This is a genomic window from Amycolatopsis sp. NPDC049159 (assembly GCF_040648295.1).
Lineage (GTDB): Bacteria > Actinomycetota > Actinomycetes > Mycobacteriales > Pseudonocardiaceae > Amycolatopsis > Amycolatopsis pretoriensis_A.
The window spans coordinates 237,507-293,419 of sequence record NZ_JBEZDL010000005.1; the positions used below are offsets into that span (position 1 = coordinate 237,507).

Annotated in this window: 56 protein-coding genes (2 of these 56 cut by a window edge); 32 read left to right on the plus strand and 24 right to left on the minus strand. The window is 72.4% G+C overall.

From position 1 onward, the window contains the following. From AB0B33_RS12065 to AB0B33_RS12080, 4 genes are all read right to left on the minus strand, one after another. Positions 1-683: the 5' portion of an amino acid permease gene (locus tag AB0B33_RS12065; RefSeq protein ID WP_360770378.1), read on the minus strand. The gene continues 619 nt to the left of window position 1, outside the view; only the first 683 of its 1,302 coding nucleotides appear in the window; it begins with the start codon at positions 681-683; its stop codon lies off the left edge, out of view. Between the two features lie 92 nt (positions 684-775). Further along, positions 776-1,723 (minus strand): EamA family transporter, encoded by a 948-nt coding sequence (locus AB0B33_RS12070; RefSeq protein ID WP_360770035.1) that lies wholly within the window; start codon positions 1,721-1,723, stop codon positions 776-778. A gap of 49 nt (positions 1,724-1,772) precedes the next feature. After that, positions 1,773-2,387: an NAD(P)H:quinone oxidoreductase gene (gene wrbA, locus AB0B33_RS12075; RefSeq protein WP_360770038.1), complete on the minus strand. Its 615-nt coding sequence runs from the start codon at positions 2,385-2,387 to the stop codon at positions 1,773-1,775. A gap of 33 nt (positions 2,388-2,420) precedes the next feature. Beyond that, entirely contained in the window at positions 2,421-3,248 is an 828-nt protein-coding gene (locus tag AB0B33_RS12080) for a lysophospholipid acyltransferase family protein (protein ID WP_360770041.1), read from the minus strand. A 143-nt stretch (positions 3,249-3,391) separates the two neighbouring features. Between AB0B33_RS12080 and AB0B33_RS12085 the strand changes: the two genes are divergently transcribed. Continuing rightward, the gene (locus AB0B33_RS12085; RefSeq protein WP_360770044.1) at positions 3,392-5,887 is read left to right on the plus strand and encodes a DNA translocase FtsK; all 2,496 of its coding nucleotides are present in this window, start codon (positions 3,392-3,394) and stop codon (positions 5,885-5,887) included. Between the two features lie 40 nt (positions 5,888-5,927). Beyond that, the gene (locus tag AB0B33_RS12090) at positions 5,928-6,362 is read left to right on the plus strand and encodes a hypothetical protein (protein ID WP_247021156.1); all 435 of its coding nucleotides are present in this window, start codon (positions 5,928-5,930) and stop codon (positions 6,360-6,362) included. Positions 6,363-6,513: 151 nt separating this feature from the next. Here the strand turns inward: AB0B33_RS12090 and AB0B33_RS12095 are convergent, their stop codons facing one another. The 3 genes from AB0B33_RS12095 to AB0B33_RS12105 all read right to left on the minus strand — a co-directional run bounded on the left by AB0B33_RS12095 (position 6,514) and on the right by AB0B33_RS12105 (position 8,279). Then, a complete protein-coding gene (locus tag AB0B33_RS12095; RefSeq protein WP_360770047.1) occupies positions 6,514-7,119 on the minus strand; it encodes a nitroreductase family protein in 606 nt (201 codons plus the stop codon). Positions 7,120-7,171: 52 nt separating this feature from the next. Next, the gene (locus AB0B33_RS12100; RefSeq protein ID WP_290055015.1) at positions 7,172-7,606 is read right to left on the minus strand and encodes a phospholipase; all 435 of its coding nucleotides are present in this window, start codon (positions 7,604-7,606) and stop codon (positions 7,172-7,174) included. Positions 7,607-7,769: 163 nt separating this feature from the next. Beyond that, positions 7,770-8,279, minus strand: coding sequence for an amino-acid N-acetyltransferase (locus tag AB0B33_RS12105; RefSeq protein WP_247021162.1), 510 nt, complete (start codon positions 8,277-8,279; stop codon positions 7,770-7,772). 123 nt (positions 8,280-8,402) lie between these two features. Between AB0B33_RS12105 and rimO the strand changes: the two genes are divergently transcribed. From rimO to AB0B33_RS12140, 7 genes are all read left to right on the plus strand, one after another. Then, on the plus strand, positions 8,403-9,839 hold the full coding sequence (gene rimO, locus AB0B33_RS12110) for a 30S ribosomal protein S12 methylthiotransferase RimO (protein WP_360770051.1): 1,437 nt from the start codon (positions 8,403-8,405) through the stop codon (positions 9,837-9,839). Beyond that, entirely contained in the window at positions 9,836-10,477 is a 642-nt protein-coding gene (gene pgsA, locus AB0B33_RS12115) for a CDP-diacylglycerol--glycerol-3-phosphate 3-phosphatidyltransferase (RefSeq protein WP_360770054.1), read from the plus strand. Before rimO ends, pgsA begins: the two co-directional genes overlap by 4 nt. 163 nt (positions 10,478-10,640) lie before the next feature. Continuing rightward, positions 10,641-11,207, plus strand: a complete 567-nt coding sequence (locus AB0B33_RS12120) for a nicotinamide-nucleotide amidohydrolase family protein (RefSeq protein WP_360770056.1) — start codon at positions 10,641-10,643, stop codon at positions 11,205-11,207. A 99-nt stretch (positions 11,208-11,306) separates the two neighbouring features. Continuing rightward, positions 11,307-11,765, plus strand: a complete 459-nt coding sequence (locus AB0B33_RS12125) for a helix-turn-helix transcriptional regulator (protein ID WP_247021170.1) — start codon at positions 11,307-11,309, stop codon at positions 11,763-11,765. A gap of 230 nt (positions 11,766-11,995) precedes the next feature. Next, positions 11,996-12,838, plus strand: a complete 843-nt coding sequence (locus AB0B33_RS12130) for a PspA/IM30 family protein (protein WP_360770059.1) — start codon at positions 11,996-11,998, stop codon at positions 12,836-12,838. A 35-nt stretch (positions 12,839-12,873) separates the two neighbouring features. Continuing rightward, entirely contained in the window at positions 12,874-13,854 is a 981-nt protein-coding gene (locus AB0B33_RS12135; RefSeq protein ID WP_360770062.1) for a hypothetical protein, read from the plus strand. 395 nt (positions 13,855-14,249) lie between these two features. After that, the gene (locus AB0B33_RS12140; protein WP_360770065.1) at positions 14,250-15,656 is read left to right on the plus strand and encodes an amidase family protein; all 1,407 of its coding nucleotides are present in this window, start codon (positions 14,250-14,252) and stop codon (positions 15,654-15,656) included. Here AB0B33_RS12140 and AB0B33_RS12145 read toward each other — a convergent pair. The 5 genes from AB0B33_RS12145 to AB0B33_RS12165 form a co-directional block, all read right to left on the minus strand. Continuing rightward, a complete protein-coding gene (locus AB0B33_RS12145) occupies positions 15,628-16,665 on the minus strand; it encodes a quinone-dependent dihydroorotate dehydrogenase (RefSeq protein WP_360770067.1) in 1,038 nt (345 codons plus the stop codon). The two genes, AB0B33_RS12140 and AB0B33_RS12145, sit on opposite strands and share 29 nt — an antisense overlap. A 65-nt stretch (positions 16,666-16,730) precedes the next feature. Next, a complete protein-coding gene (locus tag AB0B33_RS12150; protein WP_360770070.1) occupies positions 16,731-17,303 on the minus strand; it encodes a GNAT family protein in 573 nt (190 codons plus the stop codon). A gap of 379 nt (positions 17,304-17,682) precedes the next feature. Next, positions 17,683-17,904, minus strand: a complete 222-nt coding sequence (locus AB0B33_RS12155; protein ID WP_360770073.1) for a hypothetical protein — start codon at positions 17,902-17,904, stop codon at positions 17,683-17,685. A 649-nt stretch (positions 17,905-18,553) separates the two neighbouring features. Next, entirely contained in the window at positions 18,554-19,363 is an 810-nt protein-coding gene (locus AB0B33_RS12160; protein WP_360770076.1) for a DNA-formamidopyrimidine glycosylase family protein, read from the minus strand. Positions 19,364-19,366: 3 nt separating this feature from the next. Beyond that, positions 19,367-20,260, minus strand: coding sequence for a ParA family protein (locus tag AB0B33_RS12165; protein ID WP_360770079.1), 894 nt, complete (start codon positions 20,258-20,260; stop codon positions 19,367-19,369). A gap of 106 nt (positions 20,261-20,366) precedes the next feature. Here AB0B33_RS12165 and AB0B33_RS12170 point away from each other — a divergent pair, with 106 nt between their 5' ends. The 3 genes from AB0B33_RS12170 to AB0B33_RS12180 all read left to right on the plus strand — a co-directional run bounded on the left by AB0B33_RS12170 (position 20,367) and on the right by AB0B33_RS12180 (position 23,441). Next, on the plus strand, positions 20,367-21,095 hold the full coding sequence (locus tag AB0B33_RS12170; RefSeq protein WP_247021187.1) for a methyltransferase domain-containing protein: 729 nt from the start codon (positions 20,367-20,369) through the stop codon (positions 21,093-21,095). 130 nt (positions 21,096-21,225) lie between these two features. Continuing rightward, entirely contained in the window at positions 21,226-22,440 is a 1,215-nt protein-coding gene (locus AB0B33_RS12175) for a DNA polymerase IV (RefSeq protein ID WP_360770381.1), read from the plus strand. Positions 22,441-23,036: 596 nt separating this feature from the next. Beyond that, positions 23,037-23,441: a DUF3040 domain-containing protein gene (locus AB0B33_RS12180; protein WP_247021189.1), complete on the plus strand. Its 405-nt coding sequence runs from the start codon at positions 23,037-23,039 to the stop codon at positions 23,439-23,441. 129 nt (positions 23,442-23,570) lie between these two features. Here AB0B33_RS12180 and AB0B33_RS12185 read toward each other — a convergent pair whose 3' ends face one another. The 3 genes from AB0B33_RS12185 to AB0B33_RS12195 form a co-directional block, all read right to left on the minus strand. Continuing rightward, entirely contained in the window at positions 23,571-26,054 is a 2,484-nt protein-coding gene (locus tag AB0B33_RS12185) for a DUF3488 and transglutaminase-like domain-containing protein (protein WP_360770083.1), read from the minus strand. Next, positions 26,051-27,325 carry a DUF58 domain-containing protein gene (locus AB0B33_RS12190; protein WP_247021193.1) on the minus strand — a complete coding sequence of 425 codons (1,275 nt, stop codon included), beginning with the start codon at positions 27,323-27,325 and terminating at the stop codon, positions 26,051-26,053. The genes AB0B33_RS12185 and AB0B33_RS12190 overlap by 4 nt, the downstream gene beginning before the upstream one ends. Positions 27,326-27,417: 92 nt before the next feature. Continuing rightward, complete coding sequence (locus AB0B33_RS12195) at positions 27,418-28,485, minus strand: MoxR family ATPase (protein WP_247021195.1); 1,068 nt, start codon at positions 28,483-28,485, stop codon at positions 27,418-27,420. Positions 28,486-28,791: 306 nt separating this feature from the next. Between AB0B33_RS12195 and AB0B33_RS12200 the strand changes: the two genes are divergently transcribed. The 16 genes from AB0B33_RS12200 (at position 28,792) to AB0B33_RS12275 (ending at position 46,469) form a co-directional block, all read left to right on the plus strand. Continuing rightward, complete coding sequence (locus tag AB0B33_RS12200; protein WP_247021197.1) at positions 28,792-29,142, plus strand: hypothetical protein; 351 nt, start codon at positions 28,792-28,794, stop codon at positions 29,140-29,142. Between the two features lie 4 nt (positions 29,143-29,146). After that, positions 29,147-29,671 (plus strand): DUF3558 domain-containing protein, encoded by a 525-nt coding sequence (locus tag AB0B33_RS12205; RefSeq protein WP_360770087.1) that lies wholly within the window; start codon positions 29,147-29,149, stop codon positions 29,669-29,671. Positions 29,672-29,747: 76 nt separating this feature from the next. Then, positions 29,748-30,251: a PPE domain-containing protein gene (locus AB0B33_RS12210; protein ID WP_360770384.1), complete on the plus strand. Its 504-nt coding sequence runs from the start codon at positions 29,748-29,750 to the stop codon at positions 30,249-30,251. Then, positions 30,248-31,003 carry an ESX secretion-associated protein EspG gene (locus AB0B33_RS12215; protein WP_247021201.1) on the plus strand — a complete coding sequence of 252 codons (756 nt, stop codon included), beginning with the start codon at positions 30,248-30,250 and terminating at the stop codon, positions 31,001-31,003. The genes AB0B33_RS12210 and AB0B33_RS12215 overlap by 4 nt, the downstream gene beginning before the upstream one ends. A 576-nt stretch (positions 31,004-31,579) precedes the next feature. Further along, a complete protein-coding gene (gene mraZ / locus AB0B33_RS12220) occupies positions 31,580-32,011 on the plus strand; it encodes a division/cell wall cluster transcriptional repressor MraZ (RefSeq protein ID WP_125314530.1) in 432 nt (143 codons plus the stop codon). A gap of 216 nt (positions 32,012-32,227) precedes the next feature. Beyond that, positions 32,228-33,181, plus strand: coding sequence for a 16S rRNA (cytosine(1402)-N(4))-methyltransferase RsmH (rsmH, locus tag AB0B33_RS12225; protein ID WP_360770092.1), 954 nt, complete (start codon positions 32,228-32,230; stop codon positions 33,179-33,181). Next, complete coding sequence (locus AB0B33_RS12230; RefSeq protein ID WP_360770095.1) at positions 33,178-33,912, plus strand: hypothetical protein; 735 nt, start codon at positions 33,178-33,180, stop codon at positions 33,910-33,912. Before rsmH ends, AB0B33_RS12230 begins: the two co-directional genes overlap by 4 nt. After that, a complete protein-coding gene (locus AB0B33_RS12235; RefSeq protein ID WP_247021210.1) occupies positions 33,912-35,837 on the plus strand; it encodes a penicillin-binding protein 2 in 1,926 nt (641 codons plus the stop codon). The genes AB0B33_RS12230 and AB0B33_RS12235 overlap by 1 nt, the downstream gene beginning before the upstream one ends. Positions 35,838-36,073: 236 nt before the next feature. Next, positions 36,074-37,618: a UDP-N-acetylmuramoyl-L-alanyl-D-glutamate--2,6-diaminopimelate ligase gene (locus AB0B33_RS12240; RefSeq protein WP_360770387.1), complete on the plus strand. Its 1,545-nt coding sequence runs from the start codon at positions 36,074-36,076 to the stop codon at positions 37,616-37,618. Continuing rightward, positions 37,615-39,117 (plus strand): UDP-N-acetylmuramoyl-tripeptide--D-alanyl-D-alanine ligase, encoded by a 1,503-nt coding sequence (gene murF / locus AB0B33_RS12245; protein ID WP_360770098.1) that lies wholly within the window; start codon positions 37,615-37,617, stop codon positions 39,115-39,117. The genes AB0B33_RS12240 and murF overlap by 4 nt, the downstream gene beginning before the upstream one ends. After that, positions 39,114-40,196 carry a phospho-N-acetylmuramoyl-pentapeptide-transferase gene (mraY, locus tag AB0B33_RS12250; RefSeq protein ID WP_247021214.1) on the plus strand — a complete coding sequence of 361 codons (1,083 nt, stop codon included), beginning with the start codon at positions 39,114-39,116 and terminating at the stop codon, positions 40,194-40,196. The genes murF and mraY overlap by 4 nt, the downstream gene beginning before the upstream one ends. A 1-nt stretch (position 40,197) precedes the next feature. Further along, a complete protein-coding gene (murD, locus tag AB0B33_RS12255; RefSeq protein WP_360770101.1) occupies positions 40,198-41,604 on the plus strand; it encodes a UDP-N-acetylmuramoyl-L-alanine--D-glutamate ligase in 1,407 nt (468 codons plus the stop codon). Beyond that, complete coding sequence (ftsW, locus tag AB0B33_RS12260; protein WP_360770104.1) at positions 41,591-43,111, plus strand: putative lipid II flippase FtsW; 1,521 nt, start codon at positions 41,591-41,593, stop codon at positions 43,109-43,111. The genes murD and ftsW overlap by 14 nt, the downstream gene beginning before the upstream one ends. Next, positions 43,108-44,232, plus strand: coding sequence for an undecaprenyldiphospho-muramoylpentapeptide beta-N-acetylglucosaminyltransferase (murG, locus tag AB0B33_RS12265; RefSeq protein ID WP_247021220.1), 1,125 nt, complete (start codon positions 43,108-43,110; stop codon positions 44,230-44,232). The genes ftsW and murG overlap by 4 nt, the downstream gene beginning before the upstream one ends. After that, positions 44,225-45,622, plus strand: a complete 1,398-nt coding sequence (gene murC / locus AB0B33_RS12270) for a UDP-N-acetylmuramate--L-alanine ligase (protein WP_360770107.1) — start codon at positions 44,225-44,227, stop codon at positions 45,620-45,622. The genes murG and murC overlap by 8 nt, the downstream gene beginning before the upstream one ends. A 4-nt stretch (positions 45,623-45,626) precedes the next feature. After that, positions 45,627-46,469, plus strand: a complete 843-nt coding sequence (locus AB0B33_RS12275; protein ID WP_360770110.1) for an FtsQ-type POTRA domain-containing protein — start codon at positions 45,627-45,629, stop codon at positions 46,467-46,469. On the opposite strand, the gene AB0B33_RS12280 is transcribed toward AB0B33_RS12275, so the two are convergent. Further along, positions 46,459-46,923 (minus strand): D-alanyl-D-alanine carboxypeptidase family protein, encoded by a 465-nt coding sequence (locus tag AB0B33_RS12280; RefSeq protein ID WP_360770113.1) that lies wholly within the window; start codon positions 46,921-46,923, stop codon positions 46,459-46,461. The two genes, AB0B33_RS12275 and AB0B33_RS12280, sit on opposite strands and share 11 nt — an antisense overlap. 87 nt (positions 46,924-47,010) lie before the next feature. Here AB0B33_RS12280 and AB0B33_RS12285 point away from each other — a divergent pair, with 87 nt between their 5' ends. Together AB0B33_RS12285 and AB0B33_RS12290 are read left to right on the plus strand one after the other, a co-directional pair. Then, on the plus strand, positions 47,011-47,685 hold the full coding sequence (locus AB0B33_RS12285) for a response regulator transcription factor (RefSeq protein WP_247021228.1): 675 nt from the start codon (positions 47,011-47,013) through the stop codon (positions 47,683-47,685). Then, positions 47,678-48,766 (plus strand): HAMP domain-containing sensor histidine kinase, encoded by a 1,089-nt coding sequence (locus AB0B33_RS12290; RefSeq protein ID WP_360770116.1) that lies wholly within the window; start codon positions 47,678-47,680, stop codon positions 48,764-48,766. The genes AB0B33_RS12285 and AB0B33_RS12290 overlap by 8 nt, the downstream gene beginning before the upstream one ends. On the opposite strand, the gene AB0B33_RS12295 is transcribed toward AB0B33_RS12290, so the two are convergent. From AB0B33_RS12295 to AB0B33_RS12320, 6 genes are all read right to left on the minus strand, one after another. Further along, positions 48,729-49,883 carry a UDP-N-acetylglucosamine--N-acetylmuramyl-(pentapeptide) pyrophosphoryl-undecaprenol N-acetylglucosamine transferase gene (locus tag AB0B33_RS12295; protein WP_360770390.1) on the minus strand — a complete coding sequence of 385 codons (1,155 nt, stop codon included), beginning with the start codon at positions 49,881-49,883 and terminating at the stop codon, positions 48,729-48,731. The two genes, AB0B33_RS12290 and AB0B33_RS12295, sit on opposite strands and share 38 nt — an antisense overlap. Continuing rightward, complete coding sequence (vanX, locus tag AB0B33_RS12300) at positions 49,880-50,497, minus strand: D-Ala-D-Ala dipeptidase VanX (protein WP_360770119.1); 618 nt, start codon at positions 50,495-50,497, stop codon at positions 49,880-49,882. Before vanX ends, AB0B33_RS12295 begins: the two co-directional genes overlap by 4 nt. After that, positions 50,494-51,498 carry a D-alanine--D-alanine ligase family protein gene (locus AB0B33_RS12305; protein WP_360770122.1) on the minus strand — a complete coding sequence of 335 codons (1,005 nt, stop codon included), beginning with the start codon at positions 51,496-51,498 and terminating at the stop codon, positions 50,494-50,496. Before AB0B33_RS12305 ends, vanX begins: the two co-directional genes overlap by 4 nt. Then, the gene (locus AB0B33_RS12310; protein ID WP_360770125.1) at positions 51,491-52,498 is read right to left on the minus strand and encodes a D-isomer specific 2-hydroxyacid dehydrogenase family protein; all 1,008 of its coding nucleotides are present in this window, start codon (positions 52,496-52,498) and stop codon (positions 51,491-51,493) included. Before AB0B33_RS12310 ends, AB0B33_RS12305 begins: the two co-directional genes overlap by 8 nt. A 401-nt stretch (positions 52,499-52,899) precedes the next feature. Continuing rightward, positions 52,900-53,271 (minus strand): STAS domain-containing protein, encoded by a 372-nt coding sequence (locus AB0B33_RS12315; protein ID WP_360770128.1) that lies wholly within the window; start codon positions 53,269-53,271, stop codon positions 52,900-52,902. Positions 53,272-53,496: 225 nt separating this feature from the next. Then, positions 53,497-53,709: a DUF2188 domain-containing protein gene (locus AB0B33_RS12320; protein ID WP_360770131.1), complete on the minus strand. Its 213-nt coding sequence runs from the start codon at positions 53,707-53,709 to the stop codon at positions 53,497-53,499. Positions 53,710-53,984: 275 nt separating this feature from the next. On the opposite strand from AB0B33_RS12320, the gene AB0B33_RS12325 reads away from it, so the two are divergent. Next, complete coding sequence (locus AB0B33_RS12325; RefSeq protein WP_360770134.1) at positions 53,985-54,452, plus strand: DUF4383 domain-containing protein; 468 nt, start codon at positions 53,985-53,987, stop codon at positions 54,450-54,452. Between the two features lie 28 nt (positions 54,453-54,480). Here the strand turns inward: AB0B33_RS12325 and AB0B33_RS12330 are convergent, their stop codons facing one another. Then, positions 54,481-54,783, minus strand: a complete 303-nt coding sequence (locus AB0B33_RS12330; RefSeq protein ID WP_360770136.1) for a hypothetical protein — start codon at positions 54,781-54,783, stop codon at positions 54,481-54,483. Positions 54,784-54,855: 72 nt separating this feature from the next. Here AB0B33_RS12330 and AB0B33_RS12335 point away from each other — a divergent pair, with 72 nt between their 5' ends. Continuing rightward, a complete protein-coding gene (locus AB0B33_RS12335) occupies positions 54,856-55,797 on the plus strand; it encodes a LysR family transcriptional regulator (protein WP_247021249.1) in 942 nt (313 codons plus the stop codon). A gap of 19 nt (positions 55,798-55,816) precedes the next feature. On the opposite strand, the gene AB0B33_RS12340 is transcribed toward AB0B33_RS12335, so the two are convergent. Beyond that, positions 55,817-55,913, minus strand: partial view of a TetR/AcrR family transcriptional regulator gene (locus AB0B33_RS12340; protein ID WP_360770140.1) — the 3' end only. Its footprint extends 473 nt past the window's final position; 97 of the gene's 570 nt are visible here — the last part of the coding sequence; its start codon lies off the right edge, out of view; the stop codon is at positions 55,817-55,819.

A 55,913-nucleotide genomic window follows, 5' to 3' on the forward strand; every position in this document is an offset into this window, starting at 1 on the left:
ACGTAGAACACGATCACGCGCCAGACGATCGTCGACGTCGCCTTGCGGACCGCCGTCTCCGGCTGGTCGGACTCCGCCGCTGCGATCGTCACGATTTCCGCGCCGAAATAGGAAAAAATCACGATCACCACGCCGTGGACGACCGAAAAGCCGCCGTGGGGCACGAAACCGTCGAGAGCGATGTTGCCGACCGAGAAGTGCGCTCCCGGCCAGAGCCCCAGCACGAGCAGCAGGCCCAGTACCAGGAACACCACGATCGTCGCGACCTTGATCGACGCCAGCCAGAACTCCGTCTCCCCGAACGAGCGCGCCGACGCCAGGTTCGTCGCCGTCAGCAGGAGCATCAGCGCCAGCGAGAACACCCACTGCGGCACGCCGGGGATCCAGCCCTGCAGGATCTTCGCGCCGGCCACCGCCTCGAACGCGACCACGCCGACCCAGAAGTACCAGTACAGCCAGCCGATCGTGAAGCCCGCCCAGCCGCCGAGCGAGTCGCGGGCGTACTCCATGAACGAGCCCAGTGCGGGGGCGGCCGTCGCCATCTCGCCGAGCATCCGCATCACCAGCACGACGAGCAGGCCGCCCAGCGCGTACGAGAGCACGGCCGCCGGTCCTACGGTGCGGATCACCGCGCCGCTGCCGATGAACAGGCTCGCGCCGATGATACCGCCGAGGGCGATCATGCGGACGTGCCGCTGCCGCAGGTCGGGCCGCAGCCCGGACTTCGTCGTCACGGTGTGGGATTCTCGCACTTCGGCACCACATCGTGAAGAACTCAGGTCGCGAGGATCTCCGACTTCCGCTGCACCAGGTACGCGCCGCCGAGCAGGATCGCCGAACCGAGCAGCTGCAGCCAGGTGAGCTCCTCGCCGAGCAGCGCCCACGCCGTGACGGTGACGATCACCGGCTCGACCAGCCCCAGCACGCTCGCCACCGACGCCGGCAGGTGCCGCAGCGACGAAATCCCGAAGACGTAGGCCAGCACCGTCGCCACCAGCACCAGCAGGGTGATCAGCAGCCACACCGGCGGGTGCCACGCGCCGAAGCCGACGTCGGTGCCGAGCGGCCCGACCGGCCACGTCCACGGCGGCGCGGCGAAGCTGATGGCGACCGCGCCGATCACCATGCCCCAGGTGACCAGGCCCAGCGGGTCGATGTCGGCCACCGCGCGCTCGCCGAGCAGGAAGTACCCGGCCGAGCAGAGCGCCGCGCCGAAGCCGGCGAGCAGGCCGACGCCGTCGAGCGTCACGCCCTGCCAGACCTGCGCGACCAGCGACAGCCCGACCATCGCCAGCGCGATGCCGCCCCACACCGACCGCGGCAGCCGGTGCCGCCGCACGAACCGCACCCACAGCGCGATCAGCACGGGGGAGACGAACTCCAGCAGGATCGCGATGCCGACCGGGATCCGGCCCGCGGCGACGAAGTAGAGCAGCTGCACGCCGGCGACGCCGAGGAGGCCGTAGCCGGCCAGCACCGGCAGCTCGGCCCGGCCCACCCGGAGTTTCCGCGGCGCGACCAGCGCGACCCCGGCGAGCAGCACCAGTCCGGCCAGCGCGATGCGCATCGAGGCCACCTGCTCCGGGGTGATCCCGGCGCTCATCGCGGACTTGCCCAGCGTGCCCGACGTGCTGAAGAACAGCGCGGCCAGCAGGACGAGGGTGGTCCCGCGGCCGCGGTGGGCGACCCGGGGCGGGGCGAGGACGGGCAGCTCGGTGGTCACCCCGGCGACTCTAAGCGCGACCGCGTCACTGCCAAAGCGGTTTTCGCGGTTACTCGGCCTGCTTGAGCCCCGTCGCGACGTGCGTGGTGATGGTCGCCAGCCGCCGCCCCTGGACGCGCAGCGCGCCGAGGGCGAGGTCGTCGGGCGCCGCGGATTTGCGGGACACGAACGAGCCGCCGTACGGGTTGCCCGACTCCATCAGGTGCGGGTCGGTGTAGCCGAGCGGCACGACGATCGCGCCCCAGTGGTAGAAGACGTTGTTGATCGCCAGCAGCGTCGACTCCAGGCCGCCGTGCGCGGTGGACGCCGTCGTGAACGACGTCGCGACCTTGTCGGCCAGCTTCCCCTTCGCCCACAACCCGCCCGTGCTGTCCAGGAAGGACTTCAGCTGGGCGGCCGGGCCGCCGAACCGGGTCGGGCTGCCGATCGCGAGGCCGTCGGCCCACTCGAGGTCGGCGAGCTCGGCCAGCGCGTGGTGCGGGCCGGCGTCGATCCAGGCCTGCCACCGCGGGTTCTGCGCGACGGCCTGCTCGGGCGCGGTCTCCCGCACGGTCCGCACCCGCACGTCGGCGCCGGTTTCGCGGGCGCCGGCGGCGAGGGACTCGGCGAGGGCCGCGGTGTTGCCGGTCGAGCTGTAGTAGACGACGAGGATCCGTGTGCTCACGTCCGCCGACTCTAGGGTGCCGGGCCGCGCGTCTCAGGATCCGGACTTGGGCTTCCACGGGCTGACCGTGTCGGTCGGCCGCGTCGGGTCGTGGAAGCGCGGGCGGTCCAGCTCGCCGCGGCGCAGCGGGACCAGGCCGTCGGCGATGGCCTGCATGATCTTCGCGTGCGCGCGCACGCCGGCGCCGGGCCGCTCCGGTTCGACGTCCGAGAGGTCGACGGGGTCGCCGAAGTGCACCTGGAACCGCGGCCGGCGCAGCGGCGCGCTGAGCCCGGAGCGGGCGAGCGGAACCAGGTCGGCCGGGCCGTTGACGGTCTCGGTGCCCCAGTAGACGGCCTCGTGCGCGCCCCACTGGCTGATCGGGATCACCGGCACGCCCGAGGCGAGCGCCAGGCGGGCCGCGCCGGTCTTGCCGCGCTCGGGCCACAGGCCGGGGTCGTGGCTGATCCGGCCCTCGGGGTAGACGATGATCGGCTCGCGCGTGGTCTTCATCGCCTCGACGGCCTCGGCGAACTGCCCGACGGCGGTCCCGGCGTGCTTGCGGTCGACCCGCAGGTGCCCGCTGACCCGCAGCGCCGGCCCGATCACGGGCGCGTCGAGGATGCCGCCGGCCAGCATGAACCGCGGGTTGATGCCGATCCGCTTGCACGCCGCCATCAGCACGAACGCGTCGAACACGCCGATGTGGTTCGCGGTCATGAGCAGCGGCTTGCCGCGCAGCTGAGCCGGGATCCGGCCGGTGACGGTGAGCCGCCCGACCAGGTTCACCAGACCGCGGTCGATGTTCAGCATGGTCCGCCAGATGGCGGGGGCACGGCGGGGCGGTTCGGCGGTGCGCAGCGCGAGCATGGGGCAGAGCATGGCAGACGCCGATTTCACCCGAATGCGCACTGGCCGGATCGGTTCACCCGGATGGCCCCGCCGCGCCGGTTGTGAGGCAGAAGTTCACCCTGAGCCGAGAGTGGCGCACGAGGCGAACGGGCACGGGCGGTTACCGTTGACGCATGGCTGGGTCGGCGACGAGGAAGAGAAGCACGGGAAGCGGCGCGAAGGGGGCAGCGGCGCGCAAGCCGCGTACGCCCGCGAAGCCACGGCCACGTTCGTCGCCCGCCCGCAAGCCCGCCCCGCGCCGCAAGACGCCCGGGATCTTCGGCAAGGGCGTCCGCGGCACCTGGAACCTGCTGGCCAAGGGCACCGGAACGCTGGCACGCACGGTCGGCCGCACCCGTGAGCTCGAGGCCGAACACCGTCGTGACGGCCTGGCGCTCGGCCTGATCGCGCTGGCCATCATCGCCGCCGTCGGCGTCTGGTGGCGGGCCGCCGGCCCGATCGGAGCCGGGGTCGAGATCGCCACCCGGAGCGTGCTCGGCGCCGGGGCCGTGACGCTGCCGCTCGTGCTGGTCGTCGTCGCCGTCGCGCTGATGCGGTCCGAACCGCACCCCGAGACGCGGCCGCGGATGGTCATCGGCACGATCATGGTCGTGCTGTCCGTGCTCGGGATGCTGCACATCTTCACCGCGCTCCCGGACACCAACGACGGCCGGATGTACGCCGGCGGCATCATCGGCGCCTTCTCCGGCGGCCTGCTCACCATGGGCGTCACCACCTGGGTCGCGGTGCCGCTGCTGATCCTCGCGCTCGTCTTCGGCATCCTCGTCTTCACCGGCACGCCGGTCCGCGAGATCCCGCAGCGGCTGCGCAACTGGGGCCTCGACGAGGAGGAGATCGCCGAGGCCGAGGCCCAGCGCTCCGGGTTCGCCACCGACGAGGACGCCGTCACCGACGCCGACCCGAAGGCCGCGCGGCTGCGCAAGCCGTCGCGGCGCCGCCAGGCCGCCGACGCGGACCCCGAGCAGCTCGACATCGACGCGATGCTGGCCGAGGCACCGACGCCGATCAAGCCGCCGAAGGTGCTGCCCAAGCCGCCGGTCGAGGTGCCCGAGAAGAAGCCGAAGAAGGCCCCGGAGCCTCCGCTGGCCGTCACCCGGACCGTCGAAGGGGACTACCAGCTCCCGCCGCCCGACCTGCTGAAGCTCGGCGACGCGCCGAAGTCCCGCAGCAAGGCCAACGACGCCATGATCGAGGCGATCACCGGCGTGCTGGAGCAGTTCAGCATCGACGCGCAGGTCACCGGCTTCACCCGCGGCCCGACGGTCACGCGCTACGAGGTCGAGCTCGGCCCGGGCGTGAAGGTCGAGAAGATCACCGCGCTGACCAAGAACATCGCCTACGCGGTGGCCACCGACAACGTCCGGCTGCTGGCGCCGATCCCCGGCAAGTCCGCGGTCGGCATCGAGGTGCCGAACTCCGACCGCGAGATGGTCCGCCTGGGCGACGTCCTGCGCGCGCCGTCCACGGTCAAGGACAACCACCCGATGGTGATCGGCCTCGGCAAGGACATCGAGGGCCACTTCGTCACCGCGAACCTGACGAAGATGCCCCACCTGCTGGTCGCGGGCTCCACCGGTTCCGGTAAGTCGAGCTTCGTCAACTCGATGCTGGTGTCGCTGCTCGCCCGCGCGACACCGGACGAGTGCCGGATGATCCTGATCGACCCGAAGATGGTCGAGCTGACGCCGTACGAGGGCATCCCGCACCTGATCACGCCCATCATCACCCAGCCGAAGAAGGCCGCCGCCGCGCTGGCCTGGCTGGTGGAGGAGATGGAGCAGCGCTACCAGGACATGCAGGTCAACAAGGTCCGGCACATCGACGACTACAACAAGAAGGTCAAGTCCGGCGAGATCACGGCGCCGCCGGGGTCCGAGCGCGAGTACCGGCCGTACCCGTACATCATGGCGATCGTCGACGAGCTCGCCGACCTGATGATGACCGCCCCGCGCGACGTCGAGGACGCGATCGTCCGGATCACGCAGAAGGCGCGCGCGGCGGGCATCCACCTGGTCCTGGCCACGCAGCGGCCGTCGGTCGACGTCGTCACCGGCCTGATCAAGACCAACGTGCCCTCGCGGCTGGCGTTCGCGACGTCGTCGCTGACCGACTCGCGGGTCATCCTCGACCAGCCGGGCGCGGAGAAGCTGATCGGCATGGGCGACGCGCTCTACCTGCCGATGGGCGCCGGCAAACCGGTCCGCATCCAGGGCGCGTTCGTCGGTGACGAAGAGATCGCCGCGGTCGTCAACTACGCCAAGGAGCAGGCGCAGCCGGACTACCAGGACGGCGTCACCGCGCAGAAGGCCGGCGAGAAGAAGGAGATCGACCCGGACATCGGGGACGACCTGGACGTCCTGCTGCAGGCGGCGGAGCTGATCGTGACGTCCCAGTTCGGCTCGACGTCGATGCTGCAGCGCAAGCTGCGGGTCGGCTTCGCGAAGGCCGGGCGCCTGATGGACCTGCTGGAAAGCCGGGGCGTGGTCGGCCCGTCGGAGGGCTCGAAGGCCCGCGACGTGCTGATCAAGCCGGAGGAGCTGGAAGGCGTCCTGTTCATGATCCGCGGCGGCGGCCCGGTGGACGCCGACGCCGACGGCGACGACGAGTAGGCGGTGCAACCCGTGACGCCGTCCGTTCCGTCCTGAGCACGTGGACCTGAAGCGATTCGTAGCCGGACTGTTCGCCTTCGCCGTCGTGACGGTGGGCGCCGGGAGCTCGGTCGCCACCGGGCAGCCCGCCGCCCCCGGGCCGGCCACGCCACCGTCCTCGACGGTGAGCGCCCCGGCCGGCCGCGACGTCACCCTGCGGCTCGGGCAGGAGGCCGCCGTCCAGGGCAAGGACCTGACCGTGCGCTACACCCGGGTCGTCTCGGACTCGCGGTGCCGCCCGGGCATGACGTGCATCTGGCAGGGGGAGGCCACGCTGGCGTTCCTGCTGAAGGAGCCCGGCCGCGGCGAGAGCACGACGGCCGAGCTGCACAGCGGCCCGCGTACGGGCCCTCAGGCGACGTCGTTCGCGGCCAGCCGCATCGAACTGGTGTCGGTCAGCGAGGACGGCGGGGAAGCCACGGTCCGGGTCACCTGAGCCGCCGCGGCCCAAAGTGATCCAGACCGCGGCGGCGATCCGCGCCACGTGCCCTTGGTCGCGGCCCGGCCGGAAATGCGATGGCCGCGAGCATGCCGCCGATGGTCTTGACCGGCCCGGACTCCTCGAAGAGTGCGTTGAACTCCAGGAATCACCCGAGCGGCGTGCCCCAGTGGTCCTGGAAGGCCACTTCGGACAGCGGGGTGCGCGGCGCGGGCTTGAAGTCCGGCACGGTCGTGTACGCCACCGGCAGCAGCCCGGCCTGCGTGTGGCCGTCCGGGATGCCGAGGATCTCGGCCGCCTCCGCCTCGCGGGAAAGGTGGTACGTGGTGAGCGTCGAGCCGAGGCCGCGTGCGCGCAGCGCCAGCTGGAAGTTCCACACCGCCGGGAAGATGCCGCCGTAGAAGGCCGCGTCGACCGCGTTGTCCCCGGCCGGGCGGCCTCGCAGGACCGGGATCACGAACACCGGGACGCGCTCGATCACGTCGATCAGGTGCTGCCCGGACGCCAGCGCCCGCGGGTCGCCCGTCTTCGTCGCGAGGTAGGCCTCGCCGACCTCGCGGAACAGCACCCCGAGCCGGTTCTTCACGTCCTGGTCGCGCACGACGAGCCAGCGCCAGGCCTGGACGTTGCCGGGTGTCGGCGCCTGCAGCGCCAGGTTCAGGCACTCCTCGACGACGGCGGGTTCGACCGGCCGGTCGAGGTCGAGCTTGCGGCGCACCGCGCGGGTCGTGCTGAGCAGGTGATCGATCTCCATGACCCCATCCTGGCCCAGGCGCGCGCGAGCGCACCCGGGCCGGGGCGCGGGCTCAGCCGCCGAACTTGCGGACCGCCTGGTAGTACGTCCAGGCGGCGCCCTTGCAGGCCACGTTGGAGCCGCAGACGCTCTTGAGGTCGCTGTAGAGGTTGTCGTCGATCTTCAGCCGGTTCGCCTCGGAGAAGCGGCCCTGCTTCTTGTAGTTGCGGTAGCCGAAGTCGTGCCGGTGGCAGCCGGGCAGGAACTGCCAGCCGAACGGCGTGTCCGGCGACCACGAGCAGCCGTCCGACGACCAGTCGAGCTGGCCGGAGTAGGGCGCCTGGTTCCGGATCGACTCGAACCCGGACAGGGACGTGGAGAAGAGGTATTGGTCGGTGACCGTCGGGATGTCGACGGCCGCCGCGGTGCCGGCGCCCGCGAGGACGCCTCCGCCGACAGTCACGGCCACCGCCACGGTGGCCCCCAGGTTCCGCAGTGTCGTGCGCATCGTTGCTTCCTTGCCGATCGAGTGACTTGGTGCCCGACCAGCTTCGGGCAGGCCAGTGGCGTGGGTCACCGCCCGAAAGGATGTTGTCGGGAAAATTTCCCCCTGACTTCGCCCCCTAGGTGGGAATCGTCCAGACGACCTAGGGGTGGCCGACCCGGCCGCGTCAGAGCTGCAGCAGCATCCGCGAGTTGCCCAGCGTGTTCGGCTTCGCGTACGGCAGGTCCAGGAACTCCGCCACGCCCGTGTCGTGCGAGCGCCGCATCTCCTCGAACACCTCGTGCGAAACCGGCGTCCCGTCGATCTCCACGAAGCCGTGCCCGGCGAAGAAGCTCGTCTCGAAGGTCAGCACGAACAGCCGCCTGAGACCCAGCTCACGGGCCTCCTCCACCAGCCGCGCCACGAGCAGCCGCCCGACGCCCTGGCCGCGGACCGCCTTGTCGACCACCACCGTGCGCAGCTCGGCGATGTCCTCCCAGAGCACGTGCAGGGCCGCCGCGCCGACGACTTCGTCACCCAGTTCGGCGACCCAGAACTCCTGGACCGCCTCGTAGAGCGTGACCAGGTCCTTCTCCAGCAGGACGCGGCCGGCGTCCGAATCGACGAGGGCCTTGATCTTGCGGACGTCGGCGATCCGCGCGCGGCGGACGGTCGGGCGGGGGGAGGCGGACGGCACGATCGTCAACCCTGCCACATCGCCCGGCGCGCGCGGCGACACAGCTCGCTGTTCGGGTCCGGTTGTCGCAGCCGGGCCACGCCGTCGTCAGGCCGCGTGCACCCGGCGGCTACCCTGAACTTCGTGCCTTCCCCTGCCACGGACCCAGCCGCCACCCGACGCGTCTCCCTGCTGACCCTGGGCTGCGCCCGCAACGAGGTCGACTCGGAGGAGCTCGCGGGCCGGCTCGCGGCCGGCGGCTGGGAGCTGGCGGCCGATCCCGAAGAGTCCGACGTCGTGGTGGTCAACACCTGCGGCTTCGTCGAATCGGCCAAAAAGGACTCGGTCGACACGCTGCTGGCGGCGTCCGACACGGGCAAGAAGGTCGTCGCCGTCGGCTGCATGGCCGAGCGCTACGGCCACGAGCTGGCCGACAGCCTCCCCGAAGCCGACGCCGTGCTGGGCTTCGACCACTACGCCGACCTCTCGGCCCGGCTCGACGACGTCGTCGCCGGCCGCAAGGTCGCCTCGCACACCCCCGGCGACCGCCGCAAGCTGCTGCCGATCAGCCCGGTCCAGCGGCCCGCCGCCGCGGAGACCGTCGAGGTCCCGGGCCACGCGCAGCACGGCTGGGGCCCGCGGGTGCTGCGCACGCGCCTCGACGACGCGCCGGTGGCCGCGCTGAAGATCGCCTCCGGCTGCGACCGGCGCTGCTCGTTCTGCGCGATCCCGTCGTTCCGCGGTTCCTTCGTCTCGCGGCAGCCCGACGAGATCGTCGCCGAAGCGATGTGGCTCGCCGAAAACGGCGTCAAGGAGCTGTTCCTGGTCAGCGAGAACTCGACGTCGTACGGCAAGGACTTCGGCCGCGACGGCGCCACCGCGCTGGAGCGGCTGCTGCCGCGCCTGGCGGCGGTCGACGGCATCGAGCGCGTCCGCGTCTCCTACCTGCAGCCGGCCGAGACGCGCCCGCAGCTGGTCAAGGCCATCGCCACCACGCCGGGCGTCGCCGAGTACTTCGACCTGTCGTTCCAGCACTCCAGCGAGCAGGTGCTGCGCCGGATGCGCCGGTTCGGCTCGACCGACTCGTTCCTCGCGCTGACCGAGCAGATCCGCGAGTACGCGCCCGAGGCGGGCATCCGCACCAACGTGATCGTCGGGTTCCCCGGCGAGACCGAGCACGACCTGAGCGAGCTGGAGCGCTTCCTGACCGGCGCGCGCCTCGACGCGGTCGGCGTCTTCGGCTACTCCGACGAGGACGGCACCGAGGCCGAGGGCTTCGACGGCAAGCTCGACGCCGAAGAGGTCGCGAAGCGGGTCACCCGGATCTCGGCGCTGGTCGAGGAGCTGACCTCGCAGCGCGCCGAGGACCGGATCGGCACCTTCGTCGACGTCCTGGTCGAACTGGACGACGACGGCGAGGTCACCGGCCGCGCCGCGCACCAGGCCCCCGAGGTCGACGGCGAGTGCATCATCCTCGACGCGCCGGAGAAGGCCCAGGTCGGCGACTTCCTGCGGTGCGAGGTCGTGGACTCGGCGGGCGTCGACCTGATCGTCCGCGCGGTACCGGACGCCGACCGGTGAGTGCGCTCCCCAGCGACGCCGCCGACGAGGGCCTGACGCACGACGCCCCCGCCCAGGTCCCCGAGCCGACCCCGGTCCCGACGCTCAACGTCGCGAACCTGCTGACGCTGTCGCGGCTGGTCCTGGTCCCGCTGTTCGTCGCCGCGCTGTTCGTCGGCGACGGCCACGACACCACCTGGCGCGTGCTCGCGACCGGCCTCTTCGCCATCGCTTCGGCCACCGACCAGCTGGACGGCTGGGTCGCCCGCAAGTACGGCCTGATCACCGACTTCGGCAAGATCGCCGACCCGATCGCGGACAAGGCGCTGACCGGCGCCGCGCTGGTGGGGCTGAGCGTCCTCGGCGAGCTCGGCTGGTGGGTCACGATCGTGATCGCGGTCCGCGAGATCGGCGTGACGCTGCTGCGCTTCTGGGTGATCCGCCACGGCGTGATCCCGGCCAGCCGGGGCGGGAAGGCGAAGACGATGGCGCAGATCGCGGCCATCGTGGCGTACCTGCTGCCGCTGCCGGCCGGCGCGGACCCCGTCCGCTGGTCGCTGATGGGCCTGGCCCTGGTGCTGACGGTGGTGACGGGCGTGGACTACCTGGTCCGCGCGATCCGGCTGCGCGCGGCCGGGCGCCGGGTCACCGGGAGTTGAGCTTGGCCGAGGTGCCGCGAACGACTCATGGGGGACCGCCGGCGTCCCGAATGAGTCATCGGCGACCTCCGGCCGGCCCGGCCGCTGTGCGCGAGGTGGCCGCGGGCGGCACCGCCGGGGCGGACCGGCGCCTGCCCCTCCCGACCGGGCCGAGGTGCCGCGAATGACTCATTCGCGACCTCCGGCCATCCCCGCCGAGGGTGACGAGCAGGCCGCCGCCCTGATCGCGGCCCTCACCCGGCGCGGGGAGACCGTCGCCGCCGCCGAGTCGCTGACCGCCGGGCTCGTCTGCGCCACCCTCGCGCGCGTGCCCGGGGCCAGCGCGGCCCTGCGTGGCGGGCTCGTCGTCTACGCCACCGAACTCAAGACCGTCCTCGCCGGCGTCGACGCCACCCTGCTGGCCGAGCACGGCGCCGTCCACCCCGAGGTCGCCGCGCAGCTCGCCGAGGGTGCCCGTGAGCGGTGCGGGGCCACCTGGGGCCTCGGGCTCACCGGCGTGGCCGGCCCGGCCGCGCAGGACGGCGTCGAGCCCGGGACCGTGCACATCGGGCTCGCGGGGCCGGGAACACGCACACCGCGTCTTTCGGGGGTTCGGGTGGCGGAGCCCCCGGCCCGAGGCGAAGCCTCGTTTGTCACAGTCCGTACGCTGGCGTTGAGCGGCGATCGCGACTTGATCAGGACCCGATCGGTCCAGGCCGCGTTTGCCCTGCTCGGGGAACATCTGACGTGAATCCGGCGTTCGCCCTTGGCGTACGGGAGCACCAACTCCTGCGCCCAGGGCACCGCTCTGGGTAACGTAGGGGGTACTTGTACGGAAGGGAGGCGCGTGATGACCGTGCTGTTGCGTGAGGCGATCGGTGATCGGCTCCGTCATGCCCGCACCAACCAGCGTCGTACGCTGCGCGACATCTCCCGCGCCGCCAGGGTCAGCCTCGGCTACCTCTCGGAGGTGGAACGGGGCCAGAAGGAGGCGTCGAGCGAGCTGCTCGCGTCCATCTGCCAGGCCCTGGACCTTCCGCTCGGCGAACTGCTGCACAAGGTGGCGGCGGACGTTTCGGCCCTCGACAACGTCGAGGTCGCGCCGGTCGACGAGCGGATCGTGGAGGGCAGGCCCCGGGAGAAGCGGGGTGCCGAGGCCTCGGCGGCCGGTATCGAAGGCGGCCGCCTGATGTCCGAGCTGATCGGGAACGACCTCGCCGACCTGCGGGTTTCCCCGGCACCGCGGATGAACACGACGTTGCGGACGACGATCGGCCAGCCCAAGCTGGCCTCGACCATCGCCGCTTGATCACAGGTCGGACACGACGACGGCCCCGGGCAACCCGCCCGGGGCCGTTCGCGTTGCCTACTCGGGGTGATCAGGGCGATCCCTGAATTCCGCCGGGTCGCCTGGAACGGAAGTGGCCGACCTGACACGATGGAACCCAACGCCGGGGTCGGTGCGTTGCAGAAGCAGGGGAGCGACGCCCCACCCCGAGTACTCAAGGCCCGTGGGACGCAAGAAGGCAGGCGGAGGAGATGGCCAACCCGTTCGTGAAGTTCTGGAAGTACATGATGGCGGCGTTCTCGTCGAAGATCGACGAGCACGCCGACCCGAAGGTACAGATCCAGCAGGCCATCGAGGAGGCGCAGCGCAACCACCAGGCGCTGACGCAGCAGGCCGCCTCCGTGATCGGCAACCAGCGGCAGCTGGAGATGAAGCTCAACCGGCAGCTCGGCGACGTCGAAAAGCTGCAGGCGTCCACCCGGCAGGCGCTCGTCCTCGCGGACGAGGCCCGCAGCAAGGGTGACGAGCAGAAGGCCACCGAGTTCGAGAACGCCGCGGAGAGCTTCGCGACGCAGCTCGTCACGGCCGAGCAGAACATCGAGGACCTGAAGACGCTGCACGACCAGTCGCTGCAGGCCGCGGCCCAGGCCAAGAAGGCCGTGGAGCGCAACTCGCAGATGCTGCAGCAGAAGCTGGCCGAGCGCACGAAGCTGCTCTCGCAGCTGGAGCAGGCGAAGATGCAGGAGCAGGTCTCCGCTTCGCTGAACCAGATGAGCCAGCTGGCGGCGCCGGGCAACACGCCGTCGCTGGAAGAGGTCCGCGACAAGATCGAGAAGCGCTACACCACGGCGCTGGGCTCGGCCGAGCTGGCGCAGAACTCGGTCCAGGGGCGGATGATGGAGGTCCAGGCCTCCACCACGCAGATGGCGGGCCAGTCGCGGCTGCAGCAGATCCGCGCGTCGATGCACGGTGACTCGGTCGCCCAGGTGACCGACGGCGGCGCGGCGGCCCAGAAGCCGGCGAGCAGCTCGGCGGACATCCAGCGGGAGATCCAGGCGCGCGTGCAGGCCGAGCAGGGCAAGAACCCGGCCTGACCCGGGCTTGAACCAGGGCGAAGGGGGCGAAAGCGATGGGGCAGCAAGGCAAGCGGCGTGACTTCGGCGAACTGAGCGCCAAGCTGGAGAAGCACATCGAGAAGCTGCCCGACTACGCCGTCCGCGCCCAGGAAAAGCTCCAAAAGGTGCAGAAGTACTTCCCGCCGGCCGAGCAGGCCGGCGGGAAGTCTCCGCGCCCGAACCCGCTGCAACGGCCGCCCGTGCGGCGGCCGGACGTGACGACGTCGCTGACGTCGATGGCGAACCAGGTCCCGGCCTTCGCCGAGGCCCGGGCCAAGTGGGACCGCTGGAACCACCCGGCCGCGAAGCTCGAACGCCGCAAGCGCCGCACGGCGAAGGCGCTCACGCTGTGGATCCTCCTCACGATCCTGTGCGGCGTGGTCACCGTGGCGGCGGCCGTGGGCTGGATCAGCCCCACCCACGCCGCGATGATGCCGCAGGCGATCACGGCGTTCGCCGGGGTCGTCATCTTCGGCACGTTCAGCGTCCGGTCCGGCCTCAAGCTGCGCGACCTCAAGCGCACCCCGATCCCGGCGGCGCCGGCCGGACCGCCGCCGCTGCCCCCCGCCCGGTCGGCGGCCCGCGAACCCATGGAACGGCTCGCCGAGTGCGAGGCGTCGCTGGGCGAGCTGCTGCGCCAGCTTTCGGTGCCGTCCCCGGTGGGTACGGCCCCGGTTTCCGAGGTGGCCGTCGCGGACGCCCGGCAGACGGCGAACGAAGCCGCCGCCGCGCTGCGCGGCCTGGCGGCCCGCATCCAGGCGATCGAGCGCGGCCGGGACTCCGCGCCGACCCGGGAGAAGGCGGCCTTGGCCGCGGCGGTCGGCAAGCTCCGCGAACAGCTCGACGACGGCATCGAGGGCTACCGCGGCCTGGTCGCCGCGGCGGGCCACACGGTCGCCGCCTCCAGCGACGGCCTGGTGACGTCGAAGCAGGACCTCACCGACGCGACCGATCGCCTGGCGGGGCTGGCGATGGCCCTGCGTGAGCTCTCCTGACCGTCCGATTCCGCCCGGCGCGCCCGCTCGGCGAAGCGAAATCCGGCTGATCCCAGCCGGATCCCACGTTTTCCCCGCTCGTCACGCTGATCCGGCTTCGCTGCGCCATCCGGGCACCCCGCTCCGCCGTTCGAGGGCGTCCATGCGGCCGTCCGGCCCGTTCGTCACCCCGCGTGCGTGATCGTGCGTTTCACCCCGGCGTCGCCGCCTGTTCACCTCTTGGTGCCGAAACACGCGCGTAATCGGAAACTGATCGCGACGGAAACGTCGGCGAACTAACGTTTCTGTCATGCATGCAGAGGTGTCACTCGCCGGGAGGCCCGTCGTGCACTGAGGTTCGCCGGCGCCGACCGTACACAGTGGACTTTCTCGACCCGCCGAGGAAAGGACGCCCCGTGAACACGCTCCCGCCGGACCCGGACCCCGTCCCGGTCACCCCGCCCACCGCCTCGCACCGCGTCATCGCCGCCTTCGAGCGCATCACCGAAGCCGGCCGCCCCGAAATCTGGACCACCCTCCGCGCCGTCGAAGACGTCCTCGTCGACGCCAAGACCGTCGACGAACGCGTCAAGGCCGGGGAAGACCTGCCGCTGGCCGGCACCGTGTTCGCCGTGCAGGACCTGATCGACGTCGCCGGGCAGCCGGCCGGGTCCGGCGTGCCGGAGACCAGCGCTCCGGTCGTCGCCCGGCTCACCGCCGCCGGCGCCATCGTGCTCGGCAAGACCGGCGCCGCCATGGTTTCCGGGACCTGGGACCGCACCAAGGCCGGCGGGAACGGCGCGGCGGTCGCCGTCGCGCTGGGCATCGTCGACCTGGCGTTGAGCACCGGGGGAGCCGTCCCCGCGGCGCTGAACGCCGTCGCCGCCGTGAAGCCGACACGCGGCCTGCTGCCCGCCGCCGACGGCGTCTCCGTCTACTCGAACGGCCTGGTCACCGCGCACCGCGCGCTCACGCAGATGACCGGCGGCGACCGGTCCTGGCCCGCCGACGTCCGCCTCGGCGCCGGCGAGCACCCGAGGATCGGCTACCCCGCCGACCTGCCCCTCGGCGAGGCCGCGAGCCTGGCGCTCGAGACCGTCGTCGCCCGGCTGACGGCGTCGGGGGCCGTGCTCACCCCCTTCTCCGTGCGCGAGCCCGGGTTCGACGGTTTCGACGCCCTCGTCGTGCCCACCGTCCCGGAGCACCCCGGGATCGCCGAAGCGCTGGCCGACCCGGCCGGTGTGGGCCACCGCCTGGCCGCCTGCACGGCGTTCGCGAACCTCCTCGACGTGGCCGTGGTGTCGGTCCCGGTGCTGCCGGGCGACCGCCGTCCGTTCGGCGTCACCTTCCTGACGCGGGCGTTCGAAGACCAGATCGCGCTGGACCTCGCGACCGTCTGCACGGACGAGCCGATGACGCCCTACCCCGAGCCGGGCGAGGACGTCGTCGTGTTCGGCGCGCACCTGCGCGGTCAGCCGCTCAACGCCGAGCTCACCGGGCTCGGTGCCCGGTTCGGCGGGCCGGTCCGGACCATCGAGGGCTACCGGATGGTGCTCCTGGGCACCGAGCCGCCGCAGCCCGGCGTGCTCGCCGGCGGCGCCGTCCTCGACGGCGAACGCTGGCGGCTGTCCCCGGCCGCGTTCGAGCGGTTCGCCGCCGCGCTCAAGGAACCCTTCGTGCTCGACCGCGTCGAGCTGGACGACGGCACCGCCCCGCTCGCCGTCCGCTGCCTCGCCGCGGACGGGCCCGGTCTGGACCGCTACGAGTCCTGGCGCGGGTACGTCCGGTTCGCCTCTACCGCCGGTCTGCGAGCCCCCGGCTGACGCGGCGCACCAGGCCCGGCCCGTGCAGCGCGAAGCCCGTGTAGAGCTGCACGAGCGACGCACCGGCGTCCACGAGCCGGAGCGCGTCGTCCGGGCCCAGGACGCCGCCGACGCCGATGATCGGCAGGGTCCCGCCGGTGTGCTCGTGCACGAACCGCACGACCTCGGCCGCGCGGGTGGTCAGCGGCCGGCCGGACAGCCCGCCCGCCTGTCCGGCCAGGCCGCTCTCCGCGGCCGCGATGCCGTCGCGGGACAACGTCGTGTTCGTCGCGATGATCCCGGCGACGCCGTGCTCGAGGGCGACCTCCAGGAGCTCGCCGAGTGCGTCGTCGGTCAGGTCGGGCGCGACCTTCACCAGCAGCGGCGTCGGCGTGGCCGGACCGGCCAGCTCCGCGGCCGTCGCCCGCAGCTGGCCGAGCAGCTCGGCCAGCGCGGCGCGGTCCTGCAGCTGCCGCAGCCCCGGCGTGTTCGGGGAGCTGACGTTGATCGCGAAGTAGTCCGCGTACGGGTACAGCGCCCGCAGCGAGAACCGGTAGTCCTCGACGGCCTCGCCGAGCGGCGTCACCTTCGACTTGCCGATGCTGATCCCCAGCGGGACGCGGGGCTTGCCGTCGCGAGCGAGCTTCGCCGCGAGGGCTTCGGCGCCGTCGTTGTTGAAGCCCATGCGGTTGATCACCGCGTCGGACGCGGGGAGGCTGAACAGCCGCGGCCGGGGGTTGCCCGGCTGCGCCAGCCGCGTCACCGTGCCGACCTCGACGAACCCGAAGCCCAGCGCGGCCCACGCGGGCAGCGCGCGGCCGTTCTTGTCCATCCCGGCGGCCAGGCCGACGCGGTTGGGGAAGCGCAGGCCGAGCACCGTCACCGGGTCGTCGACGCGGAGGGCGCCGCCGAGCGCGGGCGCCGCCTTGCCGAGCCGGGCGAGGACGCTGATCGTGCGCTCGTGCACCAGCTCGGGGTCGTGGTAGGACAGCCGGTACAGCGCCGGGCGGACGATCTTGTCGAAGAACACGCCCCCATGCTGCCAAACCGCCCGCGGCCCGCTACCGGAGCGCCGCTTTCACGTGAAAGCGGCCACTACGCGCCCGAGGCCTGGAGGTCTTTCCACTCGTCTTCGAGCAGGGCGTAGATCAGCTCGTCGGTCCACTCGCCCTTGACGATCTCGTTCTCCTTCAGGTGCGCTTCCCGGCGCATCCCGAGGCGTTCCATCAGCGCGGCGGACGCGGTGTTCCGGCCGTCGCAGCGGCCGATGACGCGGTGCAGCCCCAGGTCTTCGAAGGCCAGCCGCAGCAGTTCGGTCGTCGCCTCGGCGGCCAGGCCCTTGCCGTGGTGGTCCGGGTGGAAGACGAAGCCGATCTCGCCCTGGCGGTGCTCGCTGCTGATCCACTCGAGGTTCAGGTCGCCGATCAGCTGCCCGGTCGAGGCCAGTTCGACCGCCACGGCCAGGAACTGCCCTTCCTTCGTCAGCGTGGAGCTGTGGACCCGCTTGGCCAGCGCGGCGGCCGACTCGGCCCGGCTGCGCGGCCCCCAGTAGAGGTAACGGGCGACGTCGGCACGGGACTGGAAGGAGTTCAGCGCGTCGAGGTCGCCGGGCGTGAACGGGCGCAGGAGCAGCCGATCCGTGGTGATCGGGTAGTCGGGCCTGAGCATGCGTCCAGGCTAGCGACCTTCAGCCGTCCGGGTGACAGAACGGAGAAATGCTGATCGCCGGACGGTCGTCCCGCGACGCCGGGTGGCGCGACGTGCACAAATGAGCACTCCATCGAGGAAATGGAGGAACCCCCGGGGTGCCTCTCGAACGCCGTCAAACGTCCGAGCCCGAGCCGGACTGGTGCTCGGGAACCCCGGGGGCACGGTGACTGCCTGGTATTCGCTATCAGGCATCACGTGGAGCAGGCGATGAGCCAGAAGGTGGCTCAGCTGTAGCGCTGCTCAAAGTCCTCCACGTGCCATCCGCTAGCGGACAGCCACCTCACGAGTCCTGTTGGAATACAACTTGGGACCACCTCCTCTCTCGTGTACTTCCACGCTAGGCGAAGCTCCCGGGGTCCGGCAATGTCATTTTCGCGATCTCACTCCGCAGACGGCCTTTGCGCTGCTCACCGAAGAAGGACGCGTCGACGGCGTGCTCCGCGAGCGGCGCCGGCCCGGCCGCGGCCGGCCCCATCGCGACGGAGACGTACTCGCCGGTCATGCGCCGCACCGGGTGCGCGGCGATGCTGGCGAGCTGCGCGGTCCGGAGGTCGGGCACGCGTCGAGCGGGACCCGGTGCGCCGCACGGTGTTCCCGCAGCGCCGGGTCGGTCGCGAAGCCGGTGCCGTGCCCGATCCGGTGGTTTCGCCCGCGTGCGGGACGCTGCGCAGCCCGGCTTCCCGCGCCCGCGTGAAGAACGGCTCGAACCGCGCCCGGTTCCGGCCCGCCCGACTCGGAGGACACCAGGCCCTCAGGGCGTTCGCGCAGCGCGAACACGAGCGTCTCCCGCCCGCTTTGACACCCGTTTCGCCCGGGATGTCGAAGCGCCAGGCCAGTTCCACGCCCAGCCCGGCCGCTCTCCAGCCCGGACAGCAGTTCGTCGCCGGGCACTCCGTCGAGCACGTGGTTGTACGGCGTGACGGTGACTTCGGCGTAGCGGCAGTTCTTCGCGGCGAGATCGGCGGGCCAGTGCGAGGACGATCGGCAGGCTCGCCGAGCCGACCTGGTGGAGGTGCGGTTCGACCTTGGGCAGCGCGTTGCGCGAAGGCGCGCAACGCCGGCCCGGCCGGGATTTCGGGCATGACGAAGCTCCCCGGGTGGGCTGGATCGTGCCGGACTCGAGGCGCGCGAGACTCAAGGGAGCGAGGTCGCCGCGTTCGGTGTCGGTCCCGTAGGGCGTGAGCTTGAACGTCGTCGCGGCACCGGGCCTACCGCGGCGGGTGCGGTCCGGCCTGGTCCTTCGGGCAGAACCAGGTCGGCCGGCGCTGGACGTCGTGGCCCTGCGTGCGGACCAGGAGCCGTCCGCCGCAGCGGAAGCAGCCCTGGCGGGTGCGCTCGTAGACCCAGTTCTTCCGGTTGCGGTCGAGGTGCCCGGTGGTGCTCTGGTCGAAGCGGCCGGAGCGGGCGTTGGTCAGCAACAGCTTGCGGGCCAGCGCGACCGTGGTCGCGGCGTCCACTTCGGACACCGGAACCCACGGCGTGACGCCGAGCAGGAAGGCGATCTCGCACTTGTAGAGGTTCCCGACCCCCGCCATGACCCGCTGGTCGAGCAGCGCCAGCCCCAGTTCGCGCTCCGGTGCGGCGGTCAGGTTCGCGACCGCGCGCGCCGCGTGCTCTTCCGTCCACTGTGGATTGAGCAGGTCCGGGCCGAGGTGCGCGACGAGGTCGTGTTCCTTCGGCGTGGCGACGATCCTGAGGTCGTGGACGCGGAAGCCGATCACCTGGACGTCGGCCGCGGTGAAGACCACGCGGGCGTGGTGGCCGGGCCGCCGCCACTTCGCGCCGGCGGCGTAGACGTCCCACATGCCGTCCATCATCAGGTGCGAGTGGAGCGTCAGGTCGCCGGAGAAGCGCGTGAAGAGGTGCTTGCCGACCGTGCCGACGCCGAGGACCTCGCGCCCGGCGAGGTCCACAGTGGCCAGCTGGGGCACGCGGAACTCCCCGCGCAGCAGCGTTTTGCCCGCCAGTGCCTTGTCGAAGCGCTTCCCGACGAGGTAGACGGTGTCACCTTCGGGCACGGCTCACCCCGCCGATTCGGACACCTCGGCGGGCGCCTCGGGCGTCTCCGGCGCCGGGCCTTCGGGCCAGTCCGGGCCCTCGGGCTCTTCGCCGGCGACGCGGTGGCGGCCGGCCCGGTTCGAGCGCAGGATCTTCGCCAGCACCATGTTGAACGTCAGCGCGATCTCCTGGGCACCGGGGGAGTGCCATTCGTGGATCGGGCTGCACGCGCCCTGGGCCTGCTGCACCGCCAGGCGGTCGGTGATCGCCGTCGGCATCACCAGCGAACCGAAGTTCTCGCGCAGCTCGGCGATCCGGAACTGGTGCTCGTAGGACCGGACGCGCAGCTTGTTCACCAGCACGCCGATCGGCCGCAGCCGCGGGTTGAGGTCCTTGCGGATCTTCTCGATCGCTTCCAGGGCCCGGTGCGCGCCCGCGACGGCGTACATGGTCGGCTCGGTGACGATGAGCGCGCTGTCCGCGGCGACCAGCGCCGACTTCGTCAGCCGGCCCAGCGACGGCGGGCAGTCGAGGATCACCAGCTCGTAGGGCAGTTCGCCGAGCGGCTCGCGGTGCAGTTCGTCGAGCGCGCGGGAGAAGTTCGCCAGCCGCTCGCTGCCGGCGTCGGGGTCGTTGAGCAGTTCCAGCTCTTCGGTGCCGACGAGGACGTCGACGTCCTCGCTCCACACGCTGGGCGCGATCGCGCGTTCGAGCATCTCCCGGGTAGGGGTCTCGAGCACGTCCGCGAGGGTGGCGTCGGTGAACGGCGGGTCGAGCGAGGTGGTGGCGTTGCCCTGCGGGTCGAGGTCGACCACCAGCGTTCGCGTGCCCCTACGCAAGGCGGCGGACGCGATACCGAGAGCGACCGTCGTCTTGCCGACGCCTCCCTTGAGGCTGAGTACGGCGACCGTGTGCACGACGACCAGCCTACGGGTGTGGGCGAGGCGCGCCGTCGGGCAAGGGGCGTTCACTCGAAGGGAGGAGCCGGGGAGGCGGGCGGGGGCGGGCACTACCCTGTCCGGCATGAAGACGGAGACCGTGGCCGCCCGGGGTTCGGGCGCCGTTCGCCGGGTGCTCGAGGCCGAGCTGAAGGCCGCCCGCGCCCGGGGCGTCGAGCACCCCCGCGTCGTCGACGTGGGCGGCGGCAGCGGCGGCTGGGCGGTGCCGTTCGCGGCGGCGGGCTGCCGGGTGACGGTCGTCGAGCCGAGCCCCAACGCGCTGGCCACGCTGCAGCGGCGGGCCGAGGAAGAGGGCGTCGCCGACCGGATCACGGTGATCGCGGACGACTCCGACGCGCTGGGCAGGCACGTCGAGGCCGGCTCGGCCGACCTGGTGCTGGCGCACGGCCTGCTGGAGATCGTCGACGACCCGGCGGCGGTGCTGACGGCGCTGGCCACGGCGGTCGCCCCGGGCGGCGCGGTGTCGGTGCTGGTGGCCAACCGCCACGCGTCGGTCCTCTACCGGGCGCTGTCCGGCCGCGTCGCCGAAGCCCGGCAGCTGCTGGAGAGCGCGGACGGCGTGGTCGCGGGCGACACGGTGCTGCGGCGCTTCGACGCCGACGGCCTGCGCGCCCAGCTGGTGACGGCGGGCTTGGACGTCACGCTGCTGCAGGGCGACCGGGTGATCTCGGACCTGGTGGGCGGCGACGTCCGCGAAGACGAGCTGGCGGACTTCGAGCGCGTGGCGGCGGCCACCCCGGCGTTGCGGGAGATCGCGAGCCGCCTGCACGCGGTGGCGCGGCCCCCGGCCTGAATGGCGGATTTCGGCTGGCGTGCGGCCGTGACCGGCGGATTCCGGTCGTCGCGCACCGCTCGATCCGGAATTGTCGGTGGTGCCCGGTAGCGTCCCGGGCGTGGGGCGAAATGCTGAACTGCCGGGCGGGATGGCCCGGTTCCGCGTCCGGCCGGGGGAGCCGGCGCCGGACGACGCCGGCTGCGGGCTGCTGCACGTCGACATGGACGCGTTCTTCGTGTCGGTCGAGCTGCGCACCCGCCCCGAGCTGGCGGACAAACCGGTCGTCGTGTCGGGCGGCGGTCCCCGCGCGGTCGTGGCGGCGGCGAACTACCCGGCGCGCAAGTTCGGCGTGCGCTCGGCGATGCCGTTTTCGACCGCCAAGCGCCTCTGCCCGCACCTGATCAACATCCCGCCGACGTCGGGCCGGTACGGCGAGGTCTCCCGCGGGGTGATGGGGATCTTCCGCGAGCTGACGCCGCTGGTCGAGCCGCTGAGCCTGGACGAGGCGTTCCTGGACGTCAGCGGGGCACTGCGCCGCCTGGGCGCGACACCCGCTTCGCTGGGCGCGCAGATCCGGGCGCGGGTCGAGGCCGAGCACGGGATCACGTGCTCGGTCGGCGTGGCGAAGGTCAAGTTCGTGGCGAAGCTGGCGTCGGGGATGGCGAAGCCGGACGGCATGGTCGTCGTCCCGGCGGCGGAGACGCTGGCCTTCCTGCACCCGCTGCCGGTCTCGGCGCTGTGGGGCGTCGGCGCCCGCACGGAGGAACAGCTGAAGCGGCTCGGCCTGGACACGATCGCGGACGTGGCCGCGTTCCCGCCGGAGCGCCTGAAGAAGTCGCTGGGAACGGCGATCGGCGAGCACCTGTACCGGCTGGCGCACGGAGTCGACGAGCGCGCGGTGGTGATCGACTCCCCGGAGAAGTCGATCGGCGCCGAGCACACTTTCGACGTCGACCGCCATGACCGGGCTTCGCTGGGCCTGGAGCTGCTGAGGCTCTCCGAGCGGGTGGGGGCGACGCTGCGGGAGCGGGGTGTCCGAGGCCGGACGGTGTCGATCAAGGTGCGCTTCGCGGATTTCCGCACGATCACCCGTGCCCGCACGCTGATGTCGGCGACGGACGTGGCCCGGGAGATCCACGCGGTGGCGGTGGCGTTGCTGGCGGAGCACGCGCCGACGGGGGCGGTCAGGTTGATCGGCGTCCGCGTGGAGGGCCTGGACACGGGGGAGGCGGGCGAGCAGCTGGTGTTCGATTCCGCGGCGCCCCGCTGGCGTGACGCCGAGGTGGCGGCCGACGTGGCGAGATCGAAGTTCGGCTCGGCAGCGGTGCGGCCGGCGTCATTGCTGGCACCGCGGGAGCAGTGAGGGGAGAGCGGCTGGAAGCAGCGCGCGGGTACGGCAAGCACCTTGACCGCGCGCCCGGTGGCGGCTGGGTGCTGCCCCGGCGCCGGGTGGCGACCACCTTCTTGCCGCCCGTGGAACCCACCCGCGCCACCGAACCTCACGCCCGCCTCGGCGTTGCGCGCCCGCCAACCCACCGGGCCGCTCGCCGCTGCCAGTCTCGCTATCCGGCCGCCCGCCCCACCACCGGCCGCCGCCGGCCACCAAACCACTCGCCGCCCGTCCACCGCCGACCTCGCCAACCGGCCGCCCCACCGCCCGCGACCTAGCCGCCCACCCCGCCCCACCACCGGCCGTGTACGGAAGGTGATCTTCCGCTCGTCCGCCATCCCCCACATCGCCGCTCAGGCCGTTAACCGGTCACGATGGGCCACCGTGACCCTCCGCGACGCCCCTCCGGCGGGATTTAGCCCAATTCGATCCCTACTGGATGCGGGATCGGGTAGTCGTGCGGGCGCGGGCCTCGTATCCTGGACAGTGCCACCCCGCCTGGGGTTGGCTGTTGGGTCCAGGACGTTGCGCGGCCCGGCGCCCGCGACAGCTGTGCCGGAGGAGGAAAGATGCCACTCTCCGAGCATGAGCAGCGGCTGCTCGATCAAATCGAGCGCGAGCTCTATGCCGAGGACCCCAAGTTCGCATCCACGGTGCGTGGCACCCGGTTGCGTCGCCCCGCTCGCCGACGGCGGATTCAGGGCATCGCCCTGTTCGTGGTGGGCGTGGCCCTGCTGGTGCTGGGCGTGGTGGTGCCGCAGTTCCGGGTGGCCGACATCCCGCTGATCAGCGTGCTCGGGTTCCTCGTGATGTTCTTCGGGGTCATGTTGGCCGTCACATCGATTCGGCACGCCGCCGAGGGGGACGGCAAGGGCGGTGGATCGGGCGCCCGCGGTGGCAAGCAGCCAGGGCGGCGCAGTTCCTTCACCCAGCGGATGGAAGAACGCTTCCGCCAGCGCTTCGAGGAGCAGTAGCGCCGCAAGACCACGAGATCCGCGTCCGGCCACCCAGGCCGGACGCGGATCTTCTTGTGTGCTCTACGCCTCGCCCCGGTGGGTCACCCGCGTCCGTGACAACGGGTGACCCCCGATCGGGTCAACTGCTCAGTCCCGGTTGCGGAACAGGGACTTCGGGAAGAGCCGGCCCTTCCAGGACAGCGGCGCGTTGCGGTGCAGGCTCCGGCGGAAGTGGTCGAACGCCGACGGCAGCGTCGGGTCACCCTCACCCTCACCTTCTCCGCCGTACCAGGACCGCTCGACCACGCCGATGACCGTGCGGAGGCCCTCGCGGCCCTCGTCGTCCAGGTGGTGCTTCGCCGCCAGTTTCTGGCCGGCCACGCGGACCGTGTCGCTCGGCGGAATCGGCAACCCGCGGTCAGCGCACTCGGCGCGCAGCTCGGACCACGCCGCGTCCGCCGCGCCCGGGCGGTGGCCGACGATCTCCTGCAGCCGCCGCCGCCTGCCGACGTCGCGGGCGGCCGAGGGGCCGAGCAGCCCGGCCAGGAGCAGCACGACCAGCAGGCTGAACCACCAGGCCACCAGCCAGGTCAGCACGCCGAGCAGCGCCACCCACAGCGCCGCGGCGATCAGCGGCAGCCAGTTCTTGAGCAGCGCGCTCAGCCCGGTGGCCGCCGGTTCGCGGTCCGGTCGTCGTCGGCGCCCGCCGGCGATCACCAGGACCGTCGCCAGCAGCGCGAGCGCGAGCAGCGCCAGCACCAGCGCCCACACCCAGCCCGGCGTGCCCGGGTCGGCCTGCTCCGGGCCCTGCGCCTGCTGGTTCTGCCCGGTGTCGCGCGGGACGCCGGTCGGCGCCGCGCTCGACTGGACCGTGCTCGGCGCCACCTGGGTGTCGTCCGGCTGGTCGCCGTCCTGCGGGCCGGCCTGCAGGTACGGCGGGGTGATGCCGCGCCCGTCGGACAGCGGGGTCGGGTCGAACGTCACCCAGCCCTTGTCGCCGAAGTACGCCTCGACCCACGCGTGCGCGTCCTGGGTGCTGATCGACAGGTAGTCGTTGACCTGCGAGCCGGGGGTGAAGCCGATCGCCACCCGCGACGGGATGCCCGCCACCCGCAGCATCACGGCCATCGCCGAGGCGAACTGCTCGCAGAAGCCGCGCTTGCCGTTGAGGATGAAGTCGGCGAGCGCGTCCGCGTCGTTGGCCGGCGCGGTCTTCGTGTCGTAGACGAAGCCGTTCTGCGCCGTGAAGTACCGCCAGATCGCCGACGCGCGGTCGAAGTCGTTGCCCGCGCCGGCGATCAGCTGCTGCGTCTTCGCGCGGACGCGGTCGTCGACCCGGTCGAGCTCGGTGTAGCGCGGCGGCAGGTCGTCGACGCGCGCGGTCACGCGCAGCTCGGCGGCCGTCGGCTCCTTCAGCGACGCGTATTCGACGTACGACGGCGGGGTTTCGCTGCGCGTGGTGAACACCGTGCCGCTGACCTGGTCGTAGAGGTAGCCGTTGCCGGTGCCGTCGATCACCCGCGGCGCGCCGAACACCGGCAGCCAGTTGTCGCGCCAGCTCGTCGGCTCGACGTCGATCTTGCGCGCGGCGCCGGTGCCGTCGTCGCCCGGCGCGGCCGGCAGCTGCGGCCCGACCGGGACGCCCTGCTGCGAACGGCCCTCGTCGTGCAGGCCCCAGCCCTTGTTCGGGTAGAAGGTGTCCAGCGTCATCGCGCGCAGCAGCCGCCGGTCGGTGCCGAGGCCGCGGACCTTGAACAGCTCGCGGTTGGAGCCCTGGTCGAGCATCCCGCGCAGCTCGGTGAACGGCTGGATGCCGAAGCCGCCGGAGCCCGCGCCGGCGCCGTTCCCGCTGGCGCCGAAGGGGATCCGCCCGACGGTGCCGACCCACGTGATCGCGCCGCCGAACAGGCCGAGCACGATCGCCGCGCTGACGACCGCGACCGGCGCGGACAGCACGCCCTGCTTGCCGCTGCGACCGGGTGCTTCGCGGGTCCGCCAGCGCCGGTGCCGGTGGTTGCCGTCGACGGCCAGCAGGCCGGCGAAGGCCGCGCCGCCGAGCAGGAACGTCCACCAGGGCAGCATTTCCTCGCTCAGCGCGGCCGGCACGGCGTAGACGCAGAGCAGCACGAGCCCGGTCGCGGCCGGCGCCGCGGCGGCCACCGTCAGCGTGTCGACCAGGACGGCGACCAGGCCGATCAGGATCGTCACCAGGCACAGGATCGGCTGGCTGCCCTCGACCGGCGGCAGCCCGACGCGGATCTGCTCGGCGGCCGCCGAAAGCGTCGTGCCGATCTCTTCGAACGCGTCCGGGCCGGGGATCACCTGCAGGATCCCGTTCGTGGTGAACGCGCCGGTGATGAGGAACAGCAGCACCAGCAACTGGCCGAGACCGACCAGCACGGTCGGCACCTGCAGCGAGCGCAGCGCCAGCCCGGTCGCGCCGATCAGCAGGACCGCGACGAAGAGGTAGCCGAACCAGGCCAGGCCGGCCACGACGCTGGTCACCGACGTCGCCGCGCAGAGCGTCGCGATGCCGGCCGCGGCCGGGGCCAGCAGGCTGCTCCGCCAGGCCGACAGCGGGTGCTGGGACGACGGGCTGTTCGCCGGGCGCGGGGGTGCGGAGGTGCTCATCGCTGACCGCCGATCAACGTGTGGCCGCGGGCACCGCTGCGGCTGAGCTCGGCCCACACCTGCGGCATCGGCGAGCCGGGCCCGGCGATGACCACGCCCCAGCCCGACGCGCGCAGCAACGCGGCCGAGTCTTCGGTGGCCGCGGCCCGCTGCTCGGGCGCGCTCACCCCCGCCGACCAGGTGGGCGTGTCGAGCAGGACGGCGAGGCTGCGGATGCCGCGCGGGCGGTACTGGGTCAGTTCGTGGACGGCTTCGGTGCTGACCGTGCCGAGCACGGCGATCAGCTCCTGGCCCTCGCCGGGGTCGCCGGCCAGCGTGATGTCCCGCTGGTGCGCCGGCTGCAGCGCGGCCAGCGCGTCGAGCAGGACGTTGTCGTAGTGGTCGCCGCCTTCGCCGGGGGTGTCGGCGAGGGTGATCCCGTGCTCGCTGACCAGCCGGACGCGGTGCCCGGACCGGCGCAGGTGCAGCGCGGCCGACGCGGTGAACGACACCGCCCACTCCAGGCTGGCGGCCGGGCCGCTGCCGTGGTGCGCGGCGGCGCGGTGGTCGAGCAGCACGGTGGTGCCGCCGCGCCACGGCCGTTCTTCGACGCGCACCATGATCTCGTCGCGGCGCGCGGTCGAGCGCCAGTGCACCTTCCGCAGGTCGTCGCCCTGGCGGTACTGGCGGACGATGACGTCGGCCTCGCCCTGCCCGGCGTGCAGCCGGACGGTGCCGTCGTCGCCGACGCCGATCCCGGCGCCGCTCGGCATGCCCCACAGCGGGACCACCCGGGGCACGACGACCAGCCGCGAGTGCCCGATCAGCTCGCGCTCGAACTCGCACAGCCCGAACGGGTCGGTGATGGTCGCGCGCAGCGGCCCGACCTGCTGGACCCCGCGTAGCACCGGCTGCAGCGGGTAGCGCAGGGCGACGCGGCGGTCGTGCGGGAGCCGCTCGACGACGAACCGCGGCCGCGAACCCAGCGCGTACGGCACGCCGTCCTCGAGCAGGATCTCGCCGGCCGGCAGCCGGCCGCTGCGCCACAGCTCCAGGTGGACTTCGCCGTTGCCGCCGACCGCGACGCGCTGCGGGTTCAGCGTGCGGGTGGCGCCGATGCGCAGCCGGGTCGCCGAGATGAACGCGGCGACCAGCAGCGGCAGCGCCACCACGAACACCGCCACGCGCAGCAGGTCGCGTTCGTTGAGCACGAACGAGCACACCGCGGCCGCGATCCCCGCGGCCAGGAGGCAGCGGCCGCGGGTGGTCAGGCCGGACAGGGCACGCAGCATGCCGTTCTCTTCCCCTTCGCGCGCTGGAACAATTTTTCGGGGGTTCGGGTGGCGGAGCCCCCGACCTGGGGCGAGGCCCCAGATGTCACCAGCTAGGGCCGGGAGCCCTGCGGCACCGGGACCCGGTGCAGCACCGCGCGCACGACGTCGGTCGCCGACCGCCGCGCCGCGTGGGCCTCGGTGGTCAGCACCAGGCGGTGCGCCAGCACCGGGACCGCGACCGTGTGCAGGTCGTCCGGGACGACGTAGTCGCGGCCCGACAGCGCCGCCTGCGCCCGCGCCGCGCGGACCAGGTGCAGCGTGGCCCGCGGGGAGGCGCCGAGGCGGATCTCCGGGACCTGCCGGGTGGCCGCGACGACGTCGACGGCGTACCGGCGGACCTCCGGCGCCATGTGCACGTTGCGGACCGTCTCGATCAGGCGGTGCACGGTCTCGCCGTCGGACACCGGCTGCAGCTCTTCGAGGGGGTTGTGGCCGGCGTGCTCGTCGACCATGGCCAGCTCGGCCTGCTGGTCGGGGTAGCCGATGGAGACGCGCGCGGTGAAGCGGTCGCGCTGGGCCTCGGGGAGGGCGTAGGTGCCTTCCATCTCGATCGGGTTCTGGGTCGCGATGACCATGAACGGCTCTTCGAGGCGGTAGGTCGAGGTGTCGACGGTGACCTGGTGCTCCTCCATGCACTCCAGGAGCGCCGACTGCGTCTTCGGCGAGGCGCGGTTGATCTCGTCGCCCACCACGATGTTCGCGAACACCGGGCCGGGGCGGAAGTCGAACTCGCCGGACTGGCGGTTGTAGATCGAGACGCCGGTGACGTCGCTCGGCAGCAGGTCCGGGGTGAACTGGATGCGGCTGACCGTGCAGTCGATCGACCGGGCGAGCGCCTTGGCCAGCGACGTCTTCCCGACGCCGGGGACGTCTTCGACCAGGAGGTGGCCTTCGGCGAGCAGCGTGACCAGCGCGATCCGGATGACGTCGGGCTTGCCGACCAGCACGCGTTCGACGTTGGCGGCGATCCGGCGGGCGGTTTCGTGCAGCTCGTCCAGCGACACTCTGGCGGGCCGGCCGGCGGCCCGGCCGTTGCCCGTGGACTCCGCCGGGTAAGGCGGCCGTCCGGATGCCTGCTCGCCCGATCCGGGCGTCGCAGACTGGATTCTCGACGTCACTCGACCTCCTGGTGGCGCGTGGCCGCGCGCACTGTGCGCACCGCCGGGCCGAACGGCCCCCATCGCTGCTGTCCGCGCGCAGCGACCAGCCTTCCATCCAGTGTGTCAAACCCGGGCGAACCAGGGGCCGGAACCCCGTGAACCCCGGGCAATCACGCCCGCCACGGCGGTTGATGACACTGCGCAAGCAGCGACGATACCCCGAACGGGTGTGTTGTCACCCGATTCTGGGCGCTCCCGCTGACACCCCGCTTTGTCGTATGCTGCGTTTCGAGGTCGCCCGGCTACAGAGAGGCGTAACCGCTCATGAGCGACGTGCGCGCGCAACCGCCGTTCGACGTGCGCGGCTTCGCGGTCGCGCCCGAGCTGGCCGCGGACGCCTACGGGAAGCTCGGCCGGCTGCAGGACGTCGTCGGCGAGATGGTCCGCGAGGCCAAGGTGCTGGGGCGGACGGTGCCGCTCGGCGGCGGGTACGCGGGGGAGCTGGGCCGGTTCATGGCCGAGTACGGCATCGGCGGCCAGGGGTCGGCCGTGCAGCAGCTGACGGCGTTCGGCAAGGAGCTCGAGACGCTCAAGCACCGGATCTCGGAGGCGCTGGCGAAGTACCAGCACGCCGACGAGCAGGCGGCGGACGGGGTGGACTGCTCGGGTGGCTGATCGGATGCGACTGCTGGGGGTCCCGGTCGCGCTGGTGGTGCTCGCCGGCTGCGCGCAGACCTCGCCGCGGACCGGAATCGGCCACACCACGTCGACCCCGGCGTCGTCGACGCCGCCCGTCGCGTGGACCGGCCTGGCCGCGATGGACCCGTGCACGCTGCTCAGCCCCCAGGACCGCTCGAGCGCCGGGGTGAGCGTGCTCGGCAAGCCCAAGGAGATCGCGGGCGCCCGCGCGTGCGACTGGACCGTGCCCGGCGCCTTCGGCGTCACCGTGACCCTCAGCGAGACCGACGGCCTGGCCGACCTCGAAGTCGCGAAGAAGACCGCGACCAAGACGACGGTCGGCAGCCACCCGGCGCTGAAGGTGATGGACAAGAAGGCCGCCGACGGCACCTGCGCCGTGCTGCTCGGGGTCGGCGACGCGGCCAGCGTCCAGATCGACGTCAGCAACACCGGCTTCTCGGACACCCCGCTCGCGTGCCGCCGCGCGGGCACGGTGGCCGGCCTGGTGGAACCGAAACTGCCCTGACCACGAGAGGTGCGCCGTGCCCGACGCCCAACCGCCCGTCCCCACCGCGCGGTACGAGTCCTACAGCCACGAGGCCATGGCCGCGGAGGTCGAGGCGGGCAACGACCCGGTCGCCGCGGGCGAGGCGGGCGCGCGCTGGGACGGGCTGGCGAAACGGCTGCAGGAGTCGACCGCCGAGCTGGCCGGGCTGATCACGTCGTCGCGGGAGAACTGGCGGGGCGGCGCGGGCGACGCGGCGCGGGCGGCCCTCGGCCGGGCCGCGGACTGGCTTTCGCACTCCGCCGCCGTCTCGGCTTCGGTCGGCCGCGCGGTCGGCGCGCAGGCGGAGGCGGCGGCGCGGGCCCGGGCCGACATGCCGCCGCCGGTGGGCTACGACCCGGCGTCGATGATCCGGGACGCGGCTTCGTCGGGGAACCTGCAGGTCCTGGCGGGACTGTCGGACGAGCTGGCGGCCCGCCGCGCCGAGGCGGAAGCCGCGCGGCAGAAGGCGATCGACGTGATGCGCACCCGCGACGCGGCGCTGCACGGCCACGTGCCGGCCGAGACGTTCCCCGCCGCGCCGTCGCTGGGGCAGGCTTGATCCGCGTCTCGGCGTCGGCGTTCGACATCCTGTGGACCGACCTCGGCCACGACCGCCCGCCGGAGCCGCTGAGCGTCCGCAGCGTCGGCGGCACCGAGGAGGAACGCGCCGAGGTCCGCAAGGCGGTGTACGACAACCTGGCCGAGCGCGGGCTGTACGACGGTTCTGCGCTGGAGCCGGCGTTGACGGAGCGGCTCGCGCTGCTCGCGTCGGCGGAGGTCTTCGTCGCGTGCGAAGCGATGGTGGACATGACGGCGGAAGCCCCGTTCCGCGCGGTGACGGCGGTCCGCGGCCGCCGGGGCGTCCTGGCGACCCAGCCGGAGCAGACGATCGCACTGGCGGCCATCCGCGACGCCGAGCTGTGCACGGCGATCATCGACGTCCTCCCGGAGCTGACGGCCGGCCCGGGGTACGGGGTGAGCCTGCCGGCGTCGTCCTTGGCGGGCTCGGTGGAGGACCCGGTGTTCTCTTCCCGCGGCGCGGCTTCGGCGGCTTCGTCGGCTCAGCTGCGGGAGGTGCTGGCGATCCAGGCGCGCCCGGTGTACTCGGCGGGGTCGTTCAGCGTGAGCCGCCGTGGCCCGTCGGGGAGGGTGGCGCGGGTGGGCGGGCTGTCGTGGTTCGACACGGACGTGGGCGCGTATTGCGCGACGAAGACGCCGGGGCGGGGCGGGCAGGACTGGGTGAACGTGACCCCCGTGGACAGCACCCGCCTGGCGGCGCGGGTCGCGTCACTGCTCACTCCGGAGGACTGACCCGGCTCCGCAACGTCATGAACGAATCTTTCATGACATCCACGCGCGGCGGGGGAGGGGTGCTCTTCGCTGGATCCAGCCGGGAGCTCCCCTCGGTCCCCACACACCCCCACTGGGGTCCCGGCGCGCCCGCACCCGGGGCCCCACGTGCCCCACCCACAGCCCCACGTGCCCCCACCCGTGTCCCCAAGGGACCCCACCGAAGGCCCCACGCGTCCCCACCGGGGTCTCCGCAGGCCCCCGCCCGCAGCCCCACGTGCCCCCACCCGGGTCCCCACGGGGCCCCACCCGGGTCCCTCCGGAGTTCCTTCGCGGCCGTTATGCGGACGTCCGGGGTACAGCTGAGGTTGCTCCGGCCCCCGCCGAGGGGGATCTTGGCCACCGCCCCCCACACTGGCCCCCACCTGCCCCCACCTCGTTGACCTGCATAAACGGACCACACGACGGAGTGAGCCGTCGGTTTCTCGCGTTGACTGTGGTGAAAAGTGGGGTACGGTGGTGGCCAGTGGGGCGGAAGGGAAGCCCTGGAGCCGTAGACGGTGGTTCGCCACCGGGTGCGGTAGGGAGGTGGAGGCCGTGTTCCTCGGCACCCACACCCCGAAGCTGGACGACAAAGGGCGGCTCGCGCTGCCCGCGAAGTTCCGCGACGCCTTGGCCGGCGGGCTGATGCTCACCAAGGGGCAGGACCACTGCCTCTTCGTCTTCCCCCGCGCCGAGTTCGAGCAGATGGCGCGCAAGGTCGCCGAGGCCCCGTTCACGAACGAGGCGGTTCGGGCCTACCAGCGCTACCTGTTCGCCGGGACGGACGAGCAACGGCCGGACGGCCAGGGGCGCATCACGATCGCGTCCGAGCTCCGCCGCTACGCGGGGCTCAGCAAGGAGTGCGTGGTGATCGGGGCGATCACCAGGCTGGAGATCTGGGACGCCCAAGCGTGGCAGGGCTACCTGGAAGAACACGAAGACAGCTACGCGAAGGCTCGAGAGGAAGTACTGCCGGGCGTCTTCTAGACGTGCGGACGCGGTGCACCTTCGTCGTCGGGGGACGAAGAGGTTCGCCGCCCGCGCGAAGAGGGGAAGCCCACCCGGATGCCGTGAGGCCTCTGTCCGCTCAACAGCCCTGGTGCACCTTCCCCGGTACCAGGTCCGCAGCGGGCGGACAGGGACCTGACGGCATCCGCCATATTTCCCCCGGGCCGCCCAGGCGAGAAAGGGGGAGGGAACACCATGACGGCACCCGAACACGTCCCGGTACTGCTGAGGCGCATCGTCGAGCTGTTCACCCCCGTGTTCGCCGACCGAGACGGCGTCCTCGTGGACGCGACCGTCGGGCTCGGCGGCCACTCCGACGCCCTCCTCGAAACGTTCCCGCGGCTGCGCCTCGTCGCCTTGGACCGCGACCCGGCCGCGCTCGAGAAGTCCGGGGAGCGCCTCGCGCGCCACGGTGACCGCGTCGACTTCGTGCACACGGTCTACGACGGACTGCCGGAAGCCCTCGAGGGGCTGAAGATCGACAAGGCCGACGGCATCCTGTTCGACCTCGGCGTCTCCTCGATGCAGCTGGACCGGGCCGAGCGCGGGTTCGCCTACTCCAAGGACTCGCCGCTGGACATGCGGATGGACCCGACCACCGGGTTCACCGCCGCCGACGTGCTGAACACCTACGCGCCCGGCGAGCTGATCCGGATCCTGCGGGACTACGGCGAAGAACGCTTCGCGCAGCGGATCGTCAAGGCCGTCGTGAAAGCCCGCGAACAGGAGCCGTTCACCACGAGCGGGCGCCTGGTCGAGCTGCTCTACGACGCCGTCCCGGCCGCCACCCGCCGCACCGGCGGGCACCCGGCCAAGCGCACCTTCCAGGCGCTGCGGATCGAGGTCAACGGCGAGCTCGAGGTGCTCCGCCGGGCCATGCCGGCGGCACTGGGCGCCTTGAAGACGGGCGGGCGGATCGTCGTCGAGTCCTACCAGTCCCTGGAAGACCGGCTCGTCAAGCAGGCGCTGGCCGAGCTCGCGAAGTCCCGCACGCCGGAAGGGCTCCCGGTCGAACTGCCGGGACACGGACCTGAGCTGAAGCTCCTCACCCGCGGGGCCGAGAAGGCCGGCGAAGAGGAGATCGAACGGAACCCGCGCGCCGCCTCGGTGCGGCTGCGGGCCGCAGAGAGGATCGGAGAGCCGCGATGACCGCTCCCACGAGGTCCCGCCGCCGCACCGCGCCGGCGACGCGGGGACGCAGCGAGGCCGCCCGCACCTCGACCACCGTCGAGCCGGACCCGCAGACCACCGAGCCGGGCAAGGCGTCGCCCCGGCGCGCGTCGCGGGGCCGCACGTCCGCGGCCGAACGCGCCTACGCGCGCCGCGCCCAGCGGGCCGACCTGCTCAAGGAGCGCGAGCCGCGCCCGCAGCCGAAGGCGGCCCAGCCCGGCACGCCCGCGCCGAAGCTCAAGCTGAAGCTGCGGCTGCCGAAGTCGCGCGCCTCGTTCGTGCTGCTGATGATGGCGCTGCTCGCCGTCGGCGTGGCCACCACGCTGTGGCTGTCCACGCAGGCGATCGCCGACTCCTACCGGCTCGAGCAGCTGCGCACCACCAACGCGAGCCTGGCCGAGGCGAAGGAACAGCTCCAGCGCGACGTCGCCAAGGCCGAGTCGCCCGCGTCGCTGGCCCCCGCGGCCCAGCAGCTGGGCATGGTGCCCGGCGGCGACCCGGCGCGGATCGTCGTCGGCCCGGACGGCAAGACCTCGCTCGTCGGCGAGCCCAAGAAGGCCAAGGGGGACACGCCGGCGGTGCCGGTCGCGCCGCCGGCCGCGCCCGCCGCGGGCACGCAGTCGCAGCAGGGCGCGCCGATCGAAGGTGACCAGCCCGCCGTGCCCGCCGAGGAGCAGCCGCCGCCCGCGCAGCCGGGGGCCGGTCAGTGATGGCTTCTTCCAGCCGGGGACAGGTCCGCGCGCGCTCCGCCGGGAGCGCGCGCCGGACCTACTCCGCCGGGACGCGCAGCGCGGCCGCGCGCCGGGGCAACGGCGGCAACCGCACCCGGTTCTCCGCCGTGCGCCTGATCCTGGTCGCCGTGCTGCTCGTCGCCGGCGGGAAACTGGTGCAGGTGCAGTGGTTCGAGGCCGGGGCGCTGTCCGCCGCGGCCGAGCGGCAGCGCACCCAGACCATCGACATCCCGGCCCAGCGCGGGTCCATTGTGGACCGCAGCGGCGCCAAGCTGGCGTTCAGCGTCGAGGTGCGCACGCTTTCGGTGAACCTCAAGGCGCTGCACAAGAGCATGGACGACTTCGCGACGAAGAACCCCGGCACCGCGCGGACCTTCGACAGCGAAACCGCCGCCGCCGCGAAGTACATCGCCGGCAAGCTGCCGAACGTCATCGGCGAGCAGCAGCTGCTGGACCTGTTCCACAAGCAGGCGTCCTTCACCTACCTGGTGAACAACGTCGAGCCGTCGATCGCCACCGACATCGTCAAGCACTTCGCCTGGATCGGCGTCGAGAAGCGCGCGCTGCGCGAATACCCGGGCGGCAGCCTGGCTTCGAACATCGTCGGCGCCGCGAACTGGCGTTCCGACGACCCGGACGTCTCCAAGCACAACCTGCACGGCTTGGTCGGGCTGGAGCTGCTGCGCGACAACGACCTGGCGGGTACGCCGGGCCGGATGATGGTCAACACCAAGAACGGCAGCGACAACGTCGTCATCCCGGGCACGGAGCACGACCTCCAGGCCGCGGTCCCCGGCTCGGACCTCGAGCTGACCATCGACTCCGACCTGCAGTACGAGGTGCAGCGGCAGCTGTCGGACTACGTCCAGCAGTCGCACGCCAAGGGCGGGCAGGCGGTCGTCACGGACACCAAGACCGGCGAGGTCTACGCGCTGGCCAACGACAAGACGTTCGACCCCAACGACCAGTCGACCTGGACCAACGAGGACCTGGCCAACCCCGCGGTCACGACGCCGTTCGAACCGGGTTCGGTGAACAAGGTCGTCACCGCCACCGGCGCGATCGACGAAGGCATCGCGACGCCGGAGTCGACGATCCAGGTGCCGGGCGCGCTGCAGGTCGCCGACAAGACCGTGCACGACGCCTGGACCCACGGCACGCAGACGTTCACCACCGCCGGCATCTTCGCCAAGTCGTCCAACATCGGCACGCTGCTCCTCGCCCAGAAGATCGGCGAGGAGCACTACTCGGAGCTGCTCAAGCGGTTCGGCCTCGGGCAGCGCACCGGCGTCGGCCTCCCCGGCGAGAGCGCGGGCGTGGTGCCCGCGCGCAGCCAGTGGTCGGCGACGACGTTCGGCAACCTGCCGATCGGGCAGGGCCTGTCGATGACCGTCCTGCAGATGGCGGGGATGTACCAGGCGATCGCGAACGACGGCCTGCGCGTCGAACCCCGGATCGTCAAGGCGAAGGTCAACCCGGACGGGACGACGGTGCCCGAGCCTGCGCCGAAGAGCGTCCAGGTGGTCAGCCCGCAGACGGCGAAGACGGTGCGCGACATGATGCGCGCGGTCGCCCAGAACGGCAAGGGCGTGCAGAAGGGCACCGCGCCGACGGCGGCGGTCGAGGGTTACCAGATCTCCGGCAAGACGGGCACCGGCCAGCAGGTCGACCCGCGGACGAAGGCCTACAGCGACCACCTGTACAACATCACCTTCGCCGGCATCCTGCCCGCGGACCACCCGCGGTTCGTGGTGGGCATCCGGCTGGACGCGCCGGACACGACGCTGCCGGTCGGGCACTCCGCGGCACCGCTGTTCCACAGCATCGCGTCGTACCTGACGCAGCGGTACCAGATCCCGCTGTCGGACGGCCCTTCGCCGGAAGTCCCGCTCATCGTCCAGTAAGCACTGTGCGTCAAAGCCCCCTCACGCGGGTGAGGGGGCTTTGACGCGCCCATCGTCCACATCGGTCCGCAACGCTCGCGAAGTCCTTGCGGCGCAACAAGGTCCGTATCGCCACTTAGCACATCTGCCTCAGCCGCGCGCAATCGCCGTACCGCGTGCGGGTGCCCGAACCGGCCGCCGGTAGCCTCTTGGCCGTGTCCGTGTCCTCGTCCAGTTCCCAGGTGCCGGAAAGCCCGGTGAAAGCGGTCCCCGCGCCGCCCCGCCCGGCGCGCATCGACCCGGTCCCGCTGGCGACGCTGCTCGCCAGGGCGGACGCCCGGCTGATCGCCGGCTCGCCCGACGCCGCCGACCTCACCGTCACCGGCACCACCCTGCGGGCCCAGCACGTGCTGCCCGGCGACCTCTTCGCCGCCCTCCCGGGGGCCAGGGCCCACGGCGCCGACTTCAGCGACCAGGCGGTCGCCGCCGGTGCCGTCGCGGTGCTCACCGACGCCGCGGGCGCCGAGCGGCCCGCCCTGCGCGACGCCGGCGTCCCGATCCTGGTCCACGCCGACCCGCGCGCCGCCCTCGGCGAGATCGCCGCCTGGATCTACGGCGAGCCCTCCCTGCGGCTGGCCGTCCTCGGCGTCACCGGCACCTCCGGCAAGACCACGACGTCCTACCTGGTCGACGCCGGGCTGCAGGCCGCGGGCCTGACCACCGGCCTGATCGGCACGGTCGAGACGCGGATCGCGGGCGAACGCCTGGTCAGCGGCTTCACCACGCCCGAGGCGCCGGACCTGCAGGCGCTGCTCGCGGTGATGCTCGAGCGCGGCGTCACGCACGTGCCGATGGAGGTCTCCAGCCACGCGCTCGCGCTGGGCCGCGCCAACGGCACCCGGTTCGCGGTCGGCGCGTTCACCAATCTCTCCCAGGACCACCTGGACTTCCACAAGGACATGCAGGAGTACTTCGCCGCGAAGTCGCTGCTGTTCGACGGCCGCTCGACCAGCGAGGTCGTCGTGGTCGACAGCGCGTGGGGCCAGGCGCTGCTCACGCCGCAGACGATCACCGTGACCACCGACCCGGGCACCGAAGCGGCGTGGAAGGCCACCGACCTGGAGGCCACCCCGCACGGTGAGCAGACGTTCACCCTGCACGGCCCGGACGGCGCCAGCGCCGCGGCGAAGATCCCGCTGCCCGGCGAGTTCAACGTCGCCAACGCCGTGCTCGCGGCCGCGATCCTGAGCACCGCCGGGGTGGGCCTGGAGCACATCGTCGCCGGGCTCGCGCAGGTGCAGGTGCCTGGGCGGATGGAGCGTGTTTACGTCGGCCAGGAGTTCACCGCCGTCGTCGACTACGCCCACAAGCCGGCCGCGGTCGCCCAGGGCCTGGACGCGCTGCGGGCCCGCACCGAGGGCCGGATCATCACCGTCCTCGGCTGCGGCGGCGACCGGGACACCGCCAAGCGCCCGATGATGGGCGAGGCGGCGGCCCGCCGCAGCGAGTTCCTGATCGTCACCGACGACAACCCGCGTTCCGAAGACCCCGCGGCGATCCGCGCGGCGATGCTGGCCGGCGCCCGCGCGGTCGGGCCCGCCGAGGGCGGCGAGGTCATCGAAATCGGCGACCGCCGCGAAGCCATCGCGCACGCGGTCGCGCTCGCGCGGCCGGGCGACATCGTCTTCCTCGCCGGCAAGGGGCACGAGTCCGGCCAGGAGGCCGGCGGCGTCGTGCACCCGTTCTCCGACCGCGACGAGCTGGCCGCGGCCATCCGCAACAAACTCGAGGTGAATGTGTGATCGTGCTCAGCCTGGCCGAGATCGCCGACGTCGTCGGCGGCCGGCTGCACCGCGCCGAACCGGGCGTGCTGGTCACCGGCAGCGTGGAGTTCGACACGCGGAAGCTCACCCCCGGCGGCCTGTTCGTCGCCCTGCCGGGCGAGCAGGTCGACGGCCACGACTTCGCCGCGCAGGCCGTCGAGGCCGGCGCCGTCGCCGTGCTGGCCGCCCGCGAGGTCGACGCGCCCGCGATCGTCGTGCCCCCATTGGGGGAGGGCGAGGCCCACGAGCGGTCGGTCGCGCTGACCGGCGACAAGGACGGCTCCGGCGCCGCGGTGCTGGGCGCGCTGGCCAAGCTCGCCCGGTACGTCGTGCAGCGGCTGGCCGAGGGCGAGCTGACCGTCGTCGGCGTCACCGGCTCTTCCGGCAAGACGTCGACGAAGGACGTCATCGCGCAGCTGCTCGAGCCGCTCGGCCCGACGGTCGCGCCGCCCGGGTCCTTCAACAACGAGCTCGGTCACCCCTGGACCGCCCTGCGGGCCGACGCGAGCACCCGCCACCTCGTGCTGGAGCTGTCCGCGCGCGGCCCCGGGCATATCGCCCACCTCGCCGAGATCGCGCCGCCGAAGATCGGCGTCGTGCTCAACGTCGGCACCGCGCACGTCGGCGAGTTCGGCTCGCGCGAAGGCATCGCGAAGACCAAGGGCGAGCTGGTCGAGGCCCTGCCCGCCGACGGTGTCGCGATCCTCAACGCCGACGACCCGCTGGTCAGCGCCATGGCGAGCCGCACGAAGGCCCGCGTCGTGTTCGTCGGCGAGAGCCCGTCCGCGCAGGTCCGCGCGGAGGGCATCACCCTCGACGACGAGGCCCGCGCGTCCTTCCGGCTGGTCACCCCGGCCGGCGAGGCCGACGTCAAGCTGCCGCTGCACGGCGAGCACCACGTCGGCAACGCGCTTTCGGCCGCGGCGGTCGCCCTGGAGCTGGGCGTGACCCCGGCGGAGGTCGCCACGCGGCTCTCGGGCCTCGAACGGCGGTCCGCGCGCCGCATGGAGGTCGTGACGCGCGAAGACGGCGTCACGATCCTCAACGACTCCTTCAACGCCAACCCCGAGTCGATGCGGGCAGGCCTCAAGGCGCTCGCGGCGATGACGCGGGAGAGCGGCCGCCGGTCCTGGGCCGTGCTCGGCGTGATGGGCGAGCTCGGCGCGGACGCGATCACCGCGCACGACGAGATCGGCCGCCTGGTCGTCCGGCTCAACATCGCCAAGCTCGTCGTGATCGGCCCGGAAGCGGCCGCCATGCACCAGGGGGCGCACCAGGAGGGTTCCTGGGGCGAGGAATCGACCCTGGTACCCGACGTACGCGCCGCCATCGCCCTGCTGCATGATCAGCTCCGCCCCGGGGACGTGGTGCTGGTGAAGGCCTCCAAGGCCGCCGGCCTCTGGCGGGTCGCCGAAGCACTGCTCGAACCCCGGGAAACCGACAACTCCGAGAATCGCTCGAACGGTGGTGACGCGTGATCAGCATCCTGATCGCGGCCGCGGCGGGCCTGCTGGTCTCCATCATGCTGACGCCCTACCTGATCCGGGTCTTCTCCCGGCAGGGCTTCGGCCAGGAGATCCGCGAGGAAGGCCCCCAGGGACACAAGTCCAAGCGCGGTACCCCGACCATGGGCGGTGTCGCGATCATCATCGCGATGGTCGTCGGGTACTTCGCCGCGCACCTGATCAACTGGATGTTCAACTCCCGCAGCGGCGCGCCGACGGCGTCCGGGCTGCTCGTGCTGATGCTGGCGGTGGGGCTGGGGATCGTCGGGTTCCTCGACGACTTCATCAAGATCCGCAAGCAGCGCAACCTGGGGCTGAACAAGACCGCGAAACTGGTCGGCCAGCTCGTGGTCACCATCGCGTTCGCGGTGCTGGCGCTGAACTTCGCGGACGCCCGCGGCATCACGCCGGCGTCGGAGAGCCTCTCCTACGTCCGCGACCTCGCGCTGATCACGTTCCCGGCGGTGATCTTCGTGATCTTCTGCTACGTCGTGATCTCCGGCTGGTCGAACGCGGTGAACTTCACCGACGGGCTCGACGGCCTGGCCGGCGGCTCGGCGGCGATGGTGCTGGCCACCTACGTCGTCATCGCGTTCTGGCAGGAGCGGCTGAACTGCGCCAACGGCCCGGCGCCCGCCTGCTACGACGTCCGCGACCCGCTCGACCTGGCGGTGGTCGCCGCCGCGGCCACCGGCGCCTGCGTCGGGTTCCTCTGGTGGAACGCGGCCCCGGCGAAGATCTTCATGGGCGACACCGGCTCGCTGGCCCTCGGCGGCCTGGTCGCCGGCCTGTCCATGACCACCCGCACCGAGCTGCTCGCCATCGTCATCGGCGGCCTGTTCATGGTCGAGATGATCTCGGTGGTCGCGCAGATCGCGGTGTTCCGGACGACCCGGCGAAGGCTCTTCCGGATGGCACCGTTCCACCACCACTTCGAGCTCGCCGGGTGGGCGGAAACCACGGTCATCATCCGGTTCTGGCTGCTCTCGGCGATCTGCTGCATGTTCGGGCTCGGCCTGTTCTACAGCGAGCAGCTCGGCTTCGGCGGCTGACGTGGAGATCTCCGGTCGTCACGTTCTCGTCGCCGGTGCGGGGGTCACCGGGAAGTCGATCGTGCCCGTGCTCACCGAGCTGGGTGCGCGCGTCACCGTCACCGACGGCAACGCCGAGCGGCTGGCCGAGCTGGACGGCCTGGGCGCCGAGCTGGTGCCCGGGCTGACCGAACCGCCCGAAGACGTCGTCCTCGTCGTCACCAGCCCCGGCTGGCGCCCGACGTCGCCGCTGCTGGTCGCCGCCGCCGAGGCGGGCGTCGAGGTGATCGGCGACGTCGAGCTGGCCTGGCGGGTCGGGCAGCTGCGCGAGCACCCGCCGGCGTGGCTCGTGGTGACCGGCACCAACGGCAAGACGACCACCGTCGGCATGCTCGAGTCGATCCTCAAGTCGGCCGGCGCCAACGCCGTGGCCTGCGGGAACATCGGCTACGCGGCGCTCGACGCGGTGCGCGCGGGCTACGACGTCCTCGCCGTGGAGCTGTCGAGCTTCCAGCTGCACTGGTCCTCGACGCTGGCCCCGGACGCGGCCGTGGTGCTGAACCTGGCCGAGGACCACATCGACTGGCACGGCTCCATGGACGAGTACGCGGCCGCGAAGGGCCGGGTCTACACCCGCGCCAAGGTCGCCGTGCACAACGCCGACGACGACTGGTCCACCCGGATCGCCGGCGCGCACGCGCCCGAGAGCGCCCGCCGCGTCGGCTTCCAGCTCGACACCCCGCGGGTCGGCGAGCTCGGCCTGGTCGAAGACCTGCTGGTCGACCGCGCGTTCGTGGCCGACCCGGCGACCAGCGCCGAGGAACTGGCCACCCTCGCCGACGTCCGCCCGGCGGGCCCGCACAACGTCTCCAACGCCCTCGCGGCGGCCGCGCTGGCCCGCGCGCACGGCGTCTCCCCGGAGGCCGTGCTGAAGGGCCTGCGCGAGTACCAGCCCGCGCCGCACCGGGCCGTCGAGGTGGCCGAGGTCGCCGGCGTCCGGTACGTCAACGACTCGAAGGCGACCAACCCGCACGCGGCGGCCGGGTCGCTGCGCGCGCACCAGAGCATCGTGTGGATCGCCGGGGGCCAGCTCAAGGGCGCTTCGGTCGAAGAATTGGTGAGCAGCATCGCGGGCCGCCTGCGCGGAGTTGTGCTACTCGGTGTCGATTCACCCGTGATCGCCGCCGCGGTCGCGCGACACGCGCCGGATGTCCCGGTGAACAGCCTCCGTCCGGGTGACCATGAACCCATGACTGCGGCGGTGAGTGCGGCCAGCGAGATGGCCCGGCCAGGTGACGTGGTGCTGTTGGCACCCGCCGCGGCGTCGTTGGACATGTTCCCGAACTACGGCGCGCGCGGCGACGCGTTCGCCGCGGCGGTGCACGTCCTCCGCGACGACGCAGCGGGGGAGCCGAGTGACGGCTACTGAGTCCAAGACACCCAAGCCCCGGGAAGCGCCGAAGCGGCCGCGCCGCGAGCGCAAGGAGAGCGGCTTCGTCGCCTTCCGGACCGCGCTGACCGCGTGGCTCTCGCGCCCGCTGGCGTCGTTCCACCTCGTGCTGGCCCTCACCGGCGTGCTCACCGTGATCGGCGCCGTCATGGTGCTGTCGGCGTCATCGGTCGCGTCCTACAACCCGAAGACCGGCAGCGGGGTGTACTCGCTGTTCATCAAGCACCTGGTGTTCGTCGCGATCGGCGCGGTCGTGTTCTGGGTGGGCCTGCGGATCAAGCTGGAACGGATCCGCGCGATGTCGGCCACCGCCACGGTGGTCTGTCTCGGCCTGCTGGTCCTCGTGCTCACCCCGCTCGGCTCGACGGTCAACGGCTCGCAGGGCTGGTTCAAGCTCGGCGACTTCACCTTCCAGCCGGTCGAGGCCGCGAAGGTCGCGCTGGCGTTCTGGGGCGCGCACATCCTGGTGATCAAGTACAACGTGATCCACCAGTGGCGGCACCTGCTGGTGCCGGTGGTGCCGATCGCGCTGCTGATGTTCGCCCTGGTCATGCTGCAGCCGGACCTCGGCGGCACGGTCACCCTGGCCGTCGTCCTGCTGGCGCTGCTGTGGTTCGCCGGCGCCCCGAAACGGCTGTTCGGCGTGATCCTCGCCGGCGGCCTGGCCGGCGTGCTCGTGCTCGCCGTCATCGCGCCCTACCGGCTCGACCGGGTCATGTCGTTCCTCTCCCCGGACGCCGACACGACCGCCGAGGGCTTCCAGGCCAACCAGGCCAAGCTGGCACTGGCCGACGGCGGGTTCTTCGGCAAGGGGCTCGGCCAGGGCGCGTCCAACTGGGGCTACCTGCCGAACGTGCAGAACGACTTCATCTTCGCCCTGATCGGCGAGGAGCTCGGCCTGATCGGCTGCGTCGTCGTGCTGGCCCTCTTCGCCGGGGTCGCGATCGTCGGCCTGCGGATCGCCACCCGCAACATCGACCCGTGGATCCGGATCGTCTCCGGCACGCTGACGGTGTTCCTGGTGGCGCAGGCCGGCATCAACATCGGCTACGTCGTCGGCCTGCTGCCGGTCACCGGCGTGACGCTGCCGCTGATCTCCTACGGCGGGACGTCGCTGGTGATCACCATGCTCATCATGGGCGTGCTCGCGAACGCGGCCCGGCACGAACCGGAGGCGGTGGCCGCGCTGCGCACACAGGGGCCGGGTAAATTCGGACGCCTGCTGCGGCTGCCCGCGCCCGATCCGTACCGCCCGCCCGCCACCCGCAAGGGTGCGGCGCGCGCCGGGGCGAAGGCGGCCAGGCCCGCGCCCCGTGCGGCGCGGGCCGCCCCGGCGCAGGAACGGCGCAGGTCGGTCCGCGAGCCGGTGCGCCGCAGCGCGGCACGGACGAGCACGACCCGCACGAGCACCGCTCGCGGCGGGGCCGCGCGGACAACAGCGAGCCGTGGTACCCGGAGTACCGCGAACCGGAGAGGTCATTGGTGAGTAAGCCCGTCAAGGGAACCGAGCGATCAGCCGCGGGCAGAGGGCCCGTGGTCGTGGTCGCCGGAGGTGGCACCGCAGGACACATCGAACCCGCTCTCGCACTGGCCGACGCCGTCATGCGGCTGCGCCCGGACGCGACCGTGATCGCCCTCGGGACCGAGCGCGGCCTGGAGAACAAGCTCGTCCCGGCCCGCGGTTACGACCTGGAGCTGATCCCGCCGGTGCCGCTGCCGCGCAAGCCGACACCGGAGCTGCTGCGGCTGCCGCTGAAGGTCCGCGACTCGGTGCGCAAGACCCGCGCGGTGCTGGACCGGGTCGGCGCGGACGTCGTCGTCGGCTTCGGCGGCTACGTCGCCCTGCCGGCCTACCTGGCCGCGCGCGGGCGCGTCCCGATCGTCGTGCACGAGGCCAACAAGTCGGCCGGCCTGGCGAACAAGGTCGGCGCGCGGTTCGCCGAGCGCGTCGCCGTCGCCGTCCCGGGGACCCCGCTGCCGAAGGCCGAGGTCGTCGGGATCCCGCTGCGGCGCTCGATCACCTCGCTGGACCGCGCCGCGCTGCGCGCCGAGGCCCGCGCGCACTTCGGGCTGGACCCGGACGCGCCGACGCTGCTGGTGTTCGGCGGTTCGCAGGGCGCGGCGTCGATCAACAACGCGCTGTCCGGCGCGGCGAAGGACCTGGCCGACGCGGGTGTCGGCGTGCTGCACGCGCACGGCCCGAAGAACACGCTGGTCGTGCAGGAGTTCCCGGGCAAGCCGGCGTACGTGCCGGTGCCGTACCTGGAGCGGATGGACCTGGCCTACGCCGCGGCCGACGTCGCCGTGTGCCGGTCGGGCGCGATGACCGTGGCCGAGGTGACCGCGGTCGGGCTGCCCGCCGTGTTCGTCCCGCTGCCGCACGGCAACGGCGAGCAGGCTTCGAACGGCCGTCCCGCGGTCGACGCCGGCGCCGCGCTGATGGTCGACGACGCCGAGCTCACCCCGGCCAAGGTCGCCGAGCTGGTCGTGCCGCTGGTCACCGACCCCGACCGCGTCGCGAAGATGAGCGCCGCCGCGGTCGGCATGGGTCACCGCGAGGCCGACGAGACCCTCGCTCGCATCGTCTTGGAGGCCGCCGGTGCCTGAACTGCCTGAAGAGCTGCGCCGGGCGCACCTGATCGGGATCGGCGGCGCCGGCATGTCCGGCATCGCGCGGATCCTGCTGGCCAGGGGCGCTTTCGTGTCGGGCTCGGACGCCAAGGAGTCGCGCGCGCTGCTGTCGCTGCGGGCCCAGGGTGCCGAGCTGTTCGTCGGCCAGCGCGCCGAGAACATCTCCGCGCTGCCCGAGCCGCCGTCCGCGGTCGTCGTCTCGACGGCGATCAAGGAGACCAACCCCGAGCTGGCCGCGGCCCGCGAGGCCGGCATCCCGGTGCTGCACCGGGCGCAGGCGCTGGCCGGGCTGATGGAGGGGCACCGCGTCGCCTGCATCGCGGGCACGCACGGCAAGACGTCGACGACGTCGATGCTCACCGTGGCGCTGCAGCACTGCCGGCTCGACCCGTCGTTCGCCATCGGCGGCGACCTCAACGAGTCCGGTGCCAACGCCCACCACGGCGAGGGCGGCATCTTCGTCGCCGAGGCCGACGAGAGCGACGGCTCGTTCCTGACCTACTCGCCGTCGGTCGCGGTCGTGACGAACGTCGAGCCCGACCACCTGGACCACCACGGCACCGCCGAGGCTTACACGAAGGTGTTCACCGAATTCGTGGGCCGGATCGTGCCGGGCGGGCTGCTGATCGTCTGCGGTGACGACGCCGCGGCCGACGAGCTCGGTAAGCAGGCGGCGGAGCTGGGTGTCCGGGTGCGCCGCTACGGCCGCACGGTCACCGGCCCGGACGACGCGCGCGTGCTCGACTACGCGCCGGCCCCCGACGGCGGCGTCGTGCGGCTCCTGCTGGACGGCTCCGAGCTGTCGGTGCGGGTCGCCGTGCCGGGTGAGCACATGGCGCTCAACGCGGTCGCGGCGCTGCTGGCCGGGATCGAGCTGGGCGCGCCGGCCGCCGGGCTGGCCGACGGGCTGGCCGCGTTCGGCGGGGTCCGGCGCCGCTTCGAGTTCAAGGGCCGCTCCGGCGACGTCCGCGTCTACGACGACTACGCCCACCACCCGACCGAGGTGGACGCGCAGCTGCGCGCGGTCCGGACCGCGGCCGGGGACGGCCGGGTGGTCGTCGTGTTCCAGCCGCACCTGTTCTCGCGGACCAAGCTGTTCTCGAAGGAGTTCGCCGCGGCGCTGTCGCTGGCGGACGAGGTCGTCGTGCTGGACGTCTACGGGGCTCGCGAGGAACCGGAGCCGGGTGTCACGGGTGCGCTGATCGCCGATGGCGTGACCGTGCCGGTGCACTACGAGCCCGCGTTCGACGTCGCCGCCGGCCTGGTGGCCGGGCTCGTGCGCGGCAACGACCTCGTCGTCACCATGGGCGCCGGGGACGTGACGCAGCTGGGCCCGGAGATCCTCGCCGAGCTGGACAAGCGCTGACACCATGAGTCCGACCAGGGAACGCCGCCGCCCGTCCGAAGAGGACGAACGGGATCGTGCTGCCCTGGCGCGGGAACGGCGCGGGCGGCGCTCCGACGAGGAGCGCCGCCGCACCCGCGCCGCGCGCGTGAAGACGGCGCCGCGCACCCGGCCCCACCGGCCCAACCGGCAGGTCGAGATCCGCCGCCGGTGGGTCGCGCTGCTGACCGTGGTGACCGTCGTCGCGGGCGTGTACCTGCTGTTCTTCAGCTCGATGCTGGGCGTCAAGGACGTCGCGGTGGCGGGCGCGCGCACGGTGAGCGCGGACCAGATCCGCGCGGCGGCGGCGGTGCCGGCCGGGAAACCGTTGCTGCGCCTGGACGCCGACGAGATCCGCGACCGGGTGGCGGGTATGCCGGGCATCGCGACGGTCGAGGTGTCCCGCTCCTGGCCGAGCACGATCGAGATCACGGTGACCGAGCGAACGGCCATCGCGTTCTTCGACAGCGGCCCGGGCGGCGACGGCGTCCACCTGGTCGGCGGCGGCGGCGTGGTCTTCAAGACGGTTCCGGCCCGCCCGGCGGGCCTGCCGGAACTGAAGCTCCCCAAGGTGTCGGCGGACGACCCGGTGACCCGAGCGGTGACGGCGGTCCTCGGCGTGATCCCGGAGCAGTTGCTGAAGCAGGTGACGACGGCGACGGCGAAGACACCCGCGAGCGTGGAGTTCACGTTGTCGAGCGGGAAGATCGTCCGCTGGGGGACGGCGGAGCAGACGGACCGCAAGGCGAAGGTCCTGGCGGCCCTGCTGACCCAGGAGGGCAAGGTCTACGACGTGGCGGCCCCGGAACTGCCGACGATCACGTCCTGACCCTCGTCCGCGGGTCGTGACTCGGGTCGGGGTACATCGGCGGGCAGCCGTGCTCGACAGCGTCGGGGCGCAGCTCGAAGTGCCACGGTTCGTTGCGGTCGATCTGGCACAGCCCGTACCCCGCACCGTGCTCGGACAGCCACCGCCGGGCCGCCGCGGGGCCGACGTCGACGGCGTTGCCCGACACGTGCGCCGAGGTGCCGGGCGTGGCCACCCAGCGGCGCGCTTCCCGTTCCGAGCCGTGCTCGGCGACCGCCCGGCGGAACAGCTCTTCCTGGTACTCGGGCGACCGCCAGCCGCCGTTGACGAGGATCGGGATCCCGGCGTCGGCCGCGGCGCGGCGCAGGGCGGCGAGCAGCTGCGGATCGAGGTTGGCGACCGCCGGGGTCTCGTCGTCGAAGACGCTCACCGGGTGGGGGACGGCGCCGCGGACGACCAGTTCGCGAGGAGTCATGCGCCCAGTCAAGGCAGGGCCGCGATGCCGGCCCGTATCCGGTTTTCGATACGCCGCCGATAGGAACCGGCTCGTACGATCGGGAGCGTGCGTGTGCTGGTCGTCGAGGACGAACCCTATCTGGCCGAAGGCATCCGGGACGGGCTGCGCCTGGCGGCGATCGCGGCCGACATCGCCGGCGACGGGGACACCGCGCTGGAGCTGCTGAGCGTCACCACCTACGACATCGCCGTGCTCGACCGCGACATCCCCGGGCCGTCCGGCGACGAGGTCGCGCGGCACATCGTCGCCTCTGGCAGCGGCACCCCGATCCTCATGCTCACCGCCGCCGACCGGATCGACGACAAGGCCACCGGGTTCGAGCTCGGCGCCGACGACTACCTCACCAAGCCCTTCGCGCTGCGGGAGCTCGTGCTGCGGCTGCGGGCGCTCGACCGGCGGCGCGCCCACAACCGGCCGCCCGTGCGGGAGATCGCCGGCCTGCGGCTGGACCCGTTCCGCCGCGAGGTCTACCGCGACGGCCGTTACGTCGCCCTGACCCGGAAGCAGTTCGCCGTGCTGGAGGTCCTCGTCGCCGCCGAAGGGGGTGTCGTCAGCGCCGAGGACCTCCTGGAACGGGCCTGGGACGAGAACGCCGACCCGTTCACCAACGCCGTCCGCATCACGGTGTCGGCGTTGCGCAAACGGCTCGGGGAACCCGGGATCATCGCCACCGTGCCCGGCGCCGGCTACCGCATCGAGCCGGGGGCCGGCCGTGGATAGGGCGCCCGGCCTGAGCGTCCGCCTCAAACTGACCCTCAGCTACGCCGGTTTCGTCATGCTCACGGGCACGCTGCTGCTCGCCGCCATCGGCCTGTTCCTGCTGTACTACCAGCAGCTGGGCATGGAGCTCATGCCGGTGGTGATGGCCCCGCCGGGCCGCGTCCTCATCCGGGCCTTCGCACCGTCCGCGGCGGCCTGCCTGATCTTCCTGCTGGTGTTCGGGCTGGCGGGCGGGTGGTTCCTCGCCGGGCGGATGCTCGCCCCGCTGACCCGCATCACCGACGCCACCCGCACGGCCGCGGACGGCTCGCTCTCGCACCGGATCCGGCTGCCGGGCCGGCGCGACGAGTTCCGCGAGCTCGCCGACGCATTCGACACCATGCTCGCCCGGCTCGAAGCCCAAGTCGCCGAACAGCGGCGGTTCGCCGCCAACGCGTCCCACGAACTGCGCACGCCGCTGGCGATCACGCGGACGCTCCTCGAGGTCGCCCGCCACGACGGCGACCGTGACGTCGACGAGCTCGTCGGCCGCCTCGACGCCGTCAACACCCGGGCGATCGACCTCGCCGAAGCGCTGCTCCTGCTCAGCCGCGCCGACCAGCGGTCGTTCACGCCGAAGCCCGTCGACCTGTCGCTGGTCGCGGAGGAGGCCGCCGAGACGCTCCTCCCGTTCGCGGAGAAGCGCGGCGTCGCGCTCTCGGTGTCCGGCGAGCCGGCCGCCGCCACCGGCTCGGCCGCGTTGCTGCTGCAGCTGACGACGAACCTCGTGCACAACGCGATCGTCCACAACCTGCCGGCGGCGGGCACGGTGTGGGTCGAGACGAGCGTCCACGCCGGGAGCGTCGAGCTCACCGTCGAGAACACCGGCGAGCCGCTCCCGCCGGAGCTGGTGGCGACGCTCGCCGAGCCGTTCCGGCGCGGTACCGAACGCGTGAAGAGCGACCAGGCGGGCGTCGGCCTCGGCCTGGCCATCGTCAGCAGCATCGCCCGCGCGCACGACGGAACGCTCACTCTGACGCCCCGGCTCGACGGCGGCCTCCGCGTCACCGTGCGCGTGCCCGCCGCTCCTCGAGCGCGGTGAGCACGTGCCGGGCCAGGACGACGTCCGCGTCGGGCGCACTGGCCGCCCTCGCACGCGCCGACATCGCCGCGATCCGCGCCGGATCGGTGAGCACCGGGACGAGGGTGGTTTCGATCCAGGCCGCGTCGAGGTCTTCGTCGTCGACGAGCAGGGCCGCGCCGGCCGAGACGGCGGGCTCGGCGTTCAGCCGCTGTTCGCCACCGCGGTCGGGGAGCGGGACGTACGCCGCCGGCAGCCCGACGGCGGCCAGTTCGGCGCAGGTCATCGCCCCCGAGCGGCAGAGCACGAAGTCGGCGGCGGCGTAGGCGTAGCGCATCTCGTCGACGTAGGGGACGACGACGTAGGGCGGATCGCCGTCAGCAAGCTGTGGCGCGTCGGTGGGCCGCGGCCCGGTGGCCGCCCGCAGTGCCGCCGTCGTGTCGGCTACGTGCCGCGGTCCCGTGATGTGCAGGACCTGCACCCCGGCCGCCCGCAACGCCGCCGCCGCGCCGGTGACCGCGGCGTTGATCGTCCGCGCACCCTGCGAACCACCGGTGACCACCAGCACCGGCCCGGAGGACCGCAAGCCGGACCGCCGCCGGGCGGCATCGCGCAGTGCGGGCCGGTCGAGGCCGGTGATCGCCGGTCGCAGCGGGATCCCGATGGCGGTCGCGTGCGGCAGCCGGACCCCCGGGGCGGCCGTGAACACGTGCGGCGTCAGGCGGGCGGCCAGCCGGTTCGCCACCCCGGGCCGCGCGTTCGCCTCGTGCACGACGATCGGCAGGCCCCGCCGCCGGGCGGCGAGGTAGGCGGGCCCGGCCACGTAACCGCCGAAGCCCACCACGACCTCGGCGCGCACGCGGTCGAGCACCGCCGCGGCCGCCCGCACCGAGTCCAGCAGCCGCGCCGGCGCCCGCACCAGGGCCGGGTCCGCGCCACGCGGCAGCGGCGCCGGCGGGATGAGTTCGAGCGGGTAGCCGCGGGCCGGGACGAGGGTGGTGTCCAGGCCGCGGACGGTCCCCAGCGCGGTGACTTCCGCGGTGGGTGCCAGGCGGCGCAACGCGTCGGCGAAGTTCAACATGGGTTCGATGTGCCCGGCCGAATGACCCCCGGCGACGACGACGCGCGGCGCCGTCACGATCGCCACGGCACGGGGAAGTCGAAGTAGGTGTCCGGGTAGGGCTCGCCGTTGAGCGTGTAGTGCCACCATTCGCGGTCGTACCGGCGGAACCCGCAGGACTCCATGATGGCGCAGAGGTGCCGCCGGTTCTCCGCCTCGGCCGGCGTGATCCCGGCCGCCCCGTGGTGCGAGACCGCGTCCATCAGGTCGTGGCCCCCACCCATCGCGGCGAGCTCGCCGGTGTCCAGGTGGTAGAGCGTCAGGTCGACGGTGCTGCCCCGGCTGTGCCCCGACTTCGTGGCCACGTAACCCTTTTCGACCATCTCGGCCCGCTCGATGTTCGGGTAGTGCCGCGGCTTGGTCCGGCCGTCCTCGGGTTTCCGCGACCAGCGCAAGAAGCAGTCGACGGCCCGCTGCGGGCGGTAGCCGTCCCACAGGAGCAACCCGAACCCGAGCGTTCCGGCCTTTTCCCGGGCCCGTTCCAAAGCCGCGCACAACGCCCGGGTGCCGACGACCCGGTTGGCGAGGTAGCCGTCCACGGGCCTGCCGGTGAAGTTGTCCCAGGTGGCGTACTTGGCGTCCCAGCGGATCCCGGGCACGAACTCGTCCACGAAGACGAAGTCGTCCTTCACCGCGTTTTCTCCTTCAGCGCCAGCGAAATCAGCCGGTCGAGGACGTCCCCGAGCGGCAGTCCCGCGGCGGCCATCATCCTCGGGTAGCGGCTGTAGGAGGTCAGGCCGGGCAGGGTGTTGACCTCGTTGAGCACGACGGTCCCGTCCTCCTTGAGGAACACGTCGACCCGCGCCAGCCCCCGGCACCGCAGGGCGCGGTAGACGGCCTTCGCCGTCTCCAGGACGAGCGCACGCGCTTCGGCCGGGATGTCCGCGGGCACGATGAACGCGGAGTTCTCGGACCCGCTTTCCGGGTTCTCCTCCTGGTGGATCTTGAAGAACCCGTGGCTGAGCGCGACCCGGTCCAGCTCGCCCGTGATCAGGTCGGAACCGTTGCCCAGCAGGGAACACCCGATCTCGCTGCCGACGACGGCTTCCTCGACCAGCACCTTCTCGTCGTACTGCCGCGCGGCTTCCACCGCGTCCGGCAGGTCTTCCGCGCGGAGCACTTTGCTGACCCCGAAGGAAGAACCCGACCGCGCGGGCTTGACGAAGACGGGATAGGTGACCTCGCCGGGGTTTTCGTCCGCGTCCCAGTGCTTCGGCGTGGCGATGCCCGCGCTCGCGACGACGAGGTAGGTGAGGGACTTGTCCATGCACAGCGCGGAACCGGTGACGTCACAGCCGGCGTACGGAACGCCGGCCAGTTCGAGTAAACCCTGCACCGCGCCGTCCTCACCGAACCGTCCGTGCAGCACCGGCAGCACGACGTCCAGCCGGATCACCTCGTACTTCCCGTCGGAAAGCACGAGCAACCCGTCCGGCGACAGCACGACCGGGCTGCCGTGCTCCGCGCCGGGACCGTCGCAGAGTTCCCAGCCGCCGTCGTGGGAGATCCGGATCCAGACCGGCTCGTACTTTTCGGCGTCGAGGTGCCCGGCGACCTCGCGCGCGGACTTGACGGAGACGGGGTGTTCCTCGGACGGGCCCCCGAAGAGGATCCCGACTTTCAGCTTAACCACGGTGGTTCCCGCTTTCGAAGCTCAGGCAGTTGACGAGGCTGTTTTCGACGGTGTCGCTCAGGGCGTGGTCGGTGTAGTAGGCGGTGTGCGGGCTGATCACGACGTTGGGCAGTTTCTGCAGCCGCACCAGCGCTTCGGTCTCGATGGCCTTCCCCCGGCAGTCGGCGTAGAAAACGCCTTCCTCGCCTTCGAGGACGTCCAGCGCGGCGCCGCCCAGCCGCCCGCTTTCCAGCCCGCGCAGGAGAGCGTCGGTGTCGAGGAGCGGCCCGCGCCCGGTGTTGACGACGAAGGCACCCCGCTTCAGCCGCGCGATCCGCCGCCGGTCGAGCAGGTGGTGCGTGTCCGGCGTCAACGGTGTGTGGAGCGTGACGATGTCGCTGACCTGCAGGAGTTCGTCGAGCGGAACGTAGTCGGCGGAGTTCCGCGGCAGGCTGTCGTGCGCCAGGATGCGGCACCCGAACCCCCGCAGCCGATCCATGACGGCGACCCCGATGCGCCCGGTGCCGAGCACCCCGACGGTCAGGTCCCGCAGTTCCTTCCCGCGGACGTCGGTCAACCGGAAGTCGTGGACTTCCGCGCGCCGCAAGGTGGTCTTCGCGTCCCGGAGCACCATCAGCATGAGCAGCAAGGTGTAGTCGGCCACGCTGTCGGGCGAGTAGGCGACGTTTTCCACGGTGATGCCGACGGACTTCGCGTAGCCGACGTCGATGTGGTCGTAGCCGACGCTCCGGGTGGAGACGTACTCCACGCCGATCCGGCTCAGCGCGAGCAGGGTGGACTCGGTGACCCGCGTCTTGTGCCCGACGCTGACGCACCGCATGCCGGCGGCCAGCCCGGCGTTGTCCGCGGAGACGGCGGCCTCGGTGATGGTGGGCGTGACCCCGCAGTGCACCGCCAGCTCCCGGAAGAGAGCGGCCTCGTCGGGCCCGCACCCGTAGACGGCGACCCCGGTGGTCACGGCCCCCGGCCCCCGGGCCGGCGCTTGCTGGCTGTCGGTCATGCGCCCCAGTCAAGAGCGGCCGCCGTTGCCGTCCCGTATGCGGATTTCGATACACCGGCGATACCCCGGGGCGCCGCCGGCGCGCGTCGGGTCATTGGTCGCGGGAGGGGGATTTCGGCGTCGAGCACCGGATCGTGGCGGTGAGGTCGGGGGCGAGCGGGCTCAGGCGTCCGGATTTCGGTGTACCGGCGCTTCCGCAACCGCGACCAGCTCGTGCGCGCGGTTTTCGACCACTTGCTGACGACCGTGGTGGACAGCGTCGAGCGCTACACCAAGGCGGCCGACCGCGGGCGCCGACCGCAAGCGGTACCTCGCGCTCCTCATCGACGGGCCGCGCCCGGTGTCGACCACCGCCTCCGTCCACATCGGACCGCCAGGCGCCCGGTTCGCCTCGAGGTCGGTCAGCAGACCTCGATCGCTTCCCTGAAGCGCAGCGGGAAGAAGCCGATGGTGCAGAGGATCGGGCTTCCGGCGGAAACCCGGACGGTGCAAAGGATCTGGTGCTGACACGCCCGGAGGTAGCCGTGTTCGAGGGCGGAGAGCCCGGCGGCGCTGAGGAAGCCGACCTCGGTGAGGTCGATCACGAGCCGCCGCAGGGTGCTGTTGGCGCGGGCCTCGAGCAGCTCGGCCAGCCGCGGCGCGCCGGCGGCGTCGAGATCACCGCCGACTTCGACGACGGCGGTGCCGCTCTCCGGCCGGTGGGTCCGCACCCACAGGTCGGACGGCAGGGTGATGGCGGGCTGGACCGTGGTGCGGTCGAGTTCGATGGTCATGGTGGCCTGCTTTCGTAGGACACACCCTAGGTACAACGCTGAAGTGTGATCGCGGTGAGAAGGCCGCGCGACAACTGATGCCCCGAGCGCGGGGTACAGATTGCGGCCGTTGTCTCGACCGGTTCACCACCCACGGTAGAACAAGTAGCCGGTCGGGGCCACTTTTGGGTGACATCGGCGCGGCGGGCAGCACCACGGCGGCAGCCGGCCGGGGCACTGGCACGCCTACCGGTCGAGCGGCCGGAAAGTCCGCTCGCTTTCGATCCCGCCGTCGCGGTCGTGGACGACGTGCGCGACGTGTCGCTTCTTCGCGGTCTGCCGTCCGGCGACGACGGCGTCCACCCGGTGCCGCGAGGTGTTGGAAGCGCGGACGCCGCCCTCGATGCGGTTCTTCCACTGGCCGTCTTCGAAGTAGGTGTGCACGTCGCCGTCGGCCATGGGGGAACCCCTTCGCTCGGGTGCTCGACAGCGCAGGCGGGACGGCCGCGCGAGCGGTGGCCGTCGCGGCGCCCGAGCTGGGGTTGAACCCGAGACCACTTCCGAGGGCGGACCACGGGGATCCGGCGTCGGTCGGTGGCTGCGTGCCTTAACGCCGAGCGGATACCCGGACGGGCGCGATCGAACCCTCAGGTGTGTTCGCGGGAAAACCGGGAAGCCCGCTGTCCGTGCCGGAAGGCGGCACGTCTCTGATGCGGTTCCACGAAGGGAAAGCCATGTCGGCAACCAGTCCTGCTCGCACGCGGACACCGGTGCAGCTCACCGCGATGGTCGTGTCGGTCGTGTTCCTGCTGGTCGGCGTACTCGGGTTCGTCCCCGGCGTCACCACGGACTACGACCAGCTGAGCTTCGCCGGCCACGACTCGATGGCCATGCTGCTGGGCGTGTTCATGGTCTCGGTCCTGCACAACGTCGTGCACCTGCTGTTCGGCGTCGTCGGCCTCGCTTCGGCCCGCACCGCACGAGGCGCGCGGACGTTCCTGATCGGCGGCGGGGTCGTCTACCTCGTGCTCTGGCTGTACGGGCTGGTCATCGACCACGGCAGCGACGCCAACTTCGTCCCGGTCAACACCGCGGACAACTGGCTGCACCTGGGCCTGGGCGTCGCCATGATCGCGCTGGGCCTGCTCACCGCACGAGCCGGCGCGAACTCCCGCGCGGCCCGCGGTCCGGGTCTCGGCTAGTCCGGCGTCACGGTCGCCGCGAGACCGATCAGCCCGGGGAGCTCGACGGGGCTGTCTCACCCGGGGTCGGCCTGCCGCTCAGGGCGCCGCGCGCGCTGATCAGCGTGACCACGCTGATCAGGACCCAGACGAAGTTCGCGGCGACCCCGGGCCAGGCACCGCTGGCGGCGGCCGAGACGGCGAGCAGGGCGGCGCCCGACAGGTTGAGCGACTGGAACGTGGCCGAGCCCGATTCGACCACCCGGCCGGAGACCAGGCCGTACGCCGTTGCGGTGCCGAGTGCTCCCAGCCAGCCGGCCGTGGTGGCGGCCAGCGACAACATTTCCTCCATGGCGCCATCGTGACGGGCCGCGGGGGTACAACGCAATCGAAGTTATCTGCTCCGGGGGTTAAGCTCCGCTGAATGCAGATCGATCCGCGCCGGCTCGCCGTCCTGCTCGCCGTGCACCGCGCAGGCGGCGTGCTCGCCGCCGGTGATCTCCTGCACCTGACGCCCTCGGCGGTGTCCCAGCAGATCGCCCGTCTTGAGGAGTCGACCGGCACGGCGGTGCTCGACCGCCAGCCCACCGGCGCCGTCCTGACCCCGGCCGGGCGGGTCCTGGCCGAGGCGGCCGAGCACATCGAGGCCGAACTCATCGACGCGCGCAAAGCCCTGGCCGCCCTTGCCGAAGACGTCACCGGCACGGTCGTCATCGCCGGGTTCCAGTCCGTCATCCGCTCGCTGCTGATCCCGCTCGTGCACCAGTTGCGGGAGCAGTTCCCCGCGCTGGAAGTGGTGATCCGCGAGATGGAGACCGGCAAGGCGCTGCAATCACTGCGTTCGGGCACGGTCGATCTGCTCATCCTCGAGGACCGAAGCCTTTCAGGCGAGGGAAAACCGGCGCGCGGCACCCGCGACGTCCCCATCCTGGAAGAACCGTGGCTGGTGGTCCTGCCCACCGGCACCCCGGACCCGGCCAGCACGGCCGACTTGGAGCACCTGACCTGGCTGGGCGTCGACTCCGAAACGGCGGCGCACACGGCCACCGAGCACGCCCGCCGCGCATTCCCGCCCGCCCCGGCGCCCGGCCACAGCTACTACGACTACAACGTCGCCCTGTCGATGGTGGCGGGCGGCCTGGGCATCGCGCTCGTGCCCGCGCTCGCGGTGCGGGAAGCGGTCCCGGACGGTGCGAAGGCGGTGTCGTTGCCCGGCCTCGGAACCCGCACCCTCGTCGCGCGGCACCGCACCACCCGCTCGGAGCCACGCAAGGAGGTGGTGACGGTCCTCAACGCGATCGTCGCCCTCGCCGCCGGTCTCGACGCCGACATGCCGCGGACCGAAAACCCGGCAGATCCGTCCTGACGCGTCGGTGCCACGCTTGTCATGGCCGGCAGCGCAACCCGTCCAGCACGAGGGTGATGACACCGTCGGCCTCGGCCCGCCAGCCCGGTCGGTCGTGGGCCGCGCCGATGCCGTGC

What these genes read in the sequence shown, in the direction of transcription:
- AB0B33_RS12080 (WP_360770041.1), bottom strand. Translation starts at nt 3,248, where the DNA reads ATGCTCTGCCCCATGCTCGCGCTGCGCACCGCCGAACCGCCCCGCCGT.
- AB0B33_RS12085 (WP_360770044.1), top strand. Translation starts at nt 3,392, where the DNA reads ATGGCTGGGTCGGCGACGAGGAAGAGAAGCACGGGAAGCGGCGCGAAG.
- AB0B33_RS12095 (WP_360770047.1), bottom strand. Translation starts at nt 7,119, where the DNA reads ATGGAGATCGATCACCTGCTCAGCACGACCCGCGCGGTGCGCCGCAAG.
- AB0B33_RS12100 (WP_290055015.1), bottom strand. Translation starts at nt 7,606, where the DNA reads ATGCGCACGACACTGCGGAACCTGGGGGCCACCGTGGCGGTGGCCGTG.
- AB0B33_RS12120 (WP_360770056.1), top strand. Translation starts at nt 10,641, where the DNA reads ATGACTCATTCGCGACCTCCGGCCATCCCCGCCGAGGGTGACGAGCAG.
- AB0B33_RS12125 (WP_247021170.1), top strand. Translation starts at nt 11,307, where the DNA reads ATGACCGTGCTGTTGCGTGAGGCGATCGGTGATCGGCTCCGTCATGCC.
- AB0B33_RS12130 (WP_360770059.1), top strand. Translation starts at nt 11,996, where the DNA reads ATGGCCAACCCGTTCGTGAAGTTCTGGAAGTACATGATGGCGGCGTTC.
- AB0B33_RS12135 (WP_360770062.1), top strand. Translation starts at nt 12,874, where the DNA reads ATGGGGCAGCAAGGCAAGCGGCGTGACTTCGGCGAACTGAGCGCCAAG.
- AB0B33_RS12150 (WP_360770070.1), bottom strand. Translation starts at nt 17,303, where the DNA reads ATGCTCAGGCCCGACTACCCGATCACCACGGATCGGCTGCTCCTGCGC.
- AB0B33_RS12170 (WP_247021187.1), top strand. Translation starts at nt 20,367, where the DNA reads ATGAAGACGGAGACCGTGGCCGCCCGGGGTTCGGGCGCCGTTCGCCGG.
- AB0B33_RS12175 (WP_360770381.1), top strand. Translation starts at nt 21,226, where the DNA reads ATGGCCCGGTTCCGCGTCCGGCCGGGGGAGCCGGCGCCGGACGACGCC.
- AB0B33_RS12180 (WP_247021189.1), top strand. Translation starts at nt 23,037, where the DNA reads ATGCCACTCTCCGAGCATGAGCAGCGGCTGCTCGATCAAATCGAGCGC.
- AB0B33_RS12185 (WP_360770083.1), bottom strand. Translation starts at nt 26,054, where the DNA reads ATGAGCACCTCCGCACCCCCGCGCCCGGCGAACAGCCCGTCGTCCCAG.
- AB0B33_RS12190 (WP_247021193.1), bottom strand. Translation starts at nt 27,325, where the DNA reads ATGCTGCGTGCCCTGTCCGGCCTGACCACCCGCGGCCGCTGCCTCCTG.
- AB0B33_RS12200 (WP_247021197.1), top strand. Translation starts at nt 28,792, where the DNA reads ATGAGCGACGTGCGCGCGCAACCGCCGTTCGACGTGCGCGGCTTCGCG.
- AB0B33_RS12205 (WP_360770087.1), top strand. Translation starts at nt 29,147, where the DNA reads ATGCGACTGCTGGGGGTCCCGGTCGCGCTGGTGGTGCTCGCCGGCTGC.
- AB0B33_RS12210 (WP_360770384.1), top strand. Translation starts at nt 29,748, where the DNA reads ATGGCCGCGGAGGTCGAGGCGGGCAACGACCCGGTCGCCGCGGGCGAG.
- rsmH (WP_360770092.1), top strand. Translation starts at nt 32,228, where the DNA reads ATGACGGCACCCGAACACGTCCCGGTACTGCTGAGGCGCATCGTCGAG.
- AB0B33_RS12230 (WP_360770095.1), top strand. Translation starts at nt 33,178, where the DNA reads ATGACCGCTCCCACGAGGTCCCGCCGCCGCACCGCGCCGGCGACGCGG.
- AB0B33_RS12235 (WP_247021210.1), top strand. Translation starts at nt 33,912, where the DNA reads ATGGCTTCTTCCAGCCGGGGACAGGTCCGCGCGCGCTCCGCCGGGAGC.
- AB0B33_RS12275 (WP_360770110.1), top strand. Translation starts at nt 45,627, where the DNA reads ATGAGTCCGACCAGGGAACGCCGCCGCCCGTCCGAAGAGGACGAACGG.
- AB0B33_RS12280 (WP_360770113.1), bottom strand. Translation starts at nt 46,923, where the DNA reads ATGACTCCTCGCGAACTGGTCGTCCGCGGCGCCGTCCCCCACCCGGTG.
- AB0B33_RS12310 (WP_360770125.1), bottom strand. Translation starts at nt 52,498, where the DNA reads ATGACCGACAGCCAGCAAGCGCCGGCCCGGGGGCCGGGGGCCGTGACC.
- AB0B33_RS12315 (WP_360770128.1), bottom strand. Translation starts at nt 53,271, where the DNA reads ATGACCATCGAACTCGACCGCACCACGGTCCAGCCCGCCATCACCCTG.
- AB0B33_RS12320 (WP_360770131.1), bottom strand. Translation starts at nt 53,709, where the DNA reads ATGGCCGACGGCGACGTGCACACCTACTTCGAAGACGGCCAGTGGAAG.
- AB0B33_RS12325 (WP_360770134.1), top strand. Translation starts at nt 53,985, where the DNA reads ATGTCGGCAACCAGTCCTGCTCGCACGCGGACACCGGTGCAGCTCACC.
- AB0B33_RS12330 (WP_360770136.1), bottom strand. Translation starts at nt 54,783, where the DNA reads ATGGAGGAAATGTTGTCGCTGGCCGCCACCACGGCCGGCTGGCTGGGA.
- AB0B33_RS12335 (WP_247021249.1), top strand. Translation starts at nt 54,856, where the DNA reads ATGCAGATCGATCCGCGCCGGCTCGCCGTCCTGCTCGCCGTGCACCGC.